This window comes from Pseudochelatococcus sp., assembly GCF_050946405.1.
GTDB lineage: Bacteria > Pseudomonadota > Alphaproteobacteria > Rhizobiales > Beijerinckiaceae > Pseudochelatococcus.
Genome location: NZ_JBMNUS010000002.1, coordinates 281,779 through 336,874, shown reverse-complemented (window position 1 = coordinate 336,874; position 55,096 = coordinate 281,779). Strand labels below are relative to the sequence as shown.

Genomic DNA, 55,096 nt, shown 5'->3' with positions numbered 1-55,096 from the left:
TATAGCACATACGCCCCGCCGGCGAGTTGCGCCACATCACTTCGCCCGCCACGGCGCCGGCGACGCGGGGCGCGAAAATGCCGCACGGCCATATGCCCCCGGAAACAGGGCCTTAGGCGCGGTGGGGAAAGAGTGCGACGCAAAGTCCTCTTTCAAAAAAAATTGATTCTAATCAAGGAGACGGCACGCGGTGCAGCTCAAAGCTGTAATAATGATAAAGCTGGGTGATCCGACCCGGCGGTGACACTAGCGGCGGGTAGACACATGGCGCAAGCGATCGCACCCCAGAAACGCATGACATTCGGCGAGGCCGGAACGGCCGCCGTGTTGGCGGCGTTGACTTTATTGTTCATCCTGATCGGCGCGAAGGCCCACACCTCGGCCTATTCGTTCCACGCCTTCGTGATGGCGGCTGCCAGCGCGTGGGGCGTGTTCAAGATCATCGACCGATTCTACGCCCGCCCCGCGGAGCTGCCGCCGGCGGTGATCGACGGACGGCCGAACTACAATTTCGAGCCGGTCAAGTTCGCCTCCATCGCGGCGGTGGTCTGGGGCATCGCCGGCTTCCTGGTCGGCGTGATCATCGCCTTCCAGCTCGCCTTCCCCGAGCTCAACCTCGCCTCCTGGCTCAACTTCGGCCGCCTGCGCCCGCTTCACACCTCGGCGGTGATCTTCGCCTTCGGCGGCAACGTGCTGATCGGCTCGTCGTTCTACGTCCTTCAGCGCACCTGTCACGCGCGGCTCGCCGGCGACATCGCGCCGTGGTTCGTCGTGCTCGGCTACAACCTGTTCATCGTCATCGCCGGCACGGGCTACCTGCTGGGCATCACCCAGTCCAAGGAATACGCCGAGCCGGAATGGTACGCCGACCTGCTGCTCACCGTGGTCTGGGTCGCCTACCTGCTCGTGTTCCTCGTCACGCTGTCGCGCCGCAAGGAGCCGCACATCTACGTGGCGAACTGGTTCTATCTGGCCTTCATCGTCACCATCGCCGTCCTGCACCTCGGCAACAACGCGGCGATTCCGGTGTCGATCTTCTCGCCGAAATCCTACATCCTGTGGAGCGGCGTGCAGGACGCGCTGATCCAGTGGTGGTACGGTCACAACGCCGTCGGCTTCTTCCTGACGGTGCCGTTCCTCGCCATCATGTATTACTTCGTGCCCAAGCGCGCGGAGCGGCCGGTCTACTCCTACCGGCTGTCGATCATCCACTTCTGGGCGCTGATCTTCATCTACATCTGGGCCGGTCCCCACCACCTGCACTACACCGCCCTGCCCGACTGGGCGCAGACGCTGGGCATGACGTTCTCGATCATCCTGTGGATGCCTTCGTGGGGCGGCATGATCAACGGCCTGATGACGCTTTCGGGCGCGTGGGACAAGCTGCGCACCGATCCGGTGCTGCGCCTCATGGTGGTGGCCATCGCGTTCTACGGCATGGCGACCTTCGAAGGCCCGCTGATGTCGGTGCGCGAGGTCAACGCGCTGTCGCACTATACCGACTGGACCGTCGGCCACGTCCATTCGGGCGCCCTGGGCTGGGTCGGCTACATCTCGTTCGGCACGCTCTACTGCCTCGTGCCGTGGCTGTGGAACCGCAAGGGCCTCTATTCGCTGCGGCTCGTCTCCCTGCATTTCTGGGTCTCGACCATCGGCATCGTGCTCTACATCACGTCGATGTGGGTGGCGGGCATCCTGCAAGGGTTGATGTGGCGCGCCTACACCAGCCTCGGCTTCCTCGAATACTCGTTCATCGAGACGGTGGAAGCGATGCATCCCTTCTACCTGATCCGCGCCATCGGCGGCGTGCTGTTCCTGATCGGCGCGCTGATCATGGCCTACAACCTCTGGATGACCGTGAAATACGGCGAGGCGGAAGACGCCGTTCCCGAAACCGCCGCCAAACCCGCCGAAAAACCTGCCCTTGCGCCGGCTGAATGAGGACCACCATGTCGCTTTGGCAAAAACACGCGATCTTCGAGAAGAACTCGCTCATCCTGCTCATCGGCATCGTCGTCGTGGTCGCCGTCGGCGGCCTCGTGGAAGCGGTTCCGCTGTTCTACCTCAAGAGCACCATCGAGAAGGTGGAGGGCATGCGGCCCAAGACGCCGCTGGAGCTTGCCGGCTTCAACATCTACGTGCGCGAGGGCTGCTACAACTGCCACAGCCAGCAGATCCGCACCCTGCGCGACGAGGTGGAGCGCTACGGCCATTATTCGCTGGCGGCCGAGAGCATGTACGACCATCCCTTCCAGTGGGGCTCCAAGCGCACGGGGCCGGACCTCGCGCGCGTCGGCGGCAAGTATTCCGACCTCTGGCATCGCGATCACCTGCGCGATCCGAAATCGGTGGTGCCCGGCTCGGTGATGCCGCCCTACGGCTTCCTCGAGCAGCGCGAGCTGGATTTCAGCCGCATCGCCGACGACATGCGCGTGCTGCGCGTGGCGGGCGTGCCCTATACGGACGAGATGATCCAGCGGGCGGTGGGCGACGTCACCATTCAGGCGACGCTCGACGATCCCGACATCGACGGCTTCCTCGCGCGCTACCCCAAGGCCATCGCGCGCAACTTCAGCGACCGGCCGGGCCGGATCACGGAGGCGGACGCCCTCATCGCCTACCTCCAGCATCTGGGCACCCACGTCGATTTCAAGCTCTACGACAACAAGGCCAACATCCGCTGACGGGAGAACGTTCATGAGCACGTATCAGATGCTTGCGGAGTTCGCCCAGGTATGGGGCCTGCTCTACTTCATCGGCATATTCATCGCCATTCTGGTTTACGCCCTCGCCCCTTCCCGCCGGAAGGGATTTGAAGAGGCCGCGCGCATTCCGTTGCGGGAGGACTGAGCATCATGGCGCAAATCGACGCAAACAGCACGGGCCATGCGCCGCAGGTCGATGCGGTCACGGGCGTTACCACCACCGGCCACGAGTGGGACGGCATCCAGGAGCTGAACAACCCGCTGCCGCGCTGGTGGCTGTGGGTGTTCTACGCCACCATCGTATGGTCGGTCGGCTTCTGGATCGCCTATCCCGCCTGGCCGCTCATCTCCTCCTTCACGCCCGGCCTGCTCGGCTGGAGTTCGCGCGGGCAGGTGGCGGAGCATCTCGGGGATCTGCGCGAGCAGCGCGGCGCCATGATGGCGCGCCTCGACGACGCCACCACGGCGCAGATCGAGGCGGACCCGGAACTGCTCACCTTCGCCCGCGCGCTCGGCCGGCCGGCCTTCGGCGACAATTGCGCCCCCTGTCACGGCGCAGGCGGCGGCGGCGCGAAGGGCTATCCGAACCTCAACGACGACGCCTGGCTGTGGGGCGGCACGCTCGCGGACATCGAGCAGACGATCCGCTTCGGCATCCGCTCCGGCCATGACGAGGCCCGCGTCGGCGACATGCCCGCCTTCGGCCGCGACGGCATGATCCCGCGCGCGGACATCATCACGGTGGCGGACTACGTGCGCTCGCTCTCCGGCCTGCCGGTCGAGAACCGGGGCAACCTCGCCACGGGCGCGAAGGTCTTCGCCGACAATTGCGCGAGCTGCCACGGGGCCGACGGCACCGGCAACCGCGAGCTGGGCGCGCCGAACCTCACCACCGGCATCTGGCTGTTCGGGCCGGAGCGCGAGACGATCATCGACGGCGTCTGGCACGGGCGCGGCTCGGTGATGCCCGCCTGGCAGGACCGTCTTGACGACACCACCATCAAGGCGCTGACCGTCTTCGTCCACACGCTGGGCGGCGGCGAATAGGACGACGACAATGGCGACGACCCGCGTTATCGAAACCGCCACGCCCTCCGAGCACGAACCGCTGTTCGAGGCGCAGAAGAAGATCTATCCGCAGAAGGTGCACGGCACCTTCCGCCGGATCAAGTGGATCGTGCTGGTCGTCACCCTCGGCATCTACTACCTGCTGCCGTTCGTGCGCTGGGACCGGGGCGAGGGCGCGCCCGATCAGGCCGTGCTGATCGATTTCGTCACCAAGCGCTTCTACTTCTTCGCCATCGAGATCTGGCCGCAGGAGTTCTACTACATCACCGGCCTGCTGATTCTGGCGGCGCTGGCGCTCTTCCTGATGAACGCCGTGGCGGGGCGCGTGTGGTGCGGCTATCTCTGCCCGCAAACCGTCTGGACGGATCTCTTCCTCGCCGTCGAGCGTCTGACGGAAGGCGACCGGCGCGAGCGCATCAGGCGCGACAACGGGCCGCTGACCTTCGACACGGTCATGCGCCGCACCGCCAAACACACGCTCTGGCTCATCATCGCGTGGTGGACGGGCGGCGCATGGGTGCTCTACTTCGCCGACGCGCCGACGCTGGTGTATGAGCTCGCGACTTTCACCGCGCCGACCATGGCCTATGTCTGGATCGGCATTCTCACCTTCACCACCTACACCCTCGCCGGCCACATGCGCGAGCAGGTCTGCCTCTACATGTGTCCGTGGCCGCGCATTCAGGCCGCGCTCACCGACGAGGAAGCGCTCAACGTCACCTACCGCTACGACCGCGGCGAGCCGCGCGGCTCGGTGAAGCGCAACGCGGCGCTCCGGGCGAAGGGCGAGCCCGCCGGCGATTGCGTCGATTGCTTCCAGTGCGTCAACGTCTGCCCCACCGGCGTCGATATCCGCCAGGGCAGCCAGCTCGGATGCATCCAGTGCGGGCTGTGCATCGACGCCTGCGATTCGGTGATGGAGAAGATCGGCCGTCCGACGCGGCTCATCGCCTACGACACGGACCGCAACGTCCGCGCCCGCTCCCAGGGCAAGCCGACGCACATCCGTCTCATCCGCTGGCGCACCATCGCCTATGTGGCGATCATCGCCGCGGTGGGCGGCGGGATGCTCTACACGCTGCTCACCCGCTCCACCGCCGGCATCAGCGTGCTGCACGACCGCAACCCGGTGTTCGTGCGCCTCACGGACGGCGCGGTGCGCAACGCCTACACGCTGCGGCTGATCAACAAGAACCGCGACGCGCGCACCTTCACGCTGTCCGTCACGCGCCCGGACGGCACGCCGCTGCCAGGCGCGCAGTTGTCGGCGATCGGCGACGAGGATGCGTCCGACGGCCGCGTCGCCATCACCATCGGCCCCGACCAGACGCGGGAAGTGCGCGCGTTCATCACCGTTCACGACGAGCCGCGCGGCGCCGCCCCCGAGACGGCGGACGTCGTGTTCAGCATCGCGGACGAGAGCGGCGCGTCGGGCGCCAGCGCGCGCGACCACTTCTTCGGCCGATAAAGGGAACGACGCCATGCCGACCATTCTGTCCTCGCCTTCCTCCGCTCCCGCGAAGGAGCGCCGGCTGACCGGGCGCACGGTGCTGCTGTGCCTTCTCGGCTTTTTCGGCTGCGTCACCGCCGTCAATGTCGTGATGATCCGCGCGGCCATCTCGACGCACGGCGGCGCGGAGAAGGTCAGCAGCTACCGCGCCGGCCTCAACTTCGCGCGCGACCGCAGCGCGGCGCAGGCGCAGCAGACGCTCGGCTGGCAGGTCGACATCACGCTGCCGCACCGCGACGCCGCCGTGACGCCGGCCGCCGGCCGGCAGGGATGCGTCATCGCCGCGCACGGCTGCGCGGCCTCAGGCCCCGCGTCCGTTTCGGTCAGGGACGCGGACGGGCGGCCACTGGCGGGCCTCGACGCGCGGCTTGTTCTCGTCCATCCGACCGATTCGCGCCGCGACCGTTCCGTGCCGCTCGCGGACAAGGGCGGCGGCCGCTACGAGGCGGCGATCGACGTGACGCCCGGGAGCTGGGGCGTCGATCTCGATATCGACCGGAACGGCGAACGGATGTTCCGCTCGTCCGGCCGCGTGGTGCTGAACTGAAGGAGGAAGCATGTCGGCCGCCCTTGATCTGACCGGCTTCATCCGCCACGAGAACGGCGCGGCGCGCCTCGATCTCGCCGTCGAGGGCATGACCTGCGCCGCCTGCATCGGCGAGATCGAGCACGGCTTGCGCGAGTTGCCCGGCCTCGTCGGCGCGCGCGTCAACTACAGCCGCCACAGGCTCACGGTGAACTGGGACGAGACGAAACTCGCGCCCGTCGCCATTTTCGAGGCCCTGCGCCGCCTCGGCTATCGCGCCCGGCCCTATGTGGCGCGCGAGGCGGAGGAGACGGAGGCGCGGCGCATGCAGCATCTGCTGAAATGCCTCGCGGTCGCCGGCTTCGCCTCCATGAACGTGATGCTGCTCTCCGTTTCGGTGTGGGCGGGGAATGTCTCGGACATCACGCCCGAGACGCGCGACATGTTCCACTGGATTTCGGCGCTCATCGCGCTGCCGGCCACCGCCTATGCGGGCCAGCCGTTCTTTTCGAGCGCGTGGCGGGCGGTGCGCGGCGGGCGCCTCAACATGGACGTGCCGATCACGCTCGGCATCGGGCTGGGGCTCGGCATGTCCATCGTCGAGACCATGAACCATGCCGAAAACGCCTATTTCGACGCGGCCGTGACGCTGCTGTTCTTCCTGCTCTGCGGCCGGGTGCTCGATCAGGCCATGCGCCGCAAGACGCGCGCGGTGGCGGGCAATCTCGCCGCGCTCAAGGCCGTCACCGCGCGCCGCATCGAGGCTGACGGCACGATCACCCTCGCCCCGGCGGAGAGCTTGCAGCCGGGCGAGCGCGTGATGGTGGCGCCGGGCGAGCGCGTGCCGGCGGACGGGCGCATGCTCTCCGGCGCGAGCGCCGTCGACGAGAGCCTGATCACCGGCGAGACGCACCCGCGTGACGTGGCGGCGGGCGACATCGTTTATGCCGGCAGCCTGAACGGCGGCGGCGCGCTGACGCTCGAAGTAACCGCCGCCGGCCAGGCGACGCTGATCGACGACATCGAGCGCCTGCTCGAATCGGCGCAGGAGGGCCGCTCGCGCTATCTGCATCTGGCCGACAGGGCGGCGCGCGCCTATGCGCCCATCGTCCACGGCGCGGCGCTGATCACGCTGATCGTGTGGATGCTCACCGGCCATTCCTTTCACGATGCGGCGATCACGGCCATCGCGGTGCTGATCATCACCTGCCCCTGCGCGCTGGCGCTCGCCATTCCCGCCGTGCAGGTGGTGGCGGCCGGCGCGCTGTTCCGCGCCAACCTGCTGCTGCATTCCGGCGACGCGCTGGAGCGGCTGGCGGAGGCCGACACGATCGTCTTCGACAAGACCGGCACGTTGACCGTGCCCGATCCGCGCGTCGCCAACGCGGCGGACGTGCCGGCCGACCTGCTGGCCGTGGCGGGGCGGCTCGCGCTCTCCAGCACCCACCCGCTCGCCGCGGCGGTCGCGCGAGAGGCGGGACGCGCCGCGCCGTTCGAGTCCGTGGAGGAACGCCCCGGCGAGGGCGTGCGCACCGCTGTCAATCATATGGAAGCGCGGCTCGGCAGCCCGGCCTTCTGCGGGTTCGACGGCCATCCGCAGCCGGCAAGCGCGGATACCTCGCTGGTGGCGGTCCGATACGGCGACCGGCGGGCGTTGCTCGAAATCCGCCAGACGCTGCGCTCCGACGCCATCGGGGTGGCGCGGGAACTGGCGCGACAGGGCATCCCGCTCGTCATCCTCTCCGGCGACCGGGCGGAAGCGGTCGCGCCCGTCGCGCGGGCGCTCGGCATCGACGACTGGCGGGGCGGGCTGAAGCCGCGGGACAAGATCGACGCGCTCGCCGCCCTCAAGGCGCAGGGGCGCAAGGTGCTGATGGTCGGCGACGGTCTCAACGACGCCCCGGCGCTCGCCGCCGCCCACGTCTCGCTGTCGCCCGTCACCGCCGCCGATCTCACGCAGGCGCAGGCCGACGGCGTGTTCCCCGGCGACCGACTCGCCCCGGTGCTCGCGGCGGTGACGGTCAGCCGCCGGGCACGCCGTCTGATGTTGCAGAATCTCGGCATCGCCGCCATCTATAACCTCATCGCGGTGCCGCTGGCCTTCCTCGGCCATGTGACGCCGCTGGTGGCGGCGGTGGCGATGTCCGGCTCCTCGCTGCTCGTGACGCTGAACGCGCTGCGCGCGCGGGGCGGCGGAAGCGCCGGCGAAGAGCCGCAGGCGGCCCGGCCGGTCCTGCCCGCCGCCATCGTTCGGGAGGGCTTGTCATGACGGTTTTGCTCGTTCTCGTGCCGCTGGCGCTCACGCTGGGCGTGGGCGGCCTCGCCTGCTTCATGTGGTGCATGCGCAACGGCCAGTATGAGGACCTCGAAGGCGCGAGCCTGCGCGTGTTGAGCGACGACGATCTGCCGCCGTCGCATCGCCCGGACGCGCGGGGATGATCGGCGCGTTGACGGCGCGCGCCGGACGGCTCGCCTGTCTGTGCGCGCCCCAGACCCTGATCGCGGACCGCAGCGCCAGCCGCCATGTCGGCCGGCTCGCCATCGGCTTCGCGCTCGCGGTGCTGTCGCAGGTGCTCACATTGGGCACCCTGCCGCTTGCGGGCGCGTTTCTCGCGCCGCAACCGTGGATGGCCTCCCTGCCCTATGCGGCGATGCTGATCGGCGCGACCGCCGCCACGTTCCCCGCTTCCTTCCTCATGGATGCATTCGGCCGTCGCGCCGCCTTCGCGCTCGGCGCGAGTCTGGGCATCGCCGGCGGCGTCATGGCGGCCTGGGCGCTTGCCCACCAGCAGTTCATTCCGCTGGTGCTCGGCGCGTTCTGGCTCGGCATCGCCAGCGGCTTCGGGCTGTTCTACCGGCATGCGGCGGCGAGCGTCACCGGCCCGGCCGACCGGCGGGCGGCGATCGCCGCCGTGTTCGGCGCCGGCGCGCTGGTCGGCCTCGTCGCGCCGTCGCTCGCGGGCTTCGCCGAGGGGCTCGCCGCGCCACGCCTGTTCGTCGGCACGGCGCTGGCGGCGGCCGTGGCGCAGGTCGGCGCCTTCGCGCTGGCGCTCACGCTGCCCGCCGCCTCCCCGCCGGCGGAGGGAGACGCACAAGCGCCTTCCCGCGCGCCGGACTGGCGGGCTTTTGCCGGCGCGACGTTCGCGGGCGTCGTGGCATGGTTCGTCATGACCATGCTGATGGCAGCCGCGCCGCTGGCCATGGCCGGATGCGGCCTTTCTCCCGGCCTCATCTTCGCCGGCGTGTCGTGGCACATGGTGGCGATGTACGCGCCCGCGCTCTTCACCGCCCGCCTGCCGGCAAGCGTGACGCCGCCGATGGTGGCGCTGGGCGGCCTTCTGCTGCTCGCCGGCGGCGTGCCTGTCTTCGCCGTGGCGGAAACGGCCGGCATGTTCACGCTCGCGCTGGCGTTGCTCGGCGCCGGCTGGTCCGTGTGCATCGCCGGCGCAACGCAATGGTTACATGAGACCGGGTTGCACGAAGCCGGCGCGCCTTCCCGCCTCATGCTCGCGCTGCATGACGGCGCGGTGCTGTCGGCTGCGGTCGCCGGCGCGTTCCTCGCCGGGCAGATCGTCGTCGGCCCCTGATGCAATCGTGACATTTGTATGGAGTCCGGCCCTGCACGGGGCATGGCTGCGCTGCAACACGAGCCATTGTCTTATTATTCGAATGCGATAACGCTGGCCTCCCAGAATTGAACCTCTGCGTTGAACCTCTGCGCGCATCGCAGAGCACGACGTCACCTCCCGGCCGGAATCGCCTTCATGCCTTTATCCCTGCTTGCCCTCGCCGCCGCTTCGTTCTGCATCGGCACGACAGAATTCGTCATCATGGGCCTGCTGCCGGAAGTGGCGGCCGATCTCGGCGTCAGCATCCCGGCGGCAGGGCATCTGGTGTCGGGCTACGCGCTCGGCGTGGTTGTGGGCGCGCCGATCGTGGCCATCGCCACCAACGGCCTGCCGCGCAAGGCGACGCTGATCGCCCTCACCTGCGTGTTCATCATCGGCAACGTGCTGTGCGCCATCGCACCTTCCTACTGGCTGCTGATGGGCGCGCGCGTGGTGACGGCCTTCTGCCACGGCGCCTATTTCGGCATCGGCGCCGTCGTGGCGGCGGGGCTCGTGGCGCGCAACCGGCGCGCGCAGGCGGTGGCGCTGATGTTCGGCGGGCTGACGCTCGCCAACATTCTCGGCGTGCCGGCCGGCACGGCGCTCGGCCAGCAGTTCGGCTGGCGCGCCACCTTCTGGGCGGTGGCGCTGATCGGCGTGGCGGCGGCGGCGCTGCTCGTGCTGCTCGTGCCCGCCAACATCGCCAACCCCAAGGCCGGCATCATGCGCGAATTCCGCGTGCTCGGCCGCTCGCAGGTGATGCTGGCGATGGGCATGAGCGTGCTCGCCTCGGCAAGCCTCTTCTGCGTCTTCACCTATATCGCGCCGCTGCTGCGCGAGGTCTCGGGGCTCGCGCCGCATCATGTGACGTGGGTGCTGCTGCTGTTCGGCGTCGGCATCACCATCGGCAACTTCCTCGGCGGACGGCTGGCGGACTGGCGGCTGATGTCGTCGCTCGCGGTCATCTTCGCCGGGCTCATCGGGCTGCTCGTGGCGATGCATTTCGCCGCGCCCGTGTGGCAGGCGGCCGTCGCCGTCATCTTCGTGTGGGGCATCGTGGATTTCGCCGTCACCGCGCCGTTGCAGATCCGCGTGGTCGATACGGCGAGCGAAGCGCCGAACCTCGCGTCGAGCCTCAATCAGGCCGCGTTCAACCTCGGCAACGCGAGCGGGGCGTGGATCGGCGGCACGGCGCTGACGCTGGGCATGGGTTATGACGGCCTGCCGCTCGTCTCCGCCGTGCTGGCCGCCGCGGGCCTTGGCCTGTGCCTGCTATCGCAGGGCCTCGACCGGCGCACTCTCGCCGCGCCCGCGGCCCAATCCTGACCCGCCTTCGACCGCGCCCGCCAGCACGGCGGCCAGCGCGGGCCCGTCCATCGGGCAGTCGGCATCGAGCCAGAGCGCACGGGCGCGCTCCAGCGCCTGCCCCATGCGCGGCCCCGGCGGCACGCCCCGCGCCGCGAGGTGCCGGCCGGACAGCGGAAACACGGGCACCGGCTGCGACCCGTCCGCATAGCGGGCAAGAAGCACGCGCGCATCGTCCGTGACCACGGGCGAGGGTTCGCCATCGGTCACGGCGAGCGCATCGGCCACGGCCGGAAGCCCGCGCAGAACGGCGAGGCGGCGCAACGCGCGGGCGTCGAGCGGCTCCCGCCGGCCATGCAGATGGGCGATGGCCGCCCCCGCCCGCGACAGGCGCTCGTGCTCGCCGTTCGACAGCCGCAGCCGCTCGCGCAACCGCTCCGCATCCTCGGGAATGGTAACGCAAAGCGCGGCAAGCCGCAGCAGCCCGTCGCCCGAACCGGCGCAGACGCGCGCGAAGCGCCCGGTTTCCGCGACGCCGCCCGTCATCATGGGCAGGAAACCGGTATCGCAAAGCACCGTCACGGCCGCGACCGCCCCCCGGGCGACGAGAATGCGCAAAAGCTCCGATCGCACGCGCTCGCGCGACAGCCGGAAAAGCCCCCCGCGCGCGCGGATGCAGGCCGAAAGGCCCTCTGCGTCGAGCGGCCCCTCGCCGTAATCGGCCCAGAAACGGAAGAAGCGCAGGATGCGCAGATAATCCTCGCGGATGCGCGTTCCCGCGTCGCCGATGAACCGCACCCGCCGCGCCGCGATATCCGCGAGGCCGCCGGTGAAATCGTGGATGACGCCCTGCCGGTCGAGATAAAGCGCGTTGATGGTGAAGTCGCGCCGCCGCGCATCCTCGCGAAAATCGGTGCCGAAGGCCACCTCGGCATGGCGGCCGTCCGTCTCGACGTCGCGGCGCAGGGTGGTGATCTCGAAAGGCCGCCCGTCCGCGACGACGGTGACGGTGCCGTGCTCGATACCGGTCGGCACCGCCTTCAGCCCCGCCGCCTGCGCCAGCCGCATCACGTCGCGCGGACGGGCCGTCGTGGCGCAGTCGATGTCCTTCACCGGCATGCCGAGCAGCGCGTTGCGCACCGCCCCGCCGACGACGCGCGTCTGCGCCCCCTCCGCGTCGACGGCGGCGAGGATGCGCCGCAAGGCGTCGTCGTCGAGCAGTTCCCGCACATGCGCGGAACCGTTCATCGGAAATGCCCCGGCACCAGCCTGCCGTCCTCGATATGCGAGGGCACGTAAGCGCCCGTGTGCCGCTCCGCCGTGAGACCGGCGATGAGGAAACCCGCGATGGCGGTGAGAAGGCCGGCCAGCATGAGCCACGGGATATGCCCGTCCCACGCCTCGCGCGTGAGGGGGCTGCGCCGGCGCAGCCACAAATAGATGCCGAACAGGACGAACGGGCTCAGGAAAAGGACGAGTGCCTCGAAAACGGCGCGTGTCATCGCGCGATTCCGCGCTTTCGGCAGGCTGTCATGGCGCGTAGAGCCTTTCGTAAAGGTTGCGGATAATGCCCGCGGTCGCTCCCCATATATAGCGATCGCCCCATGGCATCGCATAATAATGACGCAGCGTGCCGTGCCATTCGCGGGCATGCCGCTCATGATGGTTGACGTTCATCAGGAAATCGAGCGGCACCTCGAACACGTCGTCGACCTCGCCGGGGTTGGGGCGCGGCGAAAAGCGCGCATCGACGAGCCCCACCACCGGCACGATGGCGTAGCCGGTCGCCGACAGATAGCCGTCGAGATAGCCCAGCGGGCGCACGAGCGAGGCCGGCAGGCCGATCTCTTCGTCGGCCTCGCGCAGCGCCGCCGCAAGCGGCGAGGCATCGCCGGGATCGATCTTGCCGCCCGGAAAGGCGATCTGCGCCGGATGCTGGCGCAGGCCGGCGGCGCGCCGGGTGAGCAACATCGAATAGCGGACGCCCGATTCCGCCGTTCGCTCATCCGTCGCACGGCGGATGAGCGGCACCAGCACGGCGGCATCGCGAACCGGCGAGATATCCGGCAGGGGATTGCCAAGCGCGTGGTCGCCGGCCACGGGCGGCGCCGCGCTGTCCGGCGGATCGCGGAACAGGCGCGCGCCAAGCCGGGCGACCAGATCGTCGCCCATGGTATCCGCCGTCATCAGGCGCTCCCTTCGTCGAAAAAGTCCGCCCGCCGGGCGATGGGAAAGAACGCCTCGCCCGAAGCGACGCCGACGACAGCCGCGCCGTCGACCGTCCGCTCCTCCGCGAGCGCCAGCAGATCGCCCACCAGCGCGCGCGTCAGCCGCGCCCAGAGATCGCCGCGCACCCTCACATAGGGGCGGAAGCCGCCCGCCGCGTCGACGGAGAAGCGCAGCGGGCAAGCCTCGCCCACCTCGACCGCATCGTCGACGTTGGTGCGGAAATGCAGGCGGCCGGTGGCCGGATCGACGGCCATCTCCACGGCGAGGAACGGCACGTCATCAACCTTTATCCCCACTTTTTCGAAGGGCGTGACAAGAACGTAACGCTCTCCCTCGCGGCGCAGAATGGAGGCGAAAAGGTTGACCAGCGCGGCCCTGCCGATGGGCGTGCCCTGATAGAACCACACGCCGTCGGCGGCGATCCGCATGTCGATGTCGCCGCAGTCGGGCGGGTTCCATCGCTCCACACCCTCGCGCGCGCCCGCGCCGCGGGCGGCGGAAAGCAGGCGCGCGAGCCCCTGCGGTGTTTCCGGCGCTGTCGTCATGTTCATCTCCCCGCGTGACCATTGCACGTTCGCGCGGTGCGACGATACGCCGACATCGCGCCTTTTTTCGGCTTTGCCCGATTCATGACATCGATCAACATCATATCATACCCCCGGATCGCCCGATTCCCGGCACGGCGCTTGACTGGCGAGACACAAGCGCCCAACAAGGAAACGCAGGGGCGAGCCAGCTCGTTCACAAACGCCATGTTGCACAGGAACGGACACGATGACAGCCGCAGCACCCGATGACGCGACCATCGCCGCCACCGCCATCGTCGCGCAGGCCGAAGCCGCGCTCAGTGCCATCGCGCGGGCGCGGGAGGCCATCGGCGCCGTCATCTTCGGGCAGGAGCGCGTCGTCGAACTCGCGCTCGTCACGCTGCTCGCGGGCGGCCACGGCCTGCTCGTCGGCGTGCCGGGCCTCGCCAAGACGCGCCTCGTGGAAACGCTGGGCACCGTGCTCGGCCTCGACAGCCAGCGCGTCCAGTTCACGCCGGACCTGATGCCCGCCGACATCCTCGGCAGCGAGATCCTCGACGAATCGACCGCCGGCCAGCGCAGCTTCCGCTTCATCCGCGGGCCGATCTTCACCCGCCTGCTGATGGCCGACGAAATCAACCGCGCCAGCCCGCGCACGCAATCCGCCCTCCTGCAAGCCATGCAGGAAGGTTTCGTCACCGTCGCCGGCGTGCGCCACGACCTGCCGCAACCCTTTCACGTTCTCGCGACCCAGAACCCCATCGAGCAGGAGGGCACCTACCCGCTGCCCGAGGCGCAGCTCGATCGCTTCCTGCTGCAAATCGATGTCGGCTATCCCGACCGCGACACCGAACGGCGCATCCTGCTGGAGACCACCGGCACGCGCGAGGCGGTCGCCACCGCGGCCATCAGTGCCGACACGCTCGTTTCCATCCAGCGGCTCGTGCGCCGGCTGCCGGTGGGCGACAGCGTGGTCGAGGCCATTCTCGACCTCGTGCGCTCCGCCCGCCCCGGCGAGGACGGGCCGGCGGAGGGGCGCGCCGGCGCCGACAAACTCGCCATATCCGACAAACTCGCCATATCCGACAAACTTGCTTGGGGGCCGGGGCCGCGCGCCAGCCAGGCGCTGACGCTGGCCGCCCGCGCGCGCGCGCTGGTGCAGGGCCGCCTCGCGCCTTCGCTGGACGACGTGCGCGCCTTGGCCGAGCCCGTGCTCAAGCACCGCATCGCCCTCACCTTCGCGGCGCGCGCGGAAGGTGAGACGGTGGAGGGCGTCATCGCCCGCATCACGGCGCGCATCTGATAGCGGAATGCACGTTTTTGCAATACGATAGATTGATTTATTCAACGGATATGTAAGCATGGCGCGTGTGGCGATCCTGCCGGACCAGAGCCGCTTTCCCGGCCAGGGAGAGCAAGGCGCGGCGCGCGCGCTCGCCGCCCGTCTGCCGCGCCTCGTGCTGGAGGCGCGGCGGGTCGCGATCAGCCTCGCCCACGGCATCCACGGCCGGCGCAGGGCGGGACCGGGCGAGAACTTCTGGCAGTTCCGGCCCTTCATGTCGGGCGAATCCGCCGGGCGGATCGACTGGCGGCGCTCCGCCCGCGACGGCCGGCTCTATGTGCGCGAGCGCGAGTGGGAAGCGGCGCAGACCGTCGGGCTGTGGATCGACCGTTCCGTTTCCATGGCCTTCGCCTCGTCGCTCGCCGGCGCGCCGAAGGTGGAGCGCGCCATCGTGCTGGGGCTAGCGCTGGCCGATACATTGGTCGCGGCGGGCGAGCGGGTGGGCTTTCTCGGCCTGATGGCCCCGCGCGCCACGCGCCGCATCGCGGAGCAGATCGCCGGCGCGCTGGCGCACGACCATGCCGGCGCCGACCGCGACCTGCCGCCGGAAACGCCGCTCAGGCGGCGCAGCGAGCCGCTGCTGATCGGCGATTTCCTCGTGCCGCTTCCCGATATCGAACGCGCCGTCGCCTCCATCGCCGCGAACGGCGCGCGCGGCCATGTGCTGCTCGTGGTCGATCCGGCGGAGGAAACCTTTCCCTTCGACGGGCAGGCGGAACTGGAGGACCCCGAAAGCGGCGCGCGCCTGCATCTGGGCGACGCGGCGGCGTGGGGAGAGGATTACCGGCGGCGGTATCTCGCCCATCGCGAGGGGCTGCGCGCCCTCCTCGCGCGCCACGGCTTCACGCTCACGGTGCATCACACCGACAGGCCGGCGAGCGAGGCGGCGCTGAGGGTGCTCACGCTGCTCGCCAGCCGCCGCGACGGAGGCGCCTGATGCCCGGCCTCGACCTTTTCGGACTGCCGCTCGCCTTCGCCGCGCCGCTGGCGCTGCTGGCGCTCGCGGGCCTGCCGGCGCTGTGGCTGCTGCTGCGGGTGACGCCGCCCGCGCCCCGGCGCATCGCCTTTCCGCCGCTCGGCATCGCGCTCGACCTCGCGCCCCGCCGCCAGACGCCAGCGCGCACGCCGTGGTGGCTGTTGCTGCTGCGGCTGCTGATCGCGGCGCTGATCATCCTCGCCGCCGCCTGGCCGGCGTGGAACCCGCTGCCCGCCCTGCCGGGCGGCGGGCCGGTGCTGCTGCTTGTCGACAACGGCTTTTCGGCCGCCCGCGACTGGGCGGCGCGCACGGGCGCGGCGCGCGACATCCTCGCCGCCGCGAGCCGCGACGGCCGGCCCGTCGCGCTGGTGGGGCTGGCGGACGCGCCGGCGGAGATCGCACCCGGCAGCGGCGCGGAAACGACCGAGCGCCTGCGGGCCGCCGTTCCGCGCGCCCACGCGGCGGACCGCGCCGCGCATCTGCCCGCCATCGCCCGCTTTCTCGACGCGCACGCGGATGCCGCCGTCGTCTGGATCAGCGACCGGACAACGCTCGGCGCGGCCGGCGGCGGCGTGCCGGAGGGAGACGCCGCCTTCGCCGCGCGCCTCGACGCGCTGCGCGGCCAGCGCGCGCTCGCCGTGCGCGCGGACGCCTTTCCGGCTACGCTGACGCTCGCCGGCAGCCGCAACGCGCGTGACGGCCTCATGGTGACGGTGGCCCGCGCCGACGCACGCGCGCCCGCGCAGGGGCGGCTGCGGGCCGTCGATTTCAGGAGCCTGCCGCTCGGCGAAACGCCTTTCGCCTTCGACGGCGACGCGCTGACGGCGACGGCCTCCTTCGACCTGCCGATCGAGATCCGCAACGCGGTGGCGCGCATCGACATCGCCGGCGAGAATTCCGCCGGCGCGGTGACGCTCGTTGACGACCGCCAGCGCCGCCATCGCGTCGGCCTCGTTTCCGGCGCGGGCGCGGATACGGCGAGCCAGCCCCTTCTCGCGCCGACCTTCTATCTCTCTCGCGCGCTGGAGCCCTATGCGGAACTGCGCGAGCCGCGCGGCACGCTGCCCGACGTGGTCTCGCGCCTGATCGCGGAAAACGCGACGGTGATCGCGCTCACCGACATCGGCGTCATCGACCGCGAAACGGCCGCGAAGCTGGAAGCCTTCGTCGCGGAGGGCGGCGTGCTGCTGCGCTTCGCCGGCCCGCGCATGGCCAACAGCGACGAGACGCTGGTGCCGGTGCGGCTGCGGCAGGGCGAGCGCACCATCGGTGGCGCGCTCTCGTGGGACATGCCGAAGACGCTCGCGCCCTTCCCCGAAACGAGCCCGTTCCACGGGCTCGACGCGCCGCCGGAAATCACCGTGACGCGCCAGGTGCTGGCCGAGCCGGACGCCGACCTCAACCGCCGCACGTGGGCGGCATTGTCGGACGGCACGCCCATCGTCACCGCCGAGCGGCGCGGCGACGGGCATATCGTGCTGGTGCATGTCACGGCGGATGCCACATGGTCGAACCTGCCGCTGTCCGGCACGTTCGTCGACATGCTGCGCCGGATCGTCGGCATGGCCGGCCGCGACGCCGGCGCGCGGGACGAGACGGAAACCGGAACCGCCGCCGAAACCGCCTCGCCGCTGCGCACGCTGGACGGCTTCGGCGTCTTCCGCCGCCCGCCCGCCGATGCGCGGCCGGTGGCGCGCACCGGGGCGGTGCGCGCCTCGCGCGATCATCCGGCCGGCTTCTACGGCACCAACGAGGCGCCGCTCGCGCTCAACGCCCTCGCCGAGGGCGACCGGCCCGCGCCGCTCGACCTCGCGCCGGTGGCCGCCGCCGTCACGCCGCTGTCGGCGCCGCCGGGCATCGACCTGCGGCTGCCGCTGTTCCTCGCCGCTTTGCTGCTGTTCATGGCCGATACGCTCGTCAGCACCGTCATCGGCGGCCGGTGGCGCAGACGCGCGCCCATGCGGACCGGCACCGCGCTGCCCGCGCTGCTGCTGGCTGCGGCGCTTGGGACCGTAACGCTCGCCATCCTGCCCGCCCCCCGCGCGCAGGCGCAGGAGACGCTCACCGACATCGACAGGCAGGCCGCGCTGCACACCCGCCTCGCCTATGTCATCACCGGCAACGCGGAAGTGGATGAGACGAGCCGCGCCGGCCTCGCCGGGCTGGGAGAGGAACTGGCCTTCCGCACGTCCTTCGAGCCGGCCGATCCCATCGGCGTCGATCCGGCGAGCGACGAACTCGCCTTCTACCCGCTGATCTACTGGCCCATCGCCGCCGATGCGCCGGCCCCTTCCGAGACGGCGCTGCGCCGGATCGACGCCTACATGAAGGCGGGCGGGACGGTGATCTTCGACACCCGCGACGCCTGGAGCCAGGACGCCCGGAGCCAGGACGCCGGCAGCGCGCCCACGGCCGAGACGACGCGGCTGCGGCAGATGCTGGCGGGCATCGACATCCCGGAGCTGGAGCCCGTACCGCCGGACCATGTGCTCACCAAGACCTTCTTCCTGATGGATCATTTCCCGGGCCGCTACGCCACCGGCCAGACATGGGTGGAATCGCTGCCCCCCGCGCAGGAGGGCGAGCCGCGCCCGGCGCGCGGCGGCGACAACGTGTCGCCGATCATCATCACCGCCAACGACCTCGCCGCCGCCTGGGCGCTCGACGATTTCGGCAACCCGCTCTACCCCACCGTGGGCTCGAACCCGGACCAGCGCGAGATGGCCGCGCGCGGCGGCATGAACATGGTCATGTACGTGCTCACCGGCTCCTACAAGGCGGATCAGGTGCATGTGCCGGCCCTTCTCGACCGGCTCGGGCAATAGGGGACGCGAATGCTTGCGGATGCCCTTCCCATCTTCGCCTTTTCGCCCACCCTCGCCTTCTCGCCGCTGCTGCCGCCCGCGGCGCTGGCGGGACTGGCGCTGGCGGCATGCGTCGTCATGCTCGTCGCCGTCTTCGGACGCGGCCTGTGGAGCGGCCTGCTGCGGGGCGTCGCGATGGCGCTGCTCATCGGCGCGCTCGCCAATCCGGCGCTTGTCTCGGAGGAACGCGAACCGCTCAACGATATCGCCGTCGTCGTCACCGACCGCAGCGCCTCGCAGAAGCTGGGCGCGCGCGAGGCGCAGACGACCGCCGTCAGCGAGGAGGTCGCCCGGCGGCTCGCCGCCCTTCCCGGCGTGGAGGTGCGGCGCGTCGAGATGGCGGAGGGAGACGGCGGCGACGGCACGCGCCTCTTCGGCGCGCTGGCGCGCACGCTCGCCGACGTGCCGGCGGAGCGGGTCGCCGGCGCCATCCTGATCACGGACGGCGTGGTGCACGACATCCCCGCGACGGCGGGCGCGCTGGGCTTCACCGCGCCGCTGCACGCGCTCGTCACCGGCGAGCGGCAGGAACGCGACCGGCGCGTGGCGCTGGTCGACGCGCCGCGTTTCGGCATCGTCGGGCGCACCCAGACCGTGCGCGTGCTCATCGACGAGCGCGGCGGCACGGGCACCGCCCGGCTGACGGCGCGCCGCGACGGCACCTTGCTCGGATCGGTGCAGGCGCCCACCGGGCGGCCGGTGCCGCTGTCCATTCCGATCGACCACCCCGGCCCCAACGTGCTGGAGCTGGAAGTCGAGCCGCTCGCGGGCGAAATGACGGACGCCAACAACCGCGCCGTGCTGACCATCGAGGGCGTGCGCGACAAGTTGCGGGTGCTGCTGGTCTCGGGCGAGCCGCATCCGGGCGAGCGGACGTGGCGCAACCTGCTGAAATCGGACGCCAACGTCGATCTCGTGCATTTCACCATCCTGCGCCCGCCGGAGAAGCAGGACGGCACGCCGATCAACGAGCTGTCGCTCATCGCCTTTCCCACCCGCGCGCTGTTTCAGGAGCGGATCGGGGATTTCGACCTGATCATCTTCGACCGCTACGCCAATCTCACGGTGCTGCCGCCGATCTATTACGACAACATCGCCGACTACGTGCGCAACGGCGGCGCGCTGCTGCTCGCCGCCGGCCCCGAGTTTTCCGGCGCATCGAGCGTGGCGCGCACCTCGCTCGGCGCCATCCTGCCGGCGACGCCGGACGGGCGCATCCACGAGACGGATTTCCGCCCGCGCGTGACGGGCACCGGCAGCCGCCACCCGGTGACGCGCGATCTGCCCGGCGGCGCATCGAACTGGGGCATGTGGCTGCGCCAGATCGGCGCGCAGGTGCATGGCGGCGACATTCTCATGGACGGGGCCGACGCCCTGCCGCTGCTCGTTCTCTCGCGTCACGAGCGCGGGCGCATCGCGCTGCTGCTGTCGGATCACGCCTGGCTGTGGGCGCGCGGTTTTCAGGGCGGCGGGCCGCATGTCGACCTGCTGCGCCGCCTCTCGCACTGGCTGATGCGCGAACCGGCGCTGGAGGAGGAAGCGTTGCGCGCCACGGCCCGCGACGGCATCATCGCCATCGAGCGCCAGACGATGGCCGACGCGCCGCCGCCCGTCACGCTCACCGCCCCGGACGGCCGGACGCAGACCGTGACGCTCGCGCCGGTCAAGCCGGGCCTGTTTTCCGCTTCCGTCGAGAATCGCCAGCTCGGTCTCTATCGCCTGACGGACGGCACGCTTTCCGCTTTCGTCAACGCAGGGCCGGACAATCCGCGCGAACTCGCCGACGTGTTCAGCGACACCGCCCGCCTTTCGCCGCTCGCGCGGGCCACGAGCGGCTCGGTGCGGCGGGTGACGGACACGGACGGCGCACCGCCGGCCGTGCCGCGCATCGAACTCGTTCATGCGGGTTCCGCCTTCGCGGGCGACGGCTGGATCGGCCTGCGCCCGAGCGGCAGCGCGGTGGTGCGGGGCGTGCGCGAATTTCCGCTCGGCATCGGCCTCGCCGGCCTCGCGCTGATCATCTGGGCGGCGCTCGCGGCGTGGATCGTGGAAAGCCGGCGGCGCGGGGCCTGACGTTCAGAAGGGCCTGACGCTCAGGCGACGGCGGCAGCCGCCAGCGGCCGCACCGGGCCGTGCGCGGCGTCGAACGCGCCTTCGCGCAATTCGCAATAGAGAAAGCGGGCGGGATCGACCGGCCCCGGCAGGATCAGCCGGCCGGGGGGCACCACGCGAAAGCCGAATCGCCGGTAATAGGGCTCGTCGCCGACCAGCACGACAAGGCCGTGTTCCGCCTGGCGCGCCGCATCGAGCGCCGCCTGCATCAGCGCCGCGCCGATGCCGCGATCCATGAACGCCGGTTCCACCGTCAGCGGCCCCAGCACGAGGGCCGGCACCTCGCCCGCCCTTACCTGCGTCAGCCGGATGGAGCCGACGATCAACGTGCCGACATGGGCGCAGAACGACAGATCGGCCATCGGCGGCATGCCCTCGCGCAGGCGGTAGGCGGTGCGGGCGAAGCGCCCCGGTCCGAAGGCACGCTCGTGCATGCGCTCGATGGCGTCGTGATCGGCGGGGTGTTCGCGGCGAATGGTGAGTGCAAGAGAAGTCATGAAAGGCAATCGCGAAATGCGGGCAGCCGGAACGGCCGCCACGAAACAACGGACCTCGCCTTGCGCACGCGCGTCAGGCCGGCGCAAGCGAGAGATACATCACGGCGCGCATGGAAGCGCGCACGCGCGTGCATCGTCGTCGCAGGGATTGCCGGTCCATCGTCATCATCAAAACCTTTCCGAAGCGGCATCTATCATCGAAGCGGCAAACTGTCCATCGGCCTGTGACGGCCCCGGAGCGCAACCTTGACCCGCGCGACACGCGGAAGATGCCGTCCCGTCTCTTGTCAGCGCATCAAAGTTCCCCGAAAAGGCGCACACGCTCCCGGTTTGATGCTATAGGGCGCAGGAAAATGCGGGATTCTGCCCGGAGGTCTCATGCTCGTCGCGCATCTGTCGGACGCCCACATCGGCCCGCTGCCGCCCGTGCTGCTGCGCGAGCTGCTCGGCAAACGCCTGACAGGCTTCATCAACTGGAAACGCGGACGTGCGCAGGCGCACGACATGGCGCTGCTCGCGCGCATGCTGGACGATATCGCCAGCCACCGTCCCGACCACATCGCGATGACGGGCGACATCGCGAACATCGGCCTTGCCGGCGAGTTTCCGGCGGCGCGGGCGTTTCTGGAGCGGCTCGGCCCGCCCGAGCGGGTAAGCTTCGTGCCCGGCAACCACGACGCCTATGTGCCCGCCGCGCTCGCGCCGATGCAGCGGATGCTGGCGCCATGGATGACCGGCGACGGAGCGCAGGAAAACCCGTTTCCCCAAGAAAACCCGTTTCCCCGAGAAAACCCGTTTCCGTATGTGCGCCGGCGGGAAGGCGTCGCGTTCGTCGGCCTGTCGTCCGGCGTGCCGACGCTGCCCTTCCTCGCCAGCGGCACGCTGGGCGGGGCGCAGCTCGCCGCGCTCGCGGATATTCTGGCCGATCTCGGGCAAGCCGGGCTGTGCCGCATCGTGATGATCCACCATCCGCCGCATATCGGCGGGGCGAAGCCCGGACGCGGCCTGACGGATGCCGCCGGCTTCGAGCGCGCGCTCGCGCGGGCCGGCGCGGAACTCGTCCTGCACGGCCACAACCACAGGGCCTCGCTGGCGGCGATCGCAGGCCCCGGAGGCATGCAGGTGCCCGTTCTCGGCGTGCCCTCGGTCTCGGCGATCCACGGCACGCTGGATCGGCGGGCGGGATATCACCTGCTCGACATCGCCGCCGACGGCGCGCGCTCGCGCATCGCGCTGACCACGCGCGGCCACGATCCGCAAACCGGCGTCATCGCCGCCATCGACCGGCGCACGATCAGATAAGCGCCCGCCACCACAGCACAGCGTAAAAGGCGGAGGCGCCGAAGAGCGCGCCGAGCATGAACGGAAACAGCCAGTTTCCGCCCTTGGCACGGCGGGCATCTCGTCCGACGTCGCTCTTCCGCGCGTCGTCCGCGCCACCCGCCCCGGATGCGGCGGCTTCCGCCGGCGCTTTTTCCGCCGCCTTTTCCCCTTCCCCGGCGAAAACCGCGGCAGCGGGCTCTCCGGCAAGCGCCTCCCGCAGATCGACCACCGGAATGATCAATTGCGCCTTCCGCCGCGCCCTCGCAGCTTCGTCACTGTCCTCGCTCACTTTCTGCTCCCGCTGTGTTCGACAGCCGGCGGCGCAGCCAGCGCGTTACCGGCCGTTCAATCACCAGATGGACTGCGAGAGCCAGTATTACCGCAACCGACAAAGCAATGACGACATAAGTCCGGGGGTCGATATTCGCATCGGCTAGAAGCAAGCGCACGGCACGCAATGCGAAGGGATGAAAGAGGTAGAGCGCGTAGGAGGCATCGCCCAGCACCACGAACGGCCGCAAGAGGGGCGACGGCCCGCGCGCCTCGGACCCGAGAACCGCGGCCGCCACCAGCATCGCCGCCGGAACGCCCCACGCGACGGCGCGGTCGATGCCGTCCGCGGTCAGGTCGTCGTGCAGCATGCGGATCGCCATCGCCGCCAGCAGCACCCGCAGGACGACGCCCGGTCGCCAGCCGGCCTCGCGCGCGGCGACGGCGATCCAGGCGATCCACAGGCCGAAGACGAACTCCAGCACCAACGGCTCCGCCCAGAACGCCAGCGGCATGGGCAGCGCCACGAGCTGGCCGAGCCCCGCCAGCACGGCGAAGAACAGAGTCATCGCGACCGACGCCGACCGGCCGGGCAGCGCGATGGCAAGCGCGAACACAAGGTAGAACGCCATTTCGTAATTCAGCGTCCAGCCCAGCGAGAACACCGGCTGCGCCACGCCGAGACCGTTGAGATAGGGCCAGAACAGGAAGGAGGCGGCGATCTCCGCCGCATCCGGCGCGGGGCTGTTCAGCGCGCGCGGCAGCAGCAGGCCGATAGCGAGAAAGGCCGCGGTCGCCAGCCAGTAGAGCGGCACGACGCGGATGAGGCGGCGCGTCAGGAACGTGCGCGCGGCTCCCGGCGCCGCGAACAGGCGGCGGGACGAATGGACGATGATGAAACCGGAAATGACGAAGAAGATGTCGACGCCCGCCTCCCACGGCAGCGAGCGGTCGGGCGCGAAGCCGCCGGGACCGGCGAAGTGCAGGGCATCGAACTGCGCATGATGGAACACGACGAACACGGCCGCCACCGCGCGCAGCACCTGCACCAGCGCGAATCTGCGCGACGGCGCCGGCGTCTCGCGTTGCGGGCGTGGCAGGCGCAGGAACATCAGCCCACCAGCAGGCGGTCCTCCGCCAGCGCCTCGCCGCGCGCGCGGCGGAACTGATCGAGCAGGTCCTCGATGGTCAGCCCCGCGCGCTTCGCGCCCGCGACGTCGAGCAGGATACGGCCCTCGTGCAGCATCACCGTGCGCGTGCCGAAATCGAGCGCATGACGCATGGAATGCGTGACCATCAGCACCGTGAGATTGAAACGCGCCGCCAGATCGCGGGTGAGGTCGAGCACGAACTCCGCGTTGCGCGGATCGAGCGCCGCCGTATGCTCGTCGAGCAGCAGCACGCTGGAGGGCGCAAGCGTCGCCATGACGAGCGACAGCGCCTGGCGCTGGCCGCCGGACAGCGACCCCATCGGCTGATCGAGGCGATCCTCGAGCTTGAGATTCAGCTCCTCGATGCGCGCGCGGATCTGCGACAGGCGCGAGGAACGCAGCGCCGGCAGGAAGGAGCGCCGCCGCCCGCGCGAGGCGGCGAGCGCGAGATTTTCCGCGATCGACAGATTGCCGCAACTGCCCGCGAGCGGGTCCTGAAACACACGCGCGACATGGCGCGAACGCGCTTCCGCCGGCACGCGGGTGACATCGTTGCCCGCAAGCAGCACCCGGCCGGAAGTGGGCCACACGTCGCCCGCGATGGCGCCGAGCAGCGTCGATTTGCCCGCGCCGTTCGAGCCGATGACGGACAGGAACTCGCCTTCGCCCAGCCGCAGCGAAACGCCGCGCAACGCCGTGCGCTCCAGCGGCGTGCCGGGATTGAACGTGACGACGAGATCGCGCACCTCGATCATGACGACGCCCCCGTGCGCAGCTTGCCGCGCACCTTGCCGCGCAGTTTCGGCAGCACCAGCGCCACCAGCACCAGCAGCGCCGTCGCGAGATTGAGATCGGACGCCTGAAGCCCGAGCATGTCGATGGACAACGCCGTCTGCACCGCGAGGCGGTAGATCACCGCCCCGACCACGCAGCCGATGAGCGCCCAGAAAATGCGCCGGCCGGGAATGAACGTCTCGCCCACGATCACCGCCGCCAGACCGACGACGATGGTGCCGACGCCCGCGGTGACATCGGCGAAACCGTTGGTCTGCGCGAACAGCGCCCCGGCAAGCCCCACCAGCGCGTTGGACAGCATGACGCCGGCGATGACCTGCACGCCCGTGCGCACGCCCTGGGCGCGGGCCATGCGCGGATTCGCACCTGTCGCGCGCATGGCGAGCCCCGCCTCCGAACGCAGGAACGCCGCCACGAGCGCGACTGCGATCAGCACCACCACGGCGAGGAACAGCGGCCGCACATATTCGTCCGCCAGCACGCCGCCGAGCCAGGGCGTCAGCACCGTCGCTTCCGTGAGCAGCGCCACGTTCGGCCGGCCCATGATCCGCAGGTTGACGGAAAAAAGCGCGATCATGGTCAGGATCGACGCCAGCAGATGCAGCACGCCGAAGCGCACCGTCACGAAGGCGGTGACAAAGCCGGCAAGCGCGCCGGCCACGACGCCGGCCGCCGTCGCCAGCCACGGATCGACGCCTGAGACGAGCATGACGGCGGTGACGGCCGCCCCCAGCGGGAAGGAGCCATCGACGGTGAGGTCGGGAAAATCGAGCACGCGGAACGACAGATAAACGCCCACCCCGACGAGCGCATAGATCAGTCCGAGTTCGATGGCGCCCAGCAGGGCGATACTGCTCATGATTCTGCGAACACCTGCACGAAAAACAAGGATCGGCGTGCGAAAGCACGCCGATGCCGCGTTGTCAATTTCATTTGCCCGATCGTCGGCGAAAGCCGCGGCGTCAGTCGACCACCTTGACCGCGCGCGCCAGCGCCGCTTCCGGCAGGGTAACGCCGATTTTCGCCGCCACGCCCTTGTTCAGATAGAGATCGGTGCCCTGCGCGAATCGCACCGGCAGATCGCCGGGCTTTTCGCCCTTGAGGATACGCGCCGCCAGTTCGCCGGTCTGCTCGCCGACCTGCCTGTAGTTGAAGCCCACCGAAGCCAGCGCGCCGCGCGCCACGCTGTCGGTATCCGCCGCATAGAGCGGGATCTTCGCCGCGACGAGCGCGCCGGACACCGCTTCGAGCGCGGAAACGACCGTGTTGTCGGTGGGCACGAAGGCCGCATCCGCCTTGCCGACCAGCGAGCGCGCCGCGCCCTGCACTTCCGCCGTCTTCGTCGCCGGGGCCTCGACCACCGTCAGGCCGACCTTTTCCGCCGCTTCCTTCAGCTCCCGCACAGACGTCACCGAATTGGGCTCGCCGGGATTGAACAGCACGCCGACGGTCTTCACATCCGGCGTCAGCTCGCGAATCAGCGCCACCTGATCATCGATCGGCGCACGGTCCGACACGCCGGTGACGTTGCCGCCGGGCTTCTCCGCCGAAGCCACGAGCTGCGCACCGACCGGATCCGTCACGGCGCTGAACACCACCGGGATGGTCTTCGTCGCCGCCGCCAACGCCTGCGCGGAAGGCGTGGAAATGCCGATCACCACCGCCGGCCGCTCGCCCACGAACTTGCGGGCGATCTGCACCGCCGTCGCCGGCTGGCCCTGCGCGCTCTCGAAAACGACCGCGATTTCCTTGCCGTCGTTGAAGCCGGCCTTCGCCAGCGCCGCGACCGCGCCTTCGTGCACGGCGTTGAGCGCCGGGTGATCGACGATCGCCGTGATGGCGACCTTCTGCGCCTGCGCGAGCGCCGGCGCGGCGACACCGCCAGCGAGCAACAGGGCGGCGGCGCCCCACACAATCCTTCTCATCTTCAACCCCCGTCCCTCGTTGTCAAATCCGTTGCCGCTCATGCGCCGCCGAGCCGGACGCTGGGCGCGCGCGTGCCGATGATGCCGCGAGGACGCCAGACCATCAGCAGAACCATGGCGGCCCCGAACATCAGCATGCGGAACTGCGCCAGATCGCGCGAGAACTCCGGTATGGCGATGACCGCGATCGCGGCGATGACCACACCCGTCTGGCTGCCGAGGCCCCCGAGCACGACGATCATCAGCACCAGCGCCGATTCCCAGAAGGTGAAGCTTTCGGGACTCACCAGCCCCTGCCGCGCGGCGAAGAACGTGCCCGCGAAACCGCCGAACATCGCGCCGATGGCGAAGGCCGACAGCTTCACGCGCGTCACGTTGAGGCCCAGCGACCGGCAGGCGATCTCGTCCTCGCGCAGCGCCTCCCACGCCCGCCCGATGGGCAGCCGGCGCAGCCGCATGGAGACGAAAGCGGTGATCAGCACCAGCACGAAGATCACATAATAAAGGAATACGACGCGATGGATCGGCGCATAGGCGATGCCGAAAAGCTCGTGGAAGGCGGTGCCCCCTTCCGGCGCCCGGCTGGCGAAGGGAAACCCGAAGAAGGTCAGGCGCGGAATGCCGCCCACGCCGTTCGGCCCGCCGGTCAGCGCATCGAAATTGATCAGCACCACGCGGATGATCTCGCCGAACCCCAGCGTGACGATGGCGAGATAGTCGCCGCGCAGCCGCAATACCGGAAAACCGAGCAGGATGCCGAAAAACGCCGCCAGAATCCCGGCGAGCGGCAGGCAGATCCAGAACGACATGCCGTATGTCGTGGACAGCAGCGCGAAAGCATAGGCGCCCACGGCGTAGAAGGCGACATAGCCGAGATCGAGCAGCCCCGCGAGGCCGACGACGATGTTCAGCCCCAGCCCGAGCATGACGTAGATCAGCACCGTCGTCGCGGTGTCGATGATATAGCGGTCGGCGATCGGCAACACCGGCAGCACCAGCGCCACGAGGCCGAACGCCAGCCCGAGATGCGCCGAAGTCACGCCCGAGCCCAGCCGCGCCGCCGCCCCGCCGGCCGGCGCGCGCCCCGCGCCCAGCACGCGGCCGAACCACGGGCGCGAGAGGGCGACGGCGAAGCGGCCGAAAAACGTCGTCAGCGCCGCGATCGCCACCCAGTCGAAACGATAGTCGATGGCGATGCCGCCGCCCGTCTGGTTCTCAAGCTCGAACCCGACCAGCGGCAGCGCGAGACCCACCATGACGATGCCGGCGACAAGCGCCTCGCGCAGCGCCGCGACGAGAAGCGGACGATCCTGCGGATCGCGGGTATCACGGGCGGCGGCGAGGCTCATGCGTCGTTCTTCCGGTAACTGTTGTCGTTATGCAGATCATGCTTGCGATGCTGCGTCACGGCGCTTCCGCCCGCAAGCGGACGAAAGCGCCCGGTGTCGACGATGCGATCAGAGCTGCGTCGGCGCGTATTTGCCGTCCTTCCACTCGAAGACGACATATTCGGGATCGACCAGATCGCCCTTGGCGTCGAAGCGGAAGGTGCCGACGATGGTATCGAAGCTGCCGGATTTCAGCGTTTCCGCCACCTTCTCGGGGTCCTTGCCCGCCTCGGCGATGGCCTTGGCCAGCGTCTGCGCGGCGGCGTAGTAGTAGAAGGCGAAGTTATCCGGCTCGCCGCCTTTCTTCAGCTCCGCATAGGCTTCCTGCGCGGCGGGCTTGTCCTTGACATCGGCGGAGAAGGTGAACAGCGTGCCGGCACCGCCCTCGCCCGCGACCGACCAGAATTCGTTCGCGGCAAGGCCATCCGCGCCGATGAAGCGCGTGTCGAGGCCGGCCTGGCGGGCCTGGCGGACGATCAGGCCGAGTTCGGTGTGATAGCCGCCGAAGTAGACGATATCGACCTTCTCGTCCTTCAGCCGGCTGACCAGAGCCGAATAATCGCGCTCGCCGGCGTTGATGGTGCCGACATACACGGGCTTGATGCCGGCGGCCTCCAGCACCTTGCCGGCCTCGCGCGCGAGGCCCTGCCCGTAGACCTGCTTGTCGTCGACGATGGCGATGCGCTTGTCCTTGAACTTCTCGACGATGAACTTGCCGCCCACGGAGCCCTGCTGGTCGTCGCGGCCGTTGGCGCGGAAGACGAGCGGATAGCCGCGCTCGGTGAGGCCGGGCGCGGTGGCGGAGGCGGTGAGCATCAGCACGCCCTCGTCGTTGTAGACGTCGGAAGCGGCGATCGACGCGCCGGAGCACAGATGGCCCAACACGAACTTGACACCGCGCGACACCACCTGATTGGCGGCGGAAACGGCGTTCTTCGGGTCGCACTGGTCATCGGCGATTTGCAGGTCGATCTTCTCGCCGTTGATGCCGCCCTGCGCGTTGATGGCCGCGACGGCGGTTTCCGCGCCGAGCCTGGCCTGCGCGCCGAGCGCCGCGATCTGCCCGCCGGTGGCGGGAATGCCGAGCGCGATGGTCACGTCGGCCCGCGCGGCGGAAGCCCCCGCGAGAAGCGCCAGCACGCCGACGCCGATCAGAGCTTTCCCAACAGAAGCCTTTTTCGCTGACAGTTTCATTGTCTTTCTCCCGATTCGTGTCTGGATCACGATTGACGCTGGACGCATGCGAAGGCCGTCAGACCTTCTCGACAACGGCGCGGCCGAGCAGGCCGGTCGGCCGGAACAGAAGCACGAGCACAAGAATGGCGAACACCGCGACGTCCTTGTATTCGGCCGTCGCATAGCCCGCCCAGAATACCTCTATCAGCCCGATCAGCAATCCGCCGAGCATCGCGCCCGGCAGGGAACCGATGCCGCCGAGCACCGCCGCCGTAAACGCCTTCAGCCCCGCGAGAAAGCCGATGAAGAAATCGATCGAGCCATAGTAGACCGTATAGAGCACCCCCGCCACCGCCGCGAGCGCCGCGCCCGACACGAAGGTGAGCGATATGACGCGATCGACATTGATGCCGAGCAATTTCGCCATCTTCTGATCCTGCTCGCAGGCGCGCTGCGCGCGGCCGAAGCTGGTGCGCGCGACGAGCAGGCTGAAGGCGATCATCAGCGCCACCGTCACCGCGATGATCACGATGCGCACGACCGCGATCTCGACCGGCTGGCCATCGAGTTCGCCGAGCGTGATGCGGCCGGAAATCATCGGCGCGAGCGATTTTTGCCCGGCTCCCTGCACGAGCTGCACGAAACTCTGCAACAGGATCGACATGCCGATGGCGGAAATGAGCGGCGCGAGGCGCATGGCCCCGCGCAGCGGCCGGTAGGCGATGCGCTCGACCACATAACCCCAGAGGGCCGTGAACGCCGCCGACAGAACGAGCGTGATCAGGATGGCCACCGGCACCGACGCGATGCCCAGTTGGGCCAGCAGCAGCAGGACGATCAGCGAGATGAACGCACCGATCATGAACAGTTCGCCGTGCGCGAAGTTGATCATGCCGATGATGCCGTAAACCATCGTATAGCCGATCGCGATCAGGCCATATACCGCGCCGAGCGTCAGCCCGTTGACAAACTGGTCGACAAAATAAGCCAAGAGAGCTTACCCCCTGAATGACACGATGACGCAATGCGCCGTTTCGTGCCATACGTTCCGAATTATTGCGCGCGCCGGCCGCCGGACATCGCGCTTCTTATGCGCTTCCTGCATGGATACGCTGCCGCCGCCGCCTCGGCAAGCTCCGGGAGGCTCCCAGGCGACGGAAATGCGCCGCGGGCGGCGGCCGCGGCCCTCTTTTCCCCAGCCGTCGCGAAACGCGCGCCGCGCACCACGCGACCGATTCCGCTTGCGATGCGCGCGCGCGTCGGGCACAGATGACCTGCGACGCATCCGGCGCACTCCTCCGGCCGCTGCCGGTTTTCGCCCTGCCCTGCCCTCGATCCGTGACGACGCCCCGTTCTGCGATGCCGGCGGCCCCGCCGGAACGCGCAGCCGGGAAGGAGATATCAGAAAGCCGATGAAGAAGAAGCTTGAGTATGTTTGGCCCGTGATCGGCCTCCTTGCCGTCGTCTTTTCCTTCTGGCTCCTGTACAAGGAACTGAAGGACATTTCGGCGAGCGAGGTGTGGAACAGCGTCACCGGCATCGGCACGGACCGGTGGGCGCTGTGCGTGCTGGCGACCTTCGTCGCCTACGCGGCATTGGCGTGGTACGACCGCATCGCGCTGTTGCATCTCGGGCGCAAGATCTCCTGGATCGTGGTGTCGCTGGTTTCGTTCACGACCTATGCGCTGTCGCACAACATCGGCGCGTCGGTGCTTTCGGGGGCGATGGTGCGTTTTCGCGCCTACGGCAGCATGGGGCTCAGCCTCGCCGAAGTCGGCATGCTGGTCGCGCTGTGCTCCTTCACCTTCGCGCTCGGCACGGTGCTGATCGGGGGCGTCGTGCTGGTGTTCGAGCCGGAAATCCTGCTGCGGTTCATCGAGGTGCCGGAATGGGCGGCGCGCACCGCGGGCGGCGGCCTGCTCGCCCTCGTCGCCCTCTACGTGCTCGGCTCGTGGAGGGAGTTCAGGCCGCTGCGGATCGGCAAGTTCGCCGTCTATTATCCGCGCCTGCCGATCACCGTGCGCCAGTTGTTCGCCGCGCCGCTCGAACTGCTCGGCGCCGCGGCCATCATCTATTTCGCGCTGCCCGAAGCCGGCAATCCCGGCTATTTCGTCGTGCTCGGCGTCTTCGTCGTCTCATTCTCCCTCGCGCTGATCTCCCACGCGCCCGGCGGGCTCGGCGTGCTGGAGTTCGCGTTTCTGAACGCCATGGCGAGCGAGCATCTCTCGCAGGCCGACATACTCGCCGCGCTGCTCGTGTTCCGGCTGCTCTATCTCGTGCTGCCGCTTGCATTCGCGATCATCGTGGTGATCCTGTTCGAGCGCTCTCGCCTCGCCCGCACGCTGCACGGCGACACCGGCGCGAACGGGGCCGACAAGGCCGTCTGACGTCCGACGATTACGGGAGATGCCGCCATGACGACACGATACGATACGCCTGAAACGGGCGAAAGCGCCTTCCGGCTCGGCCTGCGCGGACGCTGTCCGCGCTGCGGCGAGGGACGTCTGTTCAAGGGATATCTGACCCTCGCCCCGCGCTGCGACGTCTGCGGACTGGACTATTCCTTCGCCGACCCGGCGGACGGGCCGGCCTTCTTCGCCATGTGGATCGGCAGCATCCCCGCGCTTGCGGTCGGCATCTGGCTGGAGATGACTTTCGGCGCTCCGCTGTGGGTGCACTTCGTGACCACCTTCCCGCTCATCCTTATCGGATGCCTCGCCGTGTTGCGGCCGGCGAAGGGCTGGCTCGTCTGTTCGCAGTACAGGCACAAGGCGGAGGAAGCCCGGTTCGAAGCCGCGCGCGGCAAGACGCAAGCCGGCCGCGAGGGAGGCGCAAGCGCCGCATCCGATCCCGAAGAGCCGGCCTGACCGCACCCCACCCGACAAAATGCAAATAATACTTATCGACACGACACCGAAAAAGAAAAAACACAAGCATACAATATGCTGTGATCTCGCTTCTCTGCATATAAAAATTATTACTGAATTACAGTTCATATTCATACATCAATACAGATGCAACATTCTTGAACTAAAATAGGCCACATAAGAGGAATATATTTTGACATTTCTTGCACATGAAGTAATATAATGTAGCCCGGCGTTCGGACATAATCTTTCCGGGTGCATTGTCGCTGTTCGATGGAGAGTAAGTGAATGTCGACCTTGGCTGATCCTCAATTTCTGTTCTCGGAGTTCGGTCGCAAGCTGGGGATCCCCGAACTGGCGCTGGACGAGAACAATGCCGTCCGCCTCAGCTTCGACAATGTCATCGTCGACGCGCAATACGACCCCGAGAAGAAGCATCTCATCCTTCTGTCCGTCATCGGCGAGTTTCCGGCGGCGGCGGGCACCGACATCTACGCCAATCTGCTCGAGGTCAATCTCGCGGGGCTTCTCGTCGGATCGGGCGGCATCGGTTTCGACAGGCAGGACAACCGGCTGATCTACGTCGATCACCTGTCGTTCGAAGGTCTGTCGCAGGATGCTTTCGAGGAATTCTTCCGCCGCTCCGTCAATGTCGCGGAAGCGTGGCAGCAGTTGATCGCCTCGCCGGAGTTCTCGGCCGGCGGCTCCTCGACGGAAGCGAAGCTCGCCGGCGAGCAGTTCGCCTCCCTGCGCGTGTGATCCCGGCGCTACGCCCTGCGCCGCATCGTTTGCGCGCGGCGCCTTGCACCTGTCGTCTTTCGCCCTGTATCCTGCGCCACGAACGTGTCTTGCGCCGCGGGATGCAAGGAGAAAGACATGCGAGTCGCCGATCGCCTTTCCGCCGATCGCTTTCCCATGCCGCTGAAGTGGCGGCGGGCCCTCGTCCCTGCCGGTTTGGCGGCCGCTTTTCTCTGCGTTGCGCCGCCTGCCCGCGCCGCGCCGCCGGATGAAGTGAGCATGTTGCGCCATATCGGCCCGGCGCTCATGGCCTGCTGGAAACCGCCGCGCGGCACGGAAGGGCTCACGGCAACCGCGCGTTTCAGTTTCCGCAGCGACGGCTCGCTGATGGGGCCGCCGCGCATCACCTTTGCACGGCTTGGCGACCGCGATGCACGGGCGCGGGAGTTCCTGCATTCCATCGCGGACGCCTTCAGCGACTGCACGCCGCTGAAGTTCACGCCTTCCTTCGGCCGTTCCGTTGCGGGGCGCATCTTCACGATGCGCTTCATCCCCGCCGCCGAGCGGGCCTGAGGCGATGTCCGGGACAGCGGCGCGCCGCGTCCCGGACGAAAAAAGCCGCACCGGAGGCGCGGCTTCGTCGCATGGCCGAAAACAGGCCGGTTGCGTGCCGTTAACCGCCGTGCGCGCCGGCCGGCTTTTCGGTTCCGTGCCCGCTGTTGTGAGCGCCGATGCCGCGCACGGTAAACGTCACGGGAATGGTGCCCGCATCCCTGAATTCGAGATCCGCCGTAAACGTTTCCTTTTCCCGCAGCGGGCGCTTCAGGCCGATGAACATGACATGGTAGCCGCCGGGCTTCAGTTCCACGCTCTCACCCGCCTTGACGACGAGGCCGCCGTCGACGGGGCGCATGCGCATGACATTGTCGATCACGGCCATCTCATGCACTTCGACGCGCTCGGCGATGTCCGTCGCGCCGGCGAGAAAAACGTCGTCGGCATCGCCGTTGTTGACGACCCGCAGATACCCGCCGGCGATACGGGCGCCCTTGGCAGTCGCCCGCGACCATGGCTGCTCCACGGTGATGCCGGCCTGGGTGAAGCGGCCGTCACCGGCCGCCGGGGCGGCGCTTTCGTGCGTGGCGGCGCCGGCGGGCGCGTGCGACGGCTTGTCCTGTGCCAAGCCGGGGAAAGCACCGGCGAAGGCGGTTGCCGCGACGAGCGAAGCCCCCAGCGTCAGGCGGGCGGCGTGAATGCGCGAAATCATGATCTGTCTCCATGGCGCAGACGCAAGGTCTGCGCGGGCTGGCGGGCGCGACCGGGCCGAATCGCGGACAGGAACCCGAGCGGCCCTGCCCGGCCCCGACGCGCCGATGAAGGATGGATATACGGTATCGATTGGAAATTCGGGCTTTCGTCCGGCCCGGAGACCGCCTCAGGCGGCAGGACGCATACGGAGAGGCGGACCGCGCGCCGCGGGCACGATCTCCGGCCGATCGGCGACCGAAACGCGACCGAAATGCCAGCGGATCAGCGACATGGTTCGTTCCGCGGCGATGACGGGCGCCGCCGCCGCCGGCGCCCACGCCTGCCCGCCACTGAACAGGCACAGCCCGCAGCAGCGCCGCTGCACCCCGTCGCCGGGCGCGTCCTGGTCCTGCCGCGCGCCGGGCGTGCACAGCAGCGCGGTCATCATGCCGCCGGATGCGGAATCGGTGGAAACGCGCCCCGCCGCCAGCGCGGCGGTACTGAAGGAAGCCGCAATGAGATGTGCGAAAATCGCATAGGCGAGCAGCACGGCCATCCCGTGCCGCATACCGGCCGCCCCGCGGCCTGCGGCATTCCCGCCACGCGCGGCGCGGCCTGGATAAGGATCCACGGTGGCGTTCATGGCCGAAAAGAGACTCTCCCTCACCCCGACATGGCCGCTCGCGACGATCTTTTTGACCGATGGTGCACAGCGGCATTTGACTTGTGCGCCCATTTGCCCCCACTTATCCCGCCCGTTGCGCAAAACTCAAGCGCAATTCTCTTTCAGTCGTCGGGGATGGAATCATGAAGGTCGTTGTCGTCGAATCGCCCGCCAAAGCGAAGACGATCAACAAATATCTCGGCCCGGACTACGAGGTGCTGGCATCGTTCGGCCACATCCGCGACCTGCCGCCCAAGGACGGCTCGGTCGACCCGGACGCCGATTTCGCCATGATCTGGCAGGTCGAGGACCGCGGCGCCAAGCGCGTCGCCGAGATCGCCCGCGCCGTCAAGGGCGCGGAAAAGCTCATCCTCGCCACCGACCCCGACCGCGAGGGAGAGGCGATTTCGTGGCACGTCATCGAGGCGCTGGCGCAAAAGAAGCTGCTGAAGGACCTGCCTGTCGAGCGAGTCACCTTCAACGCCATCACGCGCGACGCCGTTGCCGACGCCATGGCGCACCCGCGCCAGATCGATCAGGCGCTCGTCGACGCCTATCTCGCGCGCCGGGCGCTGGATTACCTCGTCGGCTTCAACCTGTCGCCGGTGTTGTGGCGCAAGCTGCCGGGCGCGCGCTCGGCCGGGCGGGTGCAATCGGTGGCGCTGAGGCTGGTCTGCGACCGCGAGCGCGAGATCGAGACCTTCGTGGCGCGCGAATACTGGTCGCTCGTCGCCGTGCTCGCGACCATGGAGGGCGCAACCTTCGAGGCCCGCCTCGTGGGCGCGGACGGCCGGAAGATCTCCCGCCTCGACATCGGTCAGGGCGAGGAAGCGCAGGCGTTCAAGGAAGCGCTGGAGCGGGCGGCCTTCACCGTCGCGAACATCGAGGCGAAGCCGGCGAAGCGCCATCCGCAGCCGCCCTTCACCACCTCCACCTTGCAGCAGGAGGCGTCGCGCAAGCTCGGCTTCGCGCCGGCGCGCACCATGCAGCTCGCGCAGCGTCTCTACGAAGGCGCGGAGATCGGCGGCGAGACCGTGGGCCTCATCACCTACATGCGAACCGACGGCGTCGACATGGCGCCGGAAGCCGTGAGCGCCACGCGCGCGGTGATCGGCCGCACCTTCGGCGACGACTACGTGCCGGAAGCGGCGCGGCGCTACACCACCAAGGCCAAGAACGCGCAGGAGGCGCACGAGGCCGTGCGCCCCACCGATCCCGGCCGCGCGCCCGCCTCCGTGACGCGCTATCTCGATCCCGATCAGGCGAAACTCTACGAGCTGATCTGGACGCGCACGCTCGCCAGCCAGATGGAATCGGCGCGGCTGGAGCGCACCACGGCCGACATCACCGCGAAAGTGGGCGAGCGCGTGCTGGACCTGCGCGCCACCGGGCAGGTGGTGGTGTTCGACGGCTTTCTGCGGCTTTATCAGGAAGGGCGCGACGACGACGCGGACGAGGACGGCGGCCGCCTGCCGGCCATGAAAGCGGGCGATGCGCTCGACAAGCGCGAGATCCGCGCCACGCAACATTTCACGGAGCCGCCGCCGCGCTTCACCGAGGCGAGCCTCGTCAAGCGCATGGAGGAGCTCGGCATCGGCCGCCCCTCCACCTACGCCGCCGTTCTCGCCGTGCTGCGCGAGCGCGAGTACGTGCGCCTCGACAAGAAGCGCCTCGTGCCGGAGGACAAGGGCCGCATCGTCACGGCCTTTCTGGAGAGCTTTTTCCGGCGCTATGTCGAATACGACTTCACCGCCGATCTGGAAGAAAAGCTCGACCGCGTGTCGAACCACGAGATCGACTGGAAGGAAGTGCTGCGCGACTTCTGGCGCGACTTCATCGCCGCGATCGGGGAAACGCGCGAGCTGCGCATGACGCAGGTGATCGATTCGCTCAATGACGTGCTGGCACCCCGCATCTTTCCCGCCCGCGCCGACGGCGGCGATCCGCGCGCCTGCCCGGCCTGCGGCAGCGGCCGGCTGTCGCTGAAGATCGGCAAGTTCGGCGCGTTCGTCGGCTGCTCCAACTATCCCGAGTGCCGCTACACGCGCCAGCTTTCCGGCGACGGCGAAAGCGGGGGCGGTGACGGCGGCCCCAGGATACTCGGCACCGACCCCGAAACCGGCCTCGAAGTCTCGCTGCGCGACGGCCGCTACGGCCCCTATGTGCAACTCGGCGGCGACGCGCCGGAGGCCCCCGAGGCGGCCGAAACGCCGGCGCCGGCCGCATCCGACGATGGCGAGGCGGAACCCGCGCCGAAGAAGGGCCGCAAGGCGAAGGCCCCGCCCAAGGAAAAACCCAAGCGCCAGACGCTGCCGCGCGATATTCCGCCCGACAACGTTGATCTCGACATCGCGCTCAAGCTGCTGTCGCTGCCGCGCGCCGTCGCCACGCACCCGGAAACCGGCAAGCCGATCAAGGCCGGCATCGGCCGCTTCGGCCCCTACGTGCAGCACGACAAGACCTACGCCAGCCTCGGCAAGGACGACAGCGTGCTGGAGATCGGCGCAAACCGCGCCATCGATCTCATCATCACCAAGGAACAGGGCGGCGGCCGGCGCGGCGGCTCCGCCGATCCCGGCAAGGTGCTCGGCGAGGAGCCGGAGACCGGCAAGACGCTGTCGCTGAAGGCCGGCCGCTACGGCCCCTATGTCACGGACGGCACGACGAACGCCACGCTGCCCAAGGGCGTGGAGGCGGACAGCTACACGCTGGAAGAGGCGGTCGCCCTCATCCGGGCGCGGCGCGTGGCCGGCAAGAAGAAGCCGGCTGCGAAGAAAGCGCCGGCGAAAAAGACCGCCACGACGAAAAAGAGCGCGGAAACGGTGGAAACCGGCGAGACGGCAGCAAAGCCCGCCCGCGCGCGGCGCACCGTGAAAAAGGCAACGCCGGAAGCGTGAGAGCACGCGCCGGCGGACGCGTCAATCCGCCGGACGGCGGCACACGAGCAGCGGATCGGTTTTCACGCAGTAGCGATCCGCATCCGGCACGCGGCTGCCGTAGGCTTCTCGCACGGTCGGCCCGAATATGCGCGCTTCGCCTGGCGCGAGCGGTTCGGCCGCTTCCTGCGCCTGATCGCCGCAACCGCGCATCCGGTGCCAGCGGGCCACATACATGGTGTTGACCGGCACCACCGTTTCGGAAGCCACGGCGAGCAACTGGATGATGATCGGGTGCTCGGCGGGAATGTCGGGCGTCGGCACGCATTCCCAACGCGGATAGATCTTCAGTTCCGACGCCCCCGCAACCGCCTCGCGCACGCGCCCTACGTCGAAAATCCACCCCGTCCCGCCCTGGCGCAGGTTCTGCGCCAGCGTCGCGCGCGCATCCCGGTTGTCCGCGAACTGGAGCACGGCCACGGCCAACAGCAGCGATGCACCCAACAGGGCATTGCGCATCCGCGCCAGCCCCAACACGACGGCGAGCACGAGCAGATACGCCACCGGCCAGAACATCCGCCCCGATGAGCGGAAATGATCGAACAGCGAATCGATGAAGCCGGAAAAGCCGTGCGTGGCGTAGACATCGGCGACGATGAAACCGCCGATGCCGATGGTGCTCGACAACGAAAACACGATCAGGAACGCCGACACCAGCGCGAGCCCGACGTGTCGACGCAGATCGGCCAACAGCCGGCCCCGCCGCACGACAACAAGGCACAGCAGGCCGGCCAGCACGCCCGCGCCGAGGTATTGATAGCCCTCCCATGCCCCTTCCGGCGCGGTGTAAAGCATCGGCAGGTCGAACGGCAGCAGCGACGACCCCGAAGGCCAGAACGGCGACAAAAGGTTCATGCCGTAAATGCCGTAGCCGCGCCCGCCATGCGCGCCGAAATAACCCGACAGCCACGCCATGGCGATGGAGACGAGCACCGCGAGCGCGGCCGCCGGCAGGGATGACCGCCAGCGGCGATCGCCGTTGAAAAGATGCGTGAGCGGCACCGCAAGCAGAAACACCGCCGTCATCGCCCATAGATAGGGATGCACGAACAGGATGGCGATCTGGACGATCGCCGCGATCATCCAGTAGCGCGGGCCGTTCTCACGCGAAAGGTGGAAGTAAAGCCCGAGCGAAATCCATATCAGGAAGTGGCCGCACAGCGATGCGTGCAGAAACCGGCTCCACCAGGTCGGCATGCTGATGGCGATCAGCGCGATGCAGGCGGCGGGCAGCAACCGGCGCTCGCCGGCGGCCCGCAGGCACCACACCGCCGCCACCGGCTGCATGATCCACGCCACGGCATACCACAGACCGAAGCCGTGAAATCCGGGCGGCAGCAGAAACGATAGCGCCTTCAACGGCATTGCGAGCAGGGGAATCGAATCCGTGAAGCCGGCATGCGCGCCGTCGGGAAAGTTCAGCCGCGTCATCTCCAGCGGCGGCCAGCCCCACGGCTCGGCGATGTAATAACGCTGGCCGACGACATGCTGCGTGAAATCCGGCGGAAGCGCCTGTCCCGCCACTCCCTCCGGCCACAGGAAAACGAGCGGAAAGACCGTGAAGCAGATCGACGCCCCAAGTATAAAGGCAAAAGCGTATGAGAGAGCGGCTGACAACCTGTCGTCGCTGGAGTGCATTTCACCGGCCCCTGCCGTTGGACTCTTGTCCTGAAAAGGCATGTTTCAGGATGCCGGGGCCTTCTAGCACACTACAGCCGGATGAATAGTGTAAATCCTGCATTTCGCATATCATCCACGAATTTACGCATTCCAGTGAGTTGGAAACCGGTTTTGCGTTTTCAGTTACACGAAGATAAGGAAATGGAATGCTGTGTTTTCAATCCAAACCATGCCTGCGATTGCAGCCAGAGCCTTTTCCTTGCCAGAAAAGAAGAAATTCACTATAATGAAAAAACATGAAGGAAATCTCGTATGGTTGAACTGAAGGGGCGCAAATTTGGCGTTTCCCTCGGTGTCATTATGCCCGGACACGTAATTGCGCGCCTGAACACACATGATGGCGCAGAGATCTACCTGACAAAATCGCCAGATGGCGGTTATCGGCTGGTGTCTGACGATCCGAGGCTTGAGCAGAAAATGGCAAAGGCCGATGACATCATGCGCCGTTACAGCGATACGCTGCACGTTCCGGCGCAATAGCAACGATGGTCTTCGTCCGGATCGATGAACAGGAAGCCCTGATCATTCATGAGCGCCTGTTGGCGCTGCCGGCATCCGGGATGAAAGCCTTTTGAAGTCTGCTCTTGCGCGGCCTCAGCGGCATGCGGCCTATGCAGATGCGCCGGACGTCATGCACCCTCGCGGCGGTCTGCACTAAAGCGTTTTCAAGCAAAGTGGATACCGGTTTGCATGAAGAAAACGCGTAAAATCAAAACCCTGAAGCATTTCGACGTTTCAACGAAATGTCGAAATGCTTTAGAGCAGTTTGCGTTCAAATCGATCCATCGAATTGAATGCAAGTTGCGGTAAAATATAGAATTTAGAGCGGCGTGACAATTCCACTTGAATGCACGCCGCTCTACCGGCATCGTGGAGAACCATCCTTTCATCGACGGCAATAAACGCACCGGTTTCGTCCTTGGCGTGCTGTTTCTCGAGTTGAACGGGTACCGCTTCACAGCCACGCGGGAAGATGCCGCAAATGCGGTTCTTGCATTGGCTTCCGGGCAGATGGACGAGCGAGGTTACGCGGCGTTCGTGGCCGCCAATGCGGCGCGCGCGAAAACGTGATCACCCCCCGCGCGGGAACTCCAGCCCCATCTCGCGATAGCGCGCCGGATCGTCGGCCCAGTTTTCGCGCACCTTGACGAACAGGAAAAGATGCACCTTCGCCTCGGCGATCTCGCCGATTTCCGCGCGCGCGCGCGAGCCAATGGCCTTGATGGTCTGGCCCTGATGACCGAGCACGATCTTGCGCTGGCTCTCGCGCTCCACGAAGATCGTCTGTTCGATGCGGACGGAACCGTCCTTCTGCACCGTCCATTGGTCGGTCTCGACGGTCGACGCATAGGGCAGTTCGTCGTGCAGGCGCTCGAACAGCTTTTCGCGCGTGATCTCGGCCGCGAGCTGGCGCATCGGCGCGTCGGACATCTGGTCTTCCGGGTAGAGCCACGGCCCCGGCTGCACCAGCTCTGCCAGGCGCTTGCGCAGGCTCGCCACACCGTCGCCGTTGATGGCGGCGATCATGAACGTCTCGTCGAACGCAAGCCGCGCATTGATCTGCTCTGCCAACGCCAGCAGCGTGGGGCGGGGCACGAGGTCGATCTTGTTGAGGATCAGGATCTTGCGCCGGCGCACGTCCGGCAGCTTGTCGAGAATGGCCTCGTTTTCCTCATCCAGCCCGCGGCGCGCGTCGATGAGCAGGCACACCGCATCCGCATCGCCCGCGCCGCCCCAGGCGGAAGTCACCATGGCGCGGTCCAGCCGCCGTTTGGGGCGGAAGATGCCGGGCGTGTCCACGAAAATGAGCTGCGCGTCGCCCTCGATGGTGATGCCGCGCACCAGCGTGCGCGTCGTCTGCACCTTGTGGGAGACGATGGAAACCTTGCCGCCCACAAGAGCATTCAGCAGCGTGGACTTGCCCGCGTTCGGCGCGCCGATCAGGGCGATGAAGCCGCAGCGGGTGGCGGTGTTGTCGATGTCTGTCGTCACTGGTCGATCCGAATTCCCTCGCGCGACAGGAAGCGCGCGGCGGCGTCCTGCTCGGCGATGCGTCTGGAGGGGCCCTTCCCTTCCATGGGCGGCATGGTATCGACCCGCGCCGCGACGCGAAAGCGCGGCGCATGGTCGGGACCGGTGCGCTCGATAATCTCGTAGGTCGGCGCCGGCAGGCCGCGCCCTTGCGCCCATTCCTGCAACGCCGTCTTGGCGTCGCGCAGCGGGCGGCGGGGGGCGTGCATGCGGGCGGCGAAGGCGCGTTCCACCAGCGCCCGCGCGGCGTCGAAGCCGCCGTCGAGAAACACCGCCCCGACGATCGCCTCGCACACATCCGCGAGAATGGCGGCGTTGTCGCGCGCGCCCGACGCGATTTCGCCGTCGCCCAGACGCAGCAGCGGGCCGACATGCCAGCCGCGCGCCACCTCGGTGCAGCTTTCCTTGCGCACCAGCTCCGCCAGCCGGCGCGACAGCTCGCCCTCCTCCGCATGGGGGAAGGTGGTGAAAAGCATCTGGCTCACCACGAGGCCCAACACCCGGTCGCCGAGGAATTCGAGCCGCTGATAGGATGCGATCTTGCGCGTCGGAATGGCGCTCACATGGGTGAGCGCCGTCTCCAGCCGGCCCACCTCGCCGAAGGTGTAGCCGAGACGCTGTTGCAGGGAAACGAGATCGGGCATCAATGTATCCGCGTGAACAGCCGTTCCCAGCGCACGGCCGTCGGCCATTGCCAGAGCTGCCATGCCGGCGCGCCGTCGATGGAGAAGAACAGCACTTCCGCGCGGCCGACGAAATTGTCGAACGGCACGAAGCCGACCGTGTTCATATCGCGCGAATCGGCGGAATTGTCGCGGTTGTCGCCCATCATGAAGTAATGCCCTTCGGGCACCTTATAGAGCGGGGTGTTGTCCCACGGGCCGCGGTCGCCGTAGCGTTCGATCACCACATGGCTCGCGCCGCCGGGCAGCAGCTCGCGATACATGGGTACCTCCGGCCCGGTGCCGGGCGCGGTGTCCTCGTCGTCGCGATAATTGCCGATGCGCTCGCGCTCCACCACGCGGCCGTTGATGAACAGCCGCCCGTCGACCATCTGTACCGTGTCTCCCGGCAAGCCGATGACGCGCTTGATATAATCGGTGGCATTGTCGCGCGGCAGCTTGAACACGGCCACGTCGCCGCGCTTCGGCTCCGCGCCGAGAATGCGCCCCTCGAAAGGCACGAGCCCGAGCGGGAAGGAATAGCGCGAATAGCCATAGGCATACTTGGAGACGAACAGATAATCGCCCACCAGCAGCGTCGGGATGAGCGAGCCGGAAGGGATGTTGAAGGGCTGGAACAGCAGCGAGCGCACCACGAGCGCGATCAACAGCGCCTGCGCCACCACCTTCACCGTATCGAGAAAACCGCCTTCGCGCTTGTCCTTCACGCCGGCCGCATCCGCCTTGTCGGGCTTGACGCCACTTCGATCCATCGTACTTCCATCTGTTGTGCCGCCGTCCCCGCAGCACCCGTGTTTAACCGGTTTTGCCGGCGAGGGAAACGGGATTTTTCACGATGGCGCGTGGGCTCACATGACTCGGCCGTGTCGCGGATTGTAAGGAGCGGCCTGAAGATGCGCAGAGCAAGCCTACAACGGTTTTTTCCTCCGCCGCGAGGCCAGCGTTCGATTGAAGGCAGTTGCCTTTACTTCCTCCAGAATGCCATTTTCGCGAAGAAAACCCTCGAAGCTGCTGCCGAGGTGAGAATTGGATTTCAGACGCGGCGAAGCAACGCCATTCCACTCTTCCGGCGGGATAGAGCCGGACTTCGGCTTGATGGAACGTGCCAGCTTCATCGCATGCTCGACGGCAAGCGCTTTCGCCTCTTCCGGAATGTCCTTCTCCCGGAGGAAGGCCGTGAGGGTGCTTTCCATGCGGCGGCGCGCCATCGTCACTATTTCGGGAGATACCTCGCGCACAGGCCGCATCCGTGCCAGCTGCTCATCCGTCAGCGGGGGGAAGTCGATGTCGTCGGGCTTCAAGGTTCCCATAATGCTTCTGTTCTCTGTCGTTCGCCTTACGCAGGCTGATCAACCTTATATATTCATCACGATAGACGCATACCATAACATGAAGACGCTGGCCTATGAAGCCCATGACGATCTTGCGGCTCTCGCCATAATCATGCCTGTCGTCATCTTCCTCCGTCGCCGTTTCCCAATCGAAAAGCGCCGCCATCCTGAAATCGACATTGTGCTTGGAAATATTATGTTTTCTTTTTTCTTCATTCCATCTGTAGAGGCCAAATTCTACAGTCATTTAATAGCGTAACCGTTGTTCCGGATTGCATTCGAATCTGCCGAGAAACAACCCCGGCCTGTTTCCAGACCGGGGTGCTTAGCGATTTCGGAGTGGCGCGGGGGTGTCCCGCGCCTTTTTCGTGCGCTGCTTACTGGAAGAGCGACAGGATGTTCTGCGTGGAGCTGTTGGCGATGCCGAGCGCCTGGATGGCGAGCTGCTCCTGCACCTGAAGGGCCTTCAGCTTCGTGGACTCTTCGTTCAGGTCGGCGTCGACGAGCTGGCCGATACCGCGGTTGTTGGCGTCGATCAGGTTCTTCACGAAGGTCTTGTTGCCTTCGATACGAGCCTTGGCCGCACCGACGACCGAAGCGGAGTAGGTCAGGTCGCTCAGGGCGTCGTCAACGGCCGAGACGTAGGCCGAGAGAACGCTGAGGTCGAAGTCCGTGTCCGTCAGGCCGGAGATGTCGATGTTCGAAACGCTGACGGCCTTGGCGCTCGTGCCGTCCGAGCTGGAGACGACGGTGCGAACCTTGTCGAAGATGCCGAGCTTGGCGTTGTCCACGTCGCCGGTGGCCGCCGTCTCGTACTCGGTACGCGCCAGGTTGATCGCATCCTGCTTCGCCGTATTGAGAGCATCGGTGATCAGGTTGGTGATACGCGTGTTGGTATCGGCAACCAGCTTCGCAATCTCGGCGTCCTGCGTGGAAGTCAGGTCCACGGTGCCGCCAACATTGGTGTACTTCTTCAGAGCGCCCGTGCCGTTCGTGGCATCAGCGTCGTCAGAGAACGTGCCCAGAGCGGACAGCTCGGCATTGATGGCCTTCTGAAGGGCAGCCGTAGCCTCGGCACCCAGGAAGACCCCAGCGCCGCCGGTAGTATCAATATCGATGGAAAGCGCGGTAGCGGAAGCACCGCTACCGATCGGAGCAGTGGTCGAATCCACGCCCGCAGGAGCGCCGGCGGCGCCCAGCGTGAGCTCATCGGTAGACGCGTCGTACTTGAGAATAAGCGTTTCAAACGCGGTCGCCTGAGCCGACGCAGTGGCGTTGGCCGTCTGAACGGCAGTCGTGTACTTGCCGATCGTCGTGCCGGCACCGGCGCTGTTCAGCGAGCCTTCGACAGCCGTATTGATGGTCTTGCTGGTTTCGTACAGCTTGGTGTCGTTGATGTCGACGTTGATGGTGTCGATGGTGACGACGCCGCCGCTGCGGGTGAAGGAGCCGACGACCTTCTTGACGTTGTTGTAGCCATCAACGCTGGAGTCCTGCGTCAGCCAGCTTTCGCTGTTGATGACGGTGGAGCCGGAAACGTTGTTGAGGCGGTTCTGGAGCTGGGTGATTTCCGCCTGGATCTGCTTGCGCGGCACGCCGGGCTGGCTGGCGGCGACGAGCTTGGACTTGATCTGATCCAGCAGGTCCTTGGTGTCGTTGAGGCCGGTGTAGACCGTGTCGATGGTCGCGGCGCCGAGGCCGAGGGCGTCCTGCACGGCGCCCAGCGCGTTCACGTCCGAACGCAGGGTGGTGGCGATCGACCAGTAAGCGGCGTTGTCTTCCGCGGTGTTGATGCGGTAACCGGTGGAGACGCGGCTCTGCGTGGTGGCGAGGTTCTTGGAGGCGGCCGTCAGCGTCTGCAGAGCGGTCTGGGCGGAAGCATTGGTAAACAAGCTGGCCATAGTAAATCTATCCCTATTCAAAGATGAAACGAGTTCACTTGCTTTAGCGGGACATACCGGGCTTCAACCGGTTTGGCGGGGAGTGACATCATGTCTCCGAAGGGAACGGCACCCGACCAGAGCGGCCCGACGAGGGCAACCCGAAGACGGGCGATCAAGCCGGTTCCAACATCCGACCCACCAGCACGAAACGCACTTTGCCCGCGCAAGCTTGCGCCAAGCTTGCGCGGGCAGGAAAACGCCGCAGAGACGATCTTTCGTTCTGAAAACGGGTTATGCGGGAAGCTCACAATTCTTCAAAAAGAGCCTCGCCCTCGAACGAACCCTGCCGGGGCGGCAGCGCGGGCACGTCGATGAGCGCCGGCTCCAGCCCCGCCCTCGCCCGCGCGGCCATCATTTCATAAGCGCTTTCCAGATGACGGCAGAATCGCCCGGCATCGAACAGCGGCTGCGTGAAGCGCCCGTCTTCCAGCGCCTGCCTGTAGCGCGCCAGCCGTTCCCTGTCATGATAGAGCGCGACGGCCAGGTCCACATAGGCGTCGCCATCCTCCGCCACCAGTTCCGGCAGGCCCATGGCATTGAGCAGGCTTTCGCTGACGCGGGAGGCGAAATGCGTGCCTCGCAGCGCCAGCACCGGCAGGCCCGCCCATAATTGTTCCGATGTGGTGGTGTGACCATTATAGGGAAACGTATCGAGGCCGAGATCGGCCAGTTGAATGCGGTTGAGATGTTCCGCATAGTTTTCCTTGCCCATGAAAAACACGCGCTCTTCGCTCACGCCCTGGCGAACGAATTCGCGCGTGAGATTCCGATAGACCTTCTCCGTCGCCGTATAGAGCCAGATGACGCTGTCCGGCGTCCGCCGCAGGATCTCGCACCACAGATCGATCGTGCGATAGCTGATTTTCCGGTGGTGATTGAACGATGCGAACACGAACCTGTCCGCCAGCAAGCCGAAATCCGATCGCGACACCGGCGTGATGCGCGGGCGATGCACGGGGTCGTTCGGCTGGTAGGTTTCGGGCAGGCGGCAGAACTTTTCCGGCCAGTCGAATACGGCGCTATCGGGCAGCACGAAACGGTCGCCGATGACATAATCGAGATCGATATGAGTGGTCGTCGAGGGATATCCCAACCATGAAACATGCACCGGCGCCGCCGGGTGGTTGAATATCTGCACGCGGTTATTGAACGTATGGCCCTTGAGATCGACCAGAATGTCGATCTCGTTCTCGCGGACAAGTTCCGCGACCTCGGCGTCGGTCAGATCGTTAACGGTCTCGACCCTGCCCCATTTTTCCCGATCGAACCGATTGTTCCTCACCAGGATGTCGTGTCCGGTATGGCAGAACAAGGTGATGTCGAACCGGCTCCTGTCATGCCTTTCAAGCACGTTGCCGAGCAGTTTCATGGTGGCGTGGTCGGAATAAAAGTCGGAAGATACGTAGCCGATCCTGAGCCGCGTGTCCGACCATCGATGAGGCATGGCCATGCGCAGCATCCGGGTTTGCTCCGTGCAGGGCCGCACGTCATATCGCCCGAGCCGGGCAAGACTGTCGTCCGCCACCACATGAAGAACGTGAAACCCCATGATGCCTTGCAATACCAAGGCATTATCCTTGGCGATTTCATTCTCTACGAGAGAGACATACTTGCGGTTGACGGGATAATCGGAAAACTCGTGCGACAACTGGGCGAGCATGACGCCCAGATAACCGAGCAAGGTGCCGCCGTCGAACTTCTTTTCGGCTTCCGAAAACTTTTTCGCCGCGTGCAGCAACAGTTCATAATCCTCGATGCTGCCATCGCGGGCCGCCATCAGACCGATCGCGGTTCTGACGTGCTCGAACATCTTGCTGTTGAGCAATACCTTGCGCAGATGGCTTATGCGTTCCACGTCGCCCCGTTTGAGCAGAATACGGGCGAGGATATAGGCGATATCGGCGTCCTTCTCCGCCAGATGCCCCAGCCCCTCGCCCAGCAGCAGGGCTTCGTCCTCATTGCCGAGCGCGAAATGCAGTTGCATGGCCCGTTTCAGGTATTCGTCGGCCTTCGATCCGGGAAGATTCCCCGCCGCGGTGAAGGCTTGCGCCGCTTCGGCCTTCATGTCGAGAGCTTCAAGTATTTTGCCGAGCAGCGCGTAGGTGCGGGCGTTCGCGTCGGGGCCGATCAAAGGATTGAGTATCCTCAGGGCTCCCATATGGTTGCCATTCTTGTGCTCGCGGCTGGCCTTGCGAAGAAGATCGACGTGTTCCATTGGCAAAATCCGGCTGTCAAATCACTGCAATCCGGCCTTGTAGCACCTGAAGATTGCGCCGGCATCCCTGGAATCTGCCGCCGGGCATGAACAGGCAAGCCTCGCGCCAGATATGGGGCCTATGGTTCAGGTGAGTCTATATGAATATGGAATCACCTTGCCATGAAAGTCGTCATTCTCGCCGGCGGTCTCGGCTCCCGGCTTGCCGAGGAAACCGGCGTCCGCCCCAAACCTCTGGTGGAAATCGGCGAGAAGCCCATCATCTGGCACATCATGAATATCTATGCCCGTCACGGGCTGAACGATTTCATCATATGCGCCGGCTACAAGGGCTATATGCTCAAGGAATATTTCGTCAATCTGTTCATTCATCACAGCGACATCACCGTCGATCTGTCCAACAACACGATAGAATACGTCACCGCGGAGAGGCTCAACTGGCGCGTGACCGTGGTAGACACCGGCGCGCATTCCCTCACCGGCGGGCGCATCCGCCGCGTGCGGCGCTATCTGAACCCGGACGAACCGTTCTGCATGACCTATGGCGACGGTGTCGGCGATATCGATATCACAGCCGAGATCGCGTTCCACCGCAGCCACGGCGGCATGGCGACGATGTGCGCCGTTTCGCCTCCCGGCCGCTTCGGCGTCGCCAATATCGATGCGGGGCGCGTCGTCTCATTTACCGAGAAGCCGAAGGGCGACAATCAGCGCATCAACGGCGGCTTCTTCGTGCTCGAGCCCTCCGTGATCGACCTCATCGACGGCGACGACACCGTATGGGAGGGCGGGCCCCTGCAACGGCTGCTGGCGATGGGGCAACTCGCGGCCTATGAGCATGACGGCTTCTGGCAATCCATGGATACGATCCGCGACCGCAACTATCTCGAGGAGCTGTGGCGCTCCGGGGAGGCCCCGTGGAAGATATGGGCCTGAGCGCCTTCTGGCGCGGGCGCCGCGTGTTCGTGACGGGGCACACGGGTTTCAAGGGGGCGTGGCTCTGCCTCTGGCTGGAGAAGCTCGGGGCCGATGTCTGCGCGCTGGCGCTGGCGCCGGAGGCGGGCCCGTCGCTTTACGCATGCCTCGCCCCGTGGGCCAATGCGCGTCACCATATCGGCGATATCCGGGATGCGGAAACGCTGCATGCGCATCTTGCGGATTTCGCGCCCGAGATCGTGCTGCATCTGGCGGCGCAGGCGCTCGTGCGGCGCTCCTATGAGGACCCGGCGGGCACTTTCGCAACCAACGTGCAAGGCACCGTGAACCTGCTGGAAGCCGTGCGGGCGGCGCCCTCCGTCAGGGCGGTGCTCGTCGTGACCTCCGACAAGGTGTATGCGAACGACGGCGGCGGCAGGGCCTTCGTCGAGACCGATGCGCTCGGCGGCCGCGATCCTTACAGCAACTCGAAAGCCTGCGCGGAACTCGTCTGCCGGAGCTACCGCGACAGTTTCCTGCACCGGAACGGCATCCGGCTCGCGACGGCGCGGGCCGGCAACGTCATCGGCGGCGGGGACCGGGCGCGGGACCGGCTGATCCCCGACTTCGTTCGCGCTTTCGACAGGAAAGAGCCCATCCGGTTGCGTTATCCCGCGGCGGTTCGGCCCTGGCAGCATGTGCTCGAATCCCTCTCCGGCTATCTGCGCTACGCGCAGGCATTGACGGAAAGTCCTGCGGAGGACCTGCCCGATGCGCTCAATTTCGGCCCCGATGCCGGCAGCTTCGCCACGGTTGCCGAAGTCGTCGACGCCTTCGGCGCGGCATACGGGGAGAGCGGCGGCTGGCGGCAGGCCCCCGGCCCGCATCCGCACGAAGCCGCCTTGCTGACATTGAATGCGGAACGCGCCTCCCGAAGCATCGGCTGGCGGCCCCGGCTCGACCTTCGGCAAACGATCGGCTGGACCGCGGCCTGGTACGAGGCTCACCGGACAGGGGCGAACATGCGGGCTTTTTCGCTCGACCAACTGGCGGCCTATGAGGATGCCCTACTATGAAATTCGTCCCGACTCCCATAGCCGGCGCCTTCATCATCGAAACCGAATATTACGTCGATCAGCGTGGCGTGTTCGCGCGGGCTTATTGCGCGGAAACATTCGCCGCGCAGGGGCTGACCAGCCACTATTCGCAATGCAATATTTCCCAGAACCATAAACGCGGCACCTTGCGCGGGCTGCATTATCAGGCGGCGCCCAAATCTGAGGCCAAGCTGGTGCGCGCCACGCGCGGGCGCGTATTCGACGTGGCGGTCGATCTGCGGCCGGACTCGCCCAGCTATCGGACATGGATTTCCGTGGAGCTCGATGCCGCGCGGCATAACGCCTTCTACATCCCGGAAGGCTGCGCGCACGGGTTCCTGACCCTGGAAGACGATTGCGAGCTGTTCTACCAGGTGTCGGAAAACTATGTGCCCGAATTGTCCCGCGGCGTGCGCTTCGATGACCCCGCACTGGCCATCGCCTGGCCTTTCAGGCCGGAGGTCATCAGCGAGCGCGACGCCACACTCGGATTTTTAGACTGAACCCGGATTTTTTTAGAGTGTCTCTTCTTAAAGCAGAAGCACTCCAGCTTTTGCCTGTGGCTGAAAAAATTTTCCTTTTTCTTTCGCTCAAGTGCGGCGCGGGCAAGCAAGTGCGGCGCGGGCCAGGAAGGTTTAACAAGCAAACTCCGGGATATGTCCTGTTCAGATTGAAACAGCACATCTCCCGGACTCCTTACTTTTGAGCGACTTCCGATCGTTCAAACGCTCCTGTTTGAAGGGAACACGCCTTAGACGGAAAATGGCCCGGTGATTTCCGCCTCCGAGAGAATCAGGCCCGGACGGTAGCCTTGCCGCTCGAAGAACGCGCGCCGTGAAGCATCGGCGGTAAAGACCGCGCAGACGGGAGCCAGTTCCTCGATCCGTTCCGTCGGCGGCGCGATCACCTCGATCTCCTTGTTGAGTCCGAGTTCGGCCATGAGACCGGCCAGAGAGTCAATGGAGGTCACACTGTCGAGCACCACGAACTTGACATCGGAAACGCCGTTGACCTTCTCCACCAGAGCCTGCACCGATGCCATCAACGGCAAGTGCCCGGCTATCTGCTTGACTTCCGGCAAGTTTCCAAAACCGGCATAAGCAAGGCGCGCATAAAGCTCATAGGCTTTGAGGTATTCCTTGCGGGCATACCACATCCTGAGAGCGACGCTCATGCGCGTCATCATGAAAATGGTACAGGCCCGGTCGTATATCGCGCGCGTCTGGGGATTGAGGTCGATCTTATTGCGCAAGGCACCACGATAAAGCAGGTATTCCAAACCGCCGCGATAGCGGTCCCAGGCCGTCATCACCTCCTCATGGCCGGCCTGCTCCCGGTCGCGCACGATTTTCGACCGTGTGACGCACCGGTAGAAGGGCTTGTTGAAGAAACCGACGGTGCCCATGTCGATAGCCTCGGCGACATAGGCAAAGGCCCAGAAACAGAAATAGCGGGGCACGAAGACGGTACGCAACGCCGCCGTGCGATAAATACCGATCTCGGGGAAAATATGCCGCTCCACGATGAAGGAAAACAGGCCGCCGAAATTGCCGCGCTTGAAATGCTGCGGCTTGTCGATCTGATAGAAGAGCTGAACATCCCGGTTTTCCACCGCGTCATGGATATACCAGGGCGCATGACAGACAATCATGTCGGGGTTCTGGTCGAGATGCTTGACAGCGGCCCCCAGGTTTTCCCACACCAGAAAATCGTCATCAGCCAGATAGAGCGAATATTCGCCCCGCGCATGCGCATAGGCATTGGCGAGATTGGGCCAGCCGTCGCCGTTCTCGGGGCGCCTGAAATAGGTGATCGGCAAGCCCCGCTCGATGAAACGCCGGACAACATCGGTCGTATCGTCGGTCGAGGCATTGTCCGAGATCACGATTTCATAGGTAAAGCCCGGATCGGAGAGCCCGATGAACGTGCCCAGCAAATGCTCCAGAAAACGGGCCCGGTTGAATGTCGGGATGCATAAGCTCAGCTTGATGTCCGTCATCTCGGTTTCTTTCAAAAAGGGGCCGACCGGCAGCGATCATGCAAACCCGGCGCGTCATTTCACCAGCCAGGCTCCCGGCGCATTGGCCCAGGGGAAGCGCTGAAGCGGCTTGTCGATCTTGCGATCGCGGGCGAACTCATCCCAGGCGATCGTCTCGCCCGGCCACTTGCTGGTGGCGTATTCGTCGAGAATCAGCACGCCGCCGGGCACAAGGCGATCCCAGCATTCCTCAAGGATGACCCGCGTCGGCTCATAGATATCGACGTCGAGATTGAGCAGGCAAAAGCGCGTTTCGGGGCTGTCCTTGAGCCATGCCGGCAGGGTTTTGCAGATATCGCCGACGATGATGCTGCCGCGATTGGCCGGAATGACGGAATCGGCATTGTGCAGGGCCAGCAGGCTCTGGAACTCCTCAAGAAAGCTGCCCGAATTGAGGCCGCCGGCCTCCTTCTGGATCGACCGGTCGGTGTCGCCGTCTTCCTCGGCAAGCTTCGGGAAGCCCTCGAAGCTGTCGAATCCGAAGACTTTCTTGTGCGTGGCCGTCGGGGTGAAGGTTTCGAGAAACTTGTGCCATGAAAAGAAGGACTTGCCGAAATAGACGCCGAAATCGGCATAATGGCCCGGCAGATCGACGGTGAGCTTGAAGAGTTCGTAATGGGCGAGCTGGCGGATGAAGGAACGCCGGCTGGCATAAACGGGGAACAGGTCGAGATAGTGCCGCACGTCATGCGGCCATTTCGCGATCAACTCATCGAGCTTCCGGAAGAAAGCCTCTTCGCCGGCGGAAGGGTAGTAGAAGGTGTCGGACGCCATGCGTTGTCTCCGTAATGGTTGCCCTTCGGCACATGATGCTAGATACGGCGCAGGAAACCGTCGGCGGCGGCCGTGATGACGATTCTGTGCTCGATCGTCTTGTCGGCCTCGAATGCCAGCGCCTCCCCGTCGGCTCCCTTGCGCCCCTCTTCGGCAAGCAGCTTCAGATAGGCCCGGACGGCCGTTTTCGGATTGTTGCCCTTGCCCCATGGGCGATCGGCGCACATCTCATCCGGCAGATCCTCGACGCCGGTATCCCAGACCACGCAATAAGAGCCTTTCGACGTGAGCGGCGCATAGGCCTCCAGCTCGGCGAGGACATGATCGTGCGTATGGTTGGAGTCGAGGAAAACCATGATCCGCCCGTGGCCCTCGGCCCGCCTCCGCACCTCCGCGATGACCGCCTCGTCAATCGAGGAGCCCTGGATCATCTCGATCTTGTGGCTCATCGGATGCGCCTCGATGGCGGAGCGGTTGTGCGCGCGGATATCGATATCGACACCGACGACCTTGCGCCGGCTCGCGCGCGGATCGAGCACGGCGCCATCCGCAGCCGCATCGCAATAATCCAGCAGGGCCAGCATGGAGGCGCTGAGGATCAGCGAACCGCCATGCGCTATGCCGGTTTCGACGATCAGATCCGGCCGGCAGGTCCAGATCAATTCCTGAATCGCATAGACATCCTGCGGAACCTGAATGATCGGACGCCCGAGCCAGGTGAAGTTCTGCGCGTATTCCTTGCGGATCGCTTCCCGCAGCCAGATGTTCGTCAGGCCGAAGAAGTGGCGGTCCTCTCCGATCCGCTCGATATTCCGGGCGACGCGGCGGCGAAAATCTTCTACAGGATCCATTTCCTTGTCCTTGGTGAAAAAGCGGTCAATCGGCCCAACAATAAAGCACCGTCTCCATCAGCAGCGGCGAATGATGGCGGAGGGCGAAGCTGTAATCCGGGACCAGCGTGCGCAGATAAGCCATGATTTCCGGGATGTCGGACGGGTAATGGTAGACGCAGACCGCGAGTTTCGGACGGTGCCCGGCGATCGTATGCCGCGCGCCGGCAAGCAGTTGCATCTCCATGCCCTCGACATCGGCCTTGAGGAATGTGACGCGCTCGCCGGCCATAAGTTCATCGAGCGACAAAACCGCCATGTCGCCATTGTCGTCCGGTTCCAGCGCAATGCTCTGCAATTGTCCGCTGGCTGTCATGCCGCTGACGCGGCCGCTTTGCAGTCCGAGCCCCGCCCGATGCAGCGCGATTGTTTCATCCGGCAGAGCCCATTCCTCGGCAAGACGCCGGCAACGCTTCTCAAGCGCGGCAAACTGACGGGGCGACGGCTCGAAGGCCAGGATTTTCCGGCAGACGCCGGCGTTGGCCCACAAAAAGCGCTCGATGCTGTCGCCGACATAGGCGCCCGCATCGACATAGATTTCGCGCTCCGCCCCCATGAAACGCGGCAGGCAGAAATATTGATCGCGCTCGTGAACGGCTTCCAGCCAGGTCTTCTCACCCGTCAGCATGGCCATGAGCACAGCCCGGAGCGTCTCCCCGGAGCGCTCATCCACGAATTGATCGTGAACGTCCATGAAAAGCGCGAAATGGCTGGCCGCGTACCACGCGTCGAAGGAGCAGCCGGCGACGCCGTACCGTTCCAGAACCGCCTGCACCGCGCCGACATGGTGGCGCGCGGTGATGAGAACGAGGTCCAGCCCCGCACGCTCCATCCGCTCGGGCGCTTCGACAGCGAGTCCGCAAAACGTCATGCCCTGCGCTTGCGGATTGCCGTCGAAGCAGACGAGGGGCGCACAGCCCGCCTGCCGCATATGCGCGACCGCCCATGCGCCGAGAAAACCGGCCCCATAGAGACCGAGCCGGACGGGCCTCGACAGAATATCCGCAGGGACGCGCATCAGAACGCGGTCCCTCGCCGCCTGCAAATCGCGGATCTGCGGGGCCTCGATCATCTCAATTCCCCCGGCAGCGCATAAAGAACGGCGCCCGTGCCGCACCAGCCATGCAGGCGCAGCAGAAAACGGTAGTTTTCCAGCCCCTCCATCAGGAAGGCGGGCGTGCGCCAGAGCCCGTCGTCATTATGGTAGACCGTGACGGCGAGGATCGGCCGGTGGGCTTTGATCGTGGCGAGCCCGCCGCGCAGCGCGTCCAGTTCGCCACCTTCAAGATGCAGCTTCACATAGTCGGGCGCGACGCCGAGGCCGTCCAGCGTCACGGTGCGCACCCGTTCCGCGCCGGTCGGCGACAATTGCGAGGCATAGCCCAGACCGGCATGAAAAACGCGGTCACGTTCCACCGCATCGAGCGCCTCGGGAACGAGGGTCAGCCATTCGCCGGCAACCCCTCTTTCACAGCCGATCCGTGATTGCAGGACCGCGAGATTGGCGCGGTCGGGCTCGACCGCCACGACACGCAGACCGGCGCCGCCGCGCAGGGCGACCAGCCGTTCGGTGACGCGACCGTGATGGGCGCCAGCATCGACGAAAGTGCCGACCTTGCCCAGATGCGGCAAGACCTCCGGGATGAAGAAACGATCGTCGCCCGTCACCGGCGCATCAGCGAAGGTCCATTCCGCGCGCAACCGCCGCCAGGCGATGAATTGCAGGTGATGGGCGCGCGACAGATCATC

The 55,096-nt window shown here is 66.7% G+C and carries 53 protein-coding genes (1 of these 53 cut by a window edge); 25 read left to right on the top strand and 28 right to left on the bottom strand.

Annotated features, from left to right (window positions below; genetic code table 11):
- Window positions 1-264 precede the first annotated feature (264 nt).
- From ccoN to ACOYJQ_RS05075, 10 genes are all read left to right on the top strand, one after another.
- Window positions 265-1,941, top strand: a complete 1,677-nt coding sequence (gene ccoN, locus ACOYJQ_RS05120; RefSeq protein ID WP_433456905.1) for a cytochrome-c oxidase, cbb3-type subunit I — start codon at window positions 265-267, stop codon at window positions 1,939-1,941.
- Between the two features lie 8 nt (window positions 1,942-1,949).
- Entirely contained in the window at window positions 1,950-2,684 is a 735-nt protein-coding gene (gene ccoO, locus ACOYJQ_RS05115) for a cytochrome-c oxidase, cbb3-type subunit II (protein WP_433456904.1), read from the top strand.
- A 13-nt stretch (window positions 2,685-2,697) separates the two neighbouring features.
- Window positions 2,698-2,850: a cbb3-type cytochrome c oxidase subunit 3 gene (locus ACOYJQ_RS05110; RefSeq protein WP_433456903.1), complete on the top strand. Its 153-nt coding sequence runs from the start codon at window positions 2,698-2,700 to the stop codon at window positions 2,848-2,850.
- A gap of 5 nt (window positions 2,851-2,855) precedes the next feature.
- Window positions 2,856-3,752 (top strand): cytochrome-c oxidase, cbb3-type subunit III, encoded by an 897-nt coding sequence (gene ccoP, locus ACOYJQ_RS05105; protein WP_433456902.1) that lies wholly within the window; start codon window positions 2,856-2,858, stop codon window positions 3,750-3,752.
- 10 nt (window positions 3,753-3,762) lie between these two features.
- Complete coding sequence (gene ccoG, locus ACOYJQ_RS05100) at window positions 3,763-5,241, top strand: cytochrome c oxidase accessory protein CcoG (RefSeq protein ID WP_433456901.1); 1,479 nt, start codon at window positions 3,763-3,765, stop codon at window positions 5,239-5,241.
- Window positions 5,242-5,254: 13 nt separating this feature from the next.
- Window positions 5,255-5,830 carry a FixH family protein gene (locus ACOYJQ_RS05095; RefSeq protein WP_433456900.1) on the top strand — a complete coding sequence of 192 codons (576 nt, stop codon included), beginning with the start codon at window positions 5,255-5,257 and terminating at the stop codon, window positions 5,828-5,830.
- A 10-nt stretch (window positions 5,831-5,840) separates the two neighbouring features.
- Entirely contained in the window at window positions 5,841-8,078 is a 2,238-nt protein-coding gene (locus tag ACOYJQ_RS05090; RefSeq protein ID WP_433456899.1) for a heavy metal translocating P-type ATPase, read from the top strand.
- Window positions 8,075-8,248, top strand: a complete 174-nt coding sequence (gene ccoS / locus ACOYJQ_RS05085) for a cbb3-type cytochrome oxidase assembly protein CcoS (protein WP_433456897.1) — start codon at window positions 8,075-8,077, stop codon at window positions 8,246-8,248. The genes ACOYJQ_RS05090 and ccoS overlap by 4 nt, the downstream gene beginning before the upstream one ends.
- The gene (locus ACOYJQ_RS05080) at window positions 8,245-9,396 is read left to right on the top strand and encodes an MFS transporter (RefSeq protein WP_433456896.1); all 1,152 of its coding nucleotides are present in this window, start codon (window positions 8,245-8,247) and stop codon (window positions 9,394-9,396) included. The genes ccoS and ACOYJQ_RS05080 overlap by 4 nt, the downstream gene beginning before the upstream one ends.
- A gap of 177 nt (window positions 9,397-9,573) precedes the next feature.
- Complete coding sequence (locus ACOYJQ_RS05075; RefSeq protein ID WP_433456894.1) at window positions 9,574-10,743, top strand: MFS transporter; 1,170 nt, start codon at window positions 9,574-9,576, stop codon at window positions 10,741-10,743.
- Here ACOYJQ_RS05075 and ACOYJQ_RS05070 read toward each other — a convergent pair.
- From ACOYJQ_RS05070 to ACOYJQ_RS05055, 4 genes are read right to left on the bottom strand one after another with little or no spacing between them, the layout of a single operon-like run.
- Complete coding sequence (locus tag ACOYJQ_RS05070) at window positions 10,690-11,970, bottom strand: CCA tRNA nucleotidyltransferase (RefSeq protein WP_433456893.1); 1,281 nt, start codon at window positions 11,968-11,970, stop codon at window positions 10,690-10,692. The genes ACOYJQ_RS05075 and ACOYJQ_RS05070 overlap by 54 nt on opposite strands.
- Complete coding sequence (locus ACOYJQ_RS05065) at window positions 11,967-12,224, bottom strand: DUF6111 family protein (protein WP_433456892.1); 258 nt, start codon at window positions 12,222-12,224, stop codon at window positions 11,967-11,969. Before ACOYJQ_RS05065 ends, ACOYJQ_RS05070 begins: the two co-directional genes overlap by 4 nt.
- Window positions 12,225-12,252: 28 nt before the next feature.
- Window positions 12,253-12,909, bottom strand: a complete 657-nt coding sequence (locus tag ACOYJQ_RS05060; protein ID WP_433456891.1) for a CoA pyrophosphatase — start codon at window positions 12,907-12,909, stop codon at window positions 12,253-12,255.
- A complete protein-coding gene (locus tag ACOYJQ_RS05055) occupies window positions 12,909-13,496 on the bottom strand; it encodes a DUF1285 domain-containing protein (protein ID WP_433456890.1) in 588 nt (195 codons plus the stop codon). Before ACOYJQ_RS05055 ends, ACOYJQ_RS05060 begins: the two co-directional genes overlap by 1 nt.
- 229 nt (window positions 13,497-13,725) lie before the next feature.
- Here ACOYJQ_RS05055 and ACOYJQ_RS05050 point away from each other — a divergent pair, with 229 nt between their 5' ends.
- Genes ACOYJQ_RS05050 through ACOYJQ_RS05035 form a run of 4 tightly spaced genes read left to right on the top strand, consistent with a single transcriptional unit; the run spans window position 13,726 to window position 20,733 of the window.
- Entirely contained in the window at window positions 13,726-14,781 is a 1,056-nt protein-coding gene (locus ACOYJQ_RS05050) for an AAA family ATPase (RefSeq protein ID WP_433456889.1), read from the top strand.
- Window positions 14,782-14,839: 58 nt separating this feature from the next.
- Complete coding sequence (locus ACOYJQ_RS05045; RefSeq protein ID WP_433456887.1) at window positions 14,840-15,757, top strand: DUF58 domain-containing protein; 918 nt, start codon at window positions 14,840-14,842, stop codon at window positions 15,755-15,757.
- Window positions 15,757-18,621: a DUF4159 domain-containing protein gene (locus ACOYJQ_RS05040; RefSeq protein ID WP_433456886.1), complete on the top strand. Its 2,865-nt coding sequence runs from the start codon at window positions 15,757-15,759 to the stop codon at window positions 18,619-18,621. Before ACOYJQ_RS05045 ends, ACOYJQ_RS05040 begins: the two co-directional genes overlap by 1 nt.
- Before the next feature lie 9 nt (window positions 18,622-18,630).
- Window positions 18,631-20,733 (top strand): hypothetical protein, encoded by a 2,103-nt coding sequence (locus ACOYJQ_RS05035; RefSeq protein WP_433456884.1) that lies wholly within the window; start codon window positions 18,631-18,633, stop codon window positions 20,731-20,733.
- Between the two features lie 20 nt (window positions 20,734-20,753).
- Here ACOYJQ_RS05035 and ACOYJQ_RS05030 read toward each other — a convergent pair whose 3' ends face one another.
- Window positions 20,754-21,269: a GNAT family N-acetyltransferase gene (locus ACOYJQ_RS05030; protein ID WP_433456883.1), complete on the bottom strand. Its 516-nt coding sequence runs from the start codon at window positions 21,267-21,269 to the stop codon at window positions 20,754-20,756.
- 378 nt (window positions 21,270-21,647) lie between these two features.
- On the opposite strand from ACOYJQ_RS05030, the gene ACOYJQ_RS05025 reads away from it, so the two are divergent.
- Window positions 21,648-22,571, top strand: a complete 924-nt coding sequence (locus ACOYJQ_RS05025; RefSeq protein WP_433456882.1) for a metallophosphoesterase family protein — start codon at window positions 21,648-21,650, stop codon at window positions 22,569-22,571.
- On the opposite strand, the gene ACOYJQ_RS05020 is transcribed toward ACOYJQ_RS05025, so the two are convergent.
- The 8 genes from ACOYJQ_RS05020 to ACOYJQ_RS04985 all read right to left on the bottom strand — a co-directional run bounded on the left by ACOYJQ_RS05020 (window position 22,564) and on the right by ACOYJQ_RS04985 (window position 30,288).
- Window positions 22,564-22,881, bottom strand: a complete 318-nt coding sequence (locus ACOYJQ_RS05020) for a hypothetical protein (RefSeq protein WP_433456881.1) — start codon at window positions 22,879-22,881, stop codon at window positions 22,564-22,566. The genes ACOYJQ_RS05025 and ACOYJQ_RS05020 overlap by 8 nt on opposite strands.
- Window positions 22,865-23,974, bottom strand: coding sequence for an acyltransferase family protein (locus tag ACOYJQ_RS05015; RefSeq protein WP_433456880.1), 1,110 nt, complete (start codon window positions 23,972-23,974; stop codon window positions 22,865-22,867). Before ACOYJQ_RS05015 ends, ACOYJQ_RS05020 begins: the two co-directional genes overlap by 17 nt.
- Window positions 23,974-24,768, bottom strand: a complete 795-nt coding sequence (locus ACOYJQ_RS05010) for an ABC transporter ATP-binding protein (protein ID WP_433456879.1) — start codon at window positions 24,766-24,768, stop codon at window positions 23,974-23,976. Before ACOYJQ_RS05010 ends, ACOYJQ_RS05015 begins: the two co-directional genes overlap by 1 nt.
- Complete coding sequence (locus tag ACOYJQ_RS05005) at window positions 24,765-25,667, bottom strand: ABC transporter permease (RefSeq protein WP_433456878.1); 903 nt, start codon at window positions 25,665-25,667, stop codon at window positions 24,765-24,767. Before ACOYJQ_RS05005 ends, ACOYJQ_RS05010 begins: the two co-directional genes overlap by 4 nt.
- A gap of 103 nt (window positions 25,668-25,770) precedes the next feature.
- Window positions 25,771-26,733: an ABC transporter substrate-binding protein gene (locus ACOYJQ_RS05000; protein WP_433456876.1), complete on the bottom strand. Its 963-nt coding sequence runs from the start codon at window positions 26,731-26,733 to the stop codon at window positions 25,771-25,773.
- Window positions 26,734-26,771: 38 nt separating this feature from the next.
- Complete coding sequence (gene livM, locus ACOYJQ_RS04995; RefSeq protein WP_433456874.1) at window positions 26,772-28,082, bottom strand: high-affinity branched-chain amino acid ABC transporter permease LivM; 1,311 nt, start codon at window positions 28,080-28,082, stop codon at window positions 26,772-26,774.
- Between the two features lie 108 nt (window positions 28,083-28,190).
- Window positions 28,191-29,315, bottom strand: a complete 1,125-nt coding sequence (locus ACOYJQ_RS04990) for an ABC transporter substrate-binding protein (protein ID WP_433456873.1) — start codon at window positions 29,313-29,315, stop codon at window positions 28,191-28,193.
- Between the two features lie 58 nt (window positions 29,316-29,373).
- Window positions 29,374-30,288: an ABC transporter permease subunit gene (locus ACOYJQ_RS04985; protein WP_433456871.1), complete on the bottom strand. Its 915-nt coding sequence runs from the start codon at window positions 30,286-30,288 to the stop codon at window positions 29,374-29,376.
- A gap of 421 nt (window positions 30,289-30,709) precedes the next feature.
- Between ACOYJQ_RS04985 and ACOYJQ_RS04980 the strand changes: the two genes are divergently transcribed.
- The 4 genes from ACOYJQ_RS04980 to ACOYJQ_RS04965 all read left to right on the top strand — a co-directional run bounded on the left by ACOYJQ_RS04980 (window position 30,710) and on the right by ACOYJQ_RS04965 (window position 33,475).
- Window positions 30,710-31,684, top strand: coding sequence for a lysylphosphatidylglycerol synthase domain-containing protein (locus ACOYJQ_RS04980; protein WP_433456870.1), 975 nt, complete (start codon window positions 30,710-30,712; stop codon window positions 31,682-31,684).
- A 27-nt stretch (window positions 31,685-31,711) separates the two neighbouring features.
- Window positions 31,712-32,164, top strand: coding sequence for a DUF983 domain-containing protein (locus ACOYJQ_RS04975; RefSeq protein ID WP_433456868.1), 453 nt, complete (start codon window positions 31,712-31,714; stop codon window positions 32,162-32,164).
- Window positions 32,165-32,452: 288 nt separating this feature from the next.
- Complete coding sequence (locus ACOYJQ_RS04970) at window positions 32,453-32,923, top strand: type III secretion system chaperone (protein WP_433456867.1); 471 nt, start codon at window positions 32,453-32,455, stop codon at window positions 32,921-32,923.
- Window positions 32,924-33,040: 117 nt separating this feature from the next.
- Window positions 33,041-33,475 carry a hypothetical protein gene (locus tag ACOYJQ_RS04965; RefSeq protein WP_433456865.1) on the top strand — a complete coding sequence of 145 codons (435 nt, stop codon included), beginning with the start codon at window positions 33,041-33,043 and terminating at the stop codon, window positions 33,473-33,475.
- 100 nt (window positions 33,476-33,575) lie between these two features.
- Here ACOYJQ_RS04965 and ACOYJQ_RS04960 read toward each other — a convergent pair whose 3' ends face one another.
- Complete coding sequence (locus ACOYJQ_RS04960) at window positions 33,576-34,169, bottom strand: copper chaperone PCu(A)C (protein WP_433456863.1); 594 nt, start codon at window positions 34,167-34,169, stop codon at window positions 33,576-33,578.
- A 168-nt stretch (window positions 34,170-34,337) separates the two neighbouring features.
- Complete coding sequence (locus ACOYJQ_RS04955) at window positions 34,338-34,706, bottom strand: hypothetical protein (RefSeq protein WP_433456862.1); 369 nt, start codon at window positions 34,704-34,706, stop codon at window positions 34,338-34,340.
- Window positions 34,707-34,957: 251 nt separating this feature from the next.
- Between ACOYJQ_RS04955 and topA the strand changes: the two genes are divergently transcribed.
- Complete coding sequence (gene topA, locus ACOYJQ_RS04950; protein WP_433456861.1) at window positions 34,958-37,711, top strand: type I DNA topoisomerase; 2,754 nt, start codon at window positions 34,958-34,960, stop codon at window positions 37,709-37,711.
- A 21-nt stretch (window positions 37,712-37,732) separates the two neighbouring features.
- Here topA and ACOYJQ_RS04945 read toward each other — a convergent pair whose 3' ends face one another.
- Window positions 37,733-39,388, bottom strand: coding sequence for a DUF6311 domain-containing protein (locus ACOYJQ_RS04945; protein ID WP_433456860.1), 1,656 nt, complete (start codon window positions 39,386-39,388; stop codon window positions 37,733-37,735).
- 294 nt (window positions 39,389-39,682) lie between these two features.
- Here ACOYJQ_RS04945 and ACOYJQ_RS04940 point away from each other — a divergent pair, with 294 nt between their 5' ends.
- Window positions 39,683-39,910 (top strand): AbrB/MazE/SpoVT family DNA-binding domain-containing protein, encoded by a 228-nt coding sequence (locus ACOYJQ_RS04940; protein ID WP_433456858.1) that lies wholly within the window; start codon window positions 39,683-39,685, stop codon window positions 39,908-39,910.
- 363 nt (window positions 39,911-40,273) lie between these two features.
- Window positions 40,274-40,501, top strand: a complete 228-nt coding sequence (locus tag ACOYJQ_RS04935) for a type II toxin-antitoxin system death-on-curing family toxin (protein WP_433456857.1) — start codon at window positions 40,274-40,276, stop codon at window positions 40,499-40,501.
- On the opposite strand, the gene era is transcribed toward ACOYJQ_RS04935, so the two are convergent.
- The 7 genes from era to ACOYJQ_RS04900 all read right to left on the bottom strand — a co-directional run bounded on the left by era (window position 40,502) and on the right by ACOYJQ_RS04900 (window position 47,633).
- Window positions 40,502-41,422 carry a GTPase Era gene (era, locus tag ACOYJQ_RS04930; RefSeq protein WP_433456855.1) on the bottom strand — a complete coding sequence of 307 codons (921 nt, stop codon included), beginning with the start codon at window positions 41,420-41,422 and terminating at the stop codon, window positions 40,502-40,504.
- On the bottom strand, window positions 41,419-42,105 hold the full coding sequence (gene rnc, locus ACOYJQ_RS04925) for a ribonuclease III (protein WP_433456854.1): 687 nt from the start codon (window positions 42,103-42,105) through the stop codon (window positions 41,419-41,421). The genes era and rnc overlap by 4 nt, the downstream gene beginning before the upstream one ends.
- Window positions 42,105-42,896, bottom strand: coding sequence for a signal peptidase I (gene lepB / locus ACOYJQ_RS04920; RefSeq protein ID WP_433456853.1), 792 nt, complete (start codon window positions 42,894-42,896; stop codon window positions 42,105-42,107). Before lepB ends, rnc begins: the two co-directional genes overlap by 1 nt.
- A 156-nt stretch (window positions 42,897-43,052) precedes the next feature.
- A complete protein-coding gene (locus ACOYJQ_RS04915) occupies window positions 43,053-43,454 on the bottom strand; it encodes a hypothetical protein (protein WP_433457205.1) in 402 nt (133 codons plus the stop codon).
- On the bottom strand, window positions 43,405-43,641 hold the full coding sequence (locus ACOYJQ_RS04910) for a BrnT family toxin (protein WP_433457188.1): 237 nt from the start codon (window positions 43,639-43,641) through the stop codon (window positions 43,405-43,407). Before ACOYJQ_RS04910 ends, ACOYJQ_RS04915 begins: the two co-directional genes overlap by 50 nt.
- A 211-nt stretch (window positions 43,642-43,852) precedes the next feature.
- On the bottom strand, window positions 43,853-45,376 hold the full coding sequence (locus tag ACOYJQ_RS04905) for a flagellin (RefSeq protein WP_433456851.1): 1,524 nt from the start codon (window positions 45,374-45,376) through the stop codon (window positions 43,853-43,855).
- Window positions 45,377-45,662: 286 nt separating this feature from the next.
- The gene (locus ACOYJQ_RS04900; protein WP_433456850.1) at window positions 45,663-47,633 is read right to left on the bottom strand and encodes a glycosyl transferase; all 1,971 of its coding nucleotides are present in this window, start codon (window positions 47,631-47,633) and stop codon (window positions 45,663-45,665) included.
- Window positions 47,634-47,795: 162 nt separating this feature from the next.
- Here ACOYJQ_RS04900 and rfbF point away from each other — a divergent pair, with 162 nt between their 5' ends.
- The 3 genes from rfbF to rfbC are packed head-to-tail and all read left to right on the top strand — an operon-like array spanning window position 47,796 to window position 50,148.
- Window positions 47,796-48,569, top strand: coding sequence for a glucose-1-phosphate cytidylyltransferase (rfbF, locus tag ACOYJQ_RS04895; protein WP_433456849.1), 774 nt, complete (start codon window positions 47,796-47,798; stop codon window positions 48,567-48,569).
- Entirely contained in the window at window positions 48,560-49,624 is a 1,065-nt protein-coding gene (gene rfbG / locus ACOYJQ_RS04890; RefSeq protein WP_433457187.1) for a CDP-glucose 4,6-dehydratase, read from the top strand. The genes rfbF and rfbG overlap by 10 nt, the downstream gene beginning before the upstream one ends.
- Complete coding sequence (gene rfbC, locus ACOYJQ_RS04885; protein ID WP_433456847.1) at window positions 49,621-50,148, top strand: dTDP-4-dehydrorhamnose 3,5-epimerase; 528 nt, start codon at window positions 49,621-49,623, stop codon at window positions 50,146-50,148. The genes rfbG and rfbC overlap by 4 nt, the downstream gene beginning before the upstream one ends.
- Window positions 50,149-50,396: 248 nt before the next feature.
- Here the strand turns inward: rfbC and ACOYJQ_RS04880 are convergent, their stop codons facing one another.
- The 5 genes in view from ACOYJQ_RS04880 to ACOYJQ_RS04860 are tightly spaced (at most 54 nt apart) and all read right to left on the bottom strand, a layout consistent with a single transcriptional unit that may run on beyond the window.
- Entirely contained in the window at window positions 50,397-51,644 is a 1,248-nt protein-coding gene (locus ACOYJQ_RS04880) for a glycosyltransferase (protein WP_433456846.1), read from the bottom strand.
- Window positions 51,645-51,698: 54 nt separating this feature from the next.
- On the bottom strand, window positions 51,699-52,457 hold the full coding sequence (locus tag ACOYJQ_RS04875; protein ID WP_433456844.1) for a TylF/MycF/NovP-related O-methyltransferase: 759 nt from the start codon (window positions 52,455-52,457) through the stop codon (window positions 51,699-51,701).
- Window positions 52,458-52,495: 38 nt separating this feature from the next.
- A complete protein-coding gene (locus ACOYJQ_RS04870; RefSeq protein ID WP_433456842.1) occupies window positions 52,496-53,308 on the bottom strand; it encodes a cephalosporin hydroxylase family protein in 813 nt (270 codons plus the stop codon).
- Window positions 53,309-53,333: 25 nt separating this feature from the next.
- Entirely contained in the window at window positions 53,334-54,419 is a 1,086-nt protein-coding gene (locus ACOYJQ_RS04865) for an FkbM family methyltransferase (RefSeq protein ID WP_433456841.1), read from the bottom strand.
- Window positions 54,416-55,096 carry the 3' portion of an FkbM family methyltransferase gene (locus ACOYJQ_RS04860; RefSeq protein ID WP_433456839.1) on the bottom strand. Its footprint extends 555 nt past the window's final position, so the window shows 681 of its 1,236 coding nt (coding positions 556-1,236); its start codon lies off the right edge, out of view; the stop codon is at window positions 54,416-54,418. The genes ACOYJQ_RS04865 and ACOYJQ_RS04860 overlap by 4 nt, the downstream gene beginning before the upstream one ends.

What these genes read in the sequence shown, in the direction of transcription:
- ccoN (WP_433456905.1), top strand. Translation starts at nt 265, where the DNA reads ATGGCGCAAGCGATCGCACCCCAGAAACGCATGACATTCGGCGAGGCC.
- ccoO (WP_433456904.1), top strand. Translation starts at nt 1,950, where the DNA reads ATGTCGCTTTGGCAAAAACACGCGATCTTCGAGAAGAACTCGCTCATC.
- ACOYJQ_RS05110 (WP_433456903.1), top strand. Translation starts at nt 2,698, where the DNA reads ATGAGCACGTATCAGATGCTTGCGGAGTTCGCCCAGGTATGGGGCCTG.
- ccoP (WP_433456902.1), top strand. Translation starts at nt 2,856, where the DNA reads ATGGCGCAAATCGACGCAAACAGCACGGGCCATGCGCCGCAGGTCGAT.
- ccoG (WP_433456901.1), top strand. Translation starts at nt 3,763, where the DNA reads ATGGCGACGACCCGCGTTATCGAAACCGCCACGCCCTCCGAGCACGAA.
- ACOYJQ_RS05095 (WP_433456900.1), top strand. Translation starts at nt 5,255, where the DNA reads ATGCCGACCATTCTGTCCTCGCCTTCCTCCGCTCCCGCGAAGGAGCGC.
- ACOYJQ_RS05090 (WP_433456899.1), top strand. Translation starts at nt 5,841, where the DNA reads ATGTCGGCCGCCCTTGATCTGACCGGCTTCATCCGCCACGAGAACGGC.
- ccoS (WP_433456897.1), top strand. Translation starts at nt 8,075, where the DNA reads ATGACGGTTTTGCTCGTTCTCGTGCCGCTGGCGCTCACGCTGGGCGTG.
- ACOYJQ_RS05080 (WP_433456896.1), top strand. Translation starts at nt 8,245, where the DNA reads ATGATCGGCGCGTTGACGGCGCGCGCCGGACGGCTCGCCTGTCTGTGC.
- ACOYJQ_RS05075 (WP_433456894.1), top strand. Translation starts at nt 9,574, where the DNA reads ATGCCTTTATCCCTGCTTGCCCTCGCCGCCGCTTCGTTCTGCATCGGC.
- ACOYJQ_RS05070 (WP_433456893.1), bottom strand. Translation starts at nt 11,970, where the DNA reads ATGAACGGTTCCGCGCATGTGCGGGAACTGCTCGACGACGACGCCTTG.
- ACOYJQ_RS05065 (WP_433456892.1), bottom strand. Translation starts at nt 12,224, where the DNA reads ATGACACGCGCCGTTTTCGAGGCACTCGTCCTTTTCCTGAGCCCGTTC.
- ACOYJQ_RS05060 (WP_433456891.1), bottom strand. Translation starts at nt 12,909, where the DNA reads ATGACGGCGGATACCATGGGCGACGATCTGGTCGCCCGGCTTGGCGCG.
- ACOYJQ_RS05055 (WP_433456890.1), bottom strand. Translation starts at nt 13,496, where the DNA reads ATGACGACAGCGCCGGAAACACCGCAGGGGCTCGCGCGCCTGCTTTCC.
- ACOYJQ_RS05050 (WP_433456889.1), top strand. Translation starts at nt 13,726, where the DNA reads ATGACAGCCGCAGCACCCGATGACGCGACCATCGCCGCCACCGCCATC.
- ACOYJQ_RS05045 (WP_433456887.1), top strand. Translation starts at nt 14,840, where the DNA reads ATGGCGCGTGTGGCGATCCTGCCGGACCAGAGCCGCTTTCCCGGCCAG.
- ACOYJQ_RS05040 (WP_433456886.1), top strand. Translation starts at nt 15,757, where the DNA reads ATGCCCGGCCTCGACCTTTTCGGACTGCCGCTCGCCTTCGCCGCGCCG.
- ACOYJQ_RS05035 (WP_433456884.1), top strand. Translation starts at nt 18,631, where the DNA reads ATGCTTGCGGATGCCCTTCCCATCTTCGCCTTTTCGCCCACCCTCGCC.
- ACOYJQ_RS05030 (WP_433456883.1), bottom strand. Translation starts at nt 21,269, where the DNA reads ATGACTTCTCTTGCACTCACCATTCGCCGCGAACACCCCGCCGATCAC.
- ACOYJQ_RS05025 (WP_433456882.1), top strand. Translation starts at nt 21,648, where the DNA reads ATGCTCGTCGCGCATCTGTCGGACGCCCACATCGGCCCGCTGCCGCCC.
- ACOYJQ_RS05015 (WP_433456880.1), bottom strand. Translation starts at nt 23,974, where the DNA reads ATGTTCCTGCGCCTGCCACGCCCGCAACGCGAGACGCCGGCGCCGTCG.
- ACOYJQ_RS05010 (WP_433456879.1), bottom strand. Translation starts at nt 24,768, where the DNA reads ATGATCGAGGTGCGCGATCTCGTCGTCACGTTCAATCCCGGCACGCCG.
- ACOYJQ_RS05005 (WP_433456878.1), bottom strand. Translation starts at nt 25,667, where the DNA reads ATGAGCAGTATCGCCCTGCTGGGCGCCATCGAACTCGGACTGATCTAT.
- ACOYJQ_RS05000 (WP_433456876.1), bottom strand. Translation starts at nt 26,733, where the DNA reads ATGAGAAGGATTGTGTGGGGCGCCGCCGCCCTGTTGCTCGCTGGCGGT.
- livM (WP_433456874.1), bottom strand. Translation starts at nt 28,082, where the DNA reads ATGAGCCTCGCCGCCGCCCGTGATACCCGCGATCCGCAGGATCGTCCG.
- ACOYJQ_RS04990 (WP_433456873.1), bottom strand. Translation starts at nt 29,315, where the DNA reads ATGAAACTGTCAGCGAAAAAGGCTTCTGTTGGGAAAGCTCTGATCGGC.
- ACOYJQ_RS04980 (WP_433456870.1), top strand. Translation starts at nt 30,710, where the DNA reads ATGAAGAAGAAGCTTGAGTATGTTTGGCCCGTGATCGGCCTCCTTGCC.
- ACOYJQ_RS04975 (WP_433456868.1), top strand. Translation starts at nt 31,712, where the DNA reads ATGACGACACGATACGATACGCCTGAAACGGGCGAAAGCGCCTTCCGG.
- ACOYJQ_RS04970 (WP_433456867.1), top strand. Translation starts at nt 32,453, where the DNA reads ATGTCGACCTTGGCTGATCCTCAATTTCTGTTCTCGGAGTTCGGTCGC.
- ACOYJQ_RS04965 (WP_433456865.1), top strand. Translation starts at nt 33,041, where the DNA reads ATGCGAGTCGCCGATCGCCTTTCCGCCGATCGCTTTCCCATGCCGCTG.
- ACOYJQ_RS04960 (WP_433456863.1), bottom strand. Translation starts at nt 34,169, where the DNA reads ATGATTTCGCGCATTCACGCCGCCCGCCTGACGCTGGGGGCTTCGCTC.
- ACOYJQ_RS04955 (WP_433456862.1), bottom strand. Translation starts at nt 34,706, where the DNA reads ATGGCCGTGCTGCTCGCCTATGCGATTTTCGCACATCTCATTGCGGCT.
- topA (WP_433456861.1), top strand. Translation starts at nt 34,958, where the DNA reads ATGAAGGTCGTTGTCGTCGAATCGCCCGCCAAAGCGAAGACGATCAAC.
- ACOYJQ_RS04945 (WP_433456860.1), bottom strand. Translation starts at nt 39,388, where the DNA reads ATGCACTCCAGCGACGACAGGTTGTCAGCCGCTCTCTCATACGCTTTT.
- ACOYJQ_RS04940 (WP_433456858.1), top strand. Translation starts at nt 39,683, where the DNA reads ATGGTTGAACTGAAGGGGCGCAAATTTGGCGTTTCCCTCGGTGTCATT.
- rnc (WP_433456854.1), bottom strand. Translation starts at nt 42,105, where the DNA reads ATGCCCGATCTCGTTTCCCTGCAACAGCGTCTCGGCTACACCTTCGGC.
- lepB (WP_433456853.1), bottom strand. Translation starts at nt 42,896, where the DNA reads ATGGATCGAAGTGGCGTCAAGCCCGACAAGGCGGATGCGGCCGGCGTG.
- ACOYJQ_RS04915 (WP_433457205.1), bottom strand. Translation starts at nt 43,454, where the DNA reads ATGGGAACCTTGAAGCCCGACGACATCGACTTCCCCCCGCTGACGGAT.
- ACOYJQ_RS04910 (WP_433457188.1), bottom strand. Translation starts at nt 43,641, where the DNA reads ATGGCGGCGCTTTTCGATTGGGAAACGGCGACGGAGGAAGATGACGAC.
- ACOYJQ_RS04905 (WP_433456851.1), bottom strand. Translation starts at nt 45,376, where the DNA reads ATGGCCAGCTTGTTTACCAATGCTTCCGCCCAGACCGCTCTGCAGACG.
- ACOYJQ_RS04900 (WP_433456850.1), bottom strand. Translation starts at nt 47,633, where the DNA reads ATGGAACACGTCGATCTTCTTCGCAAGGCCAGCCGCGAGCACAAGAAT.
- rfbF (WP_433456849.1), top strand. Translation starts at nt 47,796, where the DNA reads ATGAAAGTCGTCATTCTCGCCGGCGGTCTCGGCTCCCGGCTTGCCGAG.
- rfbG (WP_433457187.1), top strand. Translation starts at nt 48,560, where the DNA reads ATGGGCCTGAGCGCCTTCTGGCGCGGGCGCCGCGTGTTCGTGACGGGG.
- rfbC (WP_433456847.1), top strand. Translation starts at nt 49,621, where the DNA reads ATGAAATTCGTCCCGACTCCCATAGCCGGCGCCTTCATCATCGAAACC.
- ACOYJQ_RS04880 (WP_433456846.1), bottom strand. Translation starts at nt 51,644, where the DNA reads ATGACGGACATCAAGCTGAGCTTATGCATCCCGACATTCAACCGGGCC.
- ACOYJQ_RS04875 (WP_433456844.1), bottom strand. Translation starts at nt 52,457, where the DNA reads ATGGCGTCCGACACCTTCTACTACCCTTCCGCCGGCGAAGAGGCTTTC.
- ACOYJQ_RS04870 (WP_433456842.1), bottom strand. Translation starts at nt 53,308, where the DNA reads ATGGATCCTGTAGAAGATTTTCGCCGCCGCGTCGCCCGGAATATCGAG.
- ACOYJQ_RS04865 (WP_433456841.1), bottom strand. Translation starts at nt 54,419, where the DNA reads ATGATCGAGGCCCCGCAGATCCGCGATTTGCAGGCGGCGAGGGACCGC.